Source organism: Olsenella urininfantis (assembly GCF_900155635.1).
Classification (GTDB): domain Bacteria; phylum Actinomycetota; class Coriobacteriia; order Coriobacteriales; family Atopobiaceae; genus Olsenella_G; species Olsenella_G urininfantis.
The window spans coordinates 1,419,083-1,474,366 of the sequence record NZ_LT732540.1 but is presented as its reverse complement, the minus strand read 5'-3'; the positions used below and the strand labels follow the sequence as shown (position 1 = coordinate 1,474,366).

The window sequence follows — 55,284 nt, the reverse complement described above, 5'->3', positions numbered from 1 at the left end:
CGTGGCCGCTGCCGCCGAGGAGGAGAAGACCAACTTCGACGTCGAGCTGACCGCCTTCGGCGACAACAAGATCGCCGTCATCAAGGTCGTCCGCGCTCTGACCTCCCTCGGCCTCAAGGAGGCCAAGGAGGCCGTCGAGGGCGCTCCCAAGGTCATCATCGAGGGTGCCAAGAAGGACGACGCCGAGGCCGCCAAGAAGCAGCTCGAGGAGGCCGGCGCAACCGTCACCCTGAAGTAACTCGCTACTTCAAGCTGGCATTGCCCGAGGGGTCGGACCGTAGGTCCGGCCCCTCTTCTTGTGCGGCAGAAACCCGCGCCCAAGAGGGGAAACAAAACGCCACACAGCTAATACACAATCAGTTTCACGCATCCGCAGGTAAACGCGCTGGCTTGTCCCATATAAAAAAAGAAGCCAGATGTCAAGACTTTTCATTTGACCGGCCTGGGACTCTTCGTTACCTTATTAGATTGCGACAACTGCCGCTTTTTATCTCGTTGAAGGAGGAAGTGCCTGGTGCCTACCGCAAAGTCTTCCCACACCGTACCAGTGGAGCAGCGCGAACGCGTCAGCTTCAGCAAGATCTCGAACGCGATGGAGCTGCCTAACCTCATCTCCGTGCAGAAGGAGTCTTTCGAGCGATTCATGACCGACGGCCTCGCCGAGTCGTTCGCCGAATTCTCGCCCATAGGCAACTCGGCGGGAACCATGGAGGTCTCGTTTGGCGAGCACCAGTTTGGTGATGCCCCAACCAGTATCGCCGAGTGCCGCGCCAAGGACATCTCCTATCAGGCGCCTCTCTTCGTGGACGTCCGCTTCGTCAACAAGGAGACCGGCGAGATCAAGGAGCAGCTCGTCTTCATGGGTGATTTCCCGCTCATGACCGACCGTGGCACCTTCATCATCAACGGCACCGAGCGCGTCGTGGTCTCCCAGCTCGTCCGCTCTCCCGGCGTCTACTTCTCCTCCGAGATGGACAATGGTGTCCAGGTTCACCACGTGCAGTTCATCCCAGCCCGTGGCGCCTGGCTTGAGTTCGAGGTGGACAAGCATGGCCATCTCGTGGTCTCCATCGACCGCAAGCGCCGTCAGAGCGCAACGGTCCTCCTGCGCGCCCTCGGCATCGCCGAGAGCGACGATGAGATCATGAACCTCCTGGGTGACTCCGACATCGTTCGCTCCACCCTGGAGCGCGACGTCGCGACCACCCGCGAGGACGCCCTCATCGAGATCTACCGTCGCCAGCGCCCGGGCGAGCCGCCTACCGTGGACAACGCCCGCTCCCTCCTCGACGGCCTCTTCTTCAACAACCAGCGTTACGACCTTGCTCGCGTCGGCCGCTACAAGATCAACAAGAAGCTCGGCCTGGACGTTGACAGCGGCGAGAAGGTCCTCACCAACGAGGACATCGTGAGCGCCCTTCGCTACCTGCTCGCTCTGCACGAGGGCGACGCCAGCAAGAAGCTCGATGACATCGATCACTTCGGCAACCGCCGCGTGCGCACCGTGGGCGAGCTGGTCCAGAACCAGTTCCGTATCGGCATGAGCCGCATGGAGCGCGTCATCCGCGAGCGCATGGCATCCCAGGACGCAGACGACATCACGCCCCAGTCCCTGATCAACATCCGCCCCATCGTGGCGGCGATCAAGGAGTTCTACGGCTCCTCCCAGCTCTCGCAGTTCATGGACCAGTCCAACCCGCTTGCCGGCCTCACGCACAAGCGTCGCCTCTCGGCCCTGGGCCCTGGCGGCCTTGCGGGCCACAAGTCTGGCTCCAGCCGCCGCACCAACGTCCCCACCGCGGTGCGCGACGTCCACAACTCCCACTACTCCCGCATGTGCCCCATCGAGACGCCCGAAGGCCCCAACATCGGCCTCATCGGCTCGCTGGCGCTCTATGCCCACGTCAACGAGTACGGCTTCATCGAATCCCCCTATCGCAGGGTCGTCGACGGCAAGGTGACCGATGACGTGGACTGGATGACCGCCGACGAGGAGGAGATGCACGTCATCGCCCCCGCCGACGTCCCCGTCGATCCAAAGACCGGCGAGTTCGTGCGCGTCAACTCCAAGGGGAAGGTCGTTGTCGCAGAGACCGTCGTCGCGCGCACGCGCAACTTCGACGGCTCCTTCGGCGCCCCCTCCCAGGTAGACGTGTCCACCGTTGACTACATGGACGTCTCGCCGCGCCAGCTGCTCTCCGTGGCGGCCAACCTGATCCCCTTCCTGGAGCACGACGACGCAAAGCGAACCCTCATGGGCGCAAACATGCAGCGTCAGGCCGTACCCCTGATCAAGAGCCACGCGCCCCTCGTGGGCACGGGCCTGGAGCGCATCGCCGCCTACGATTCCGGCGAGCTCATCCTCGCCTCCAATCCCGGCGTGGTCGTAGAGGTTGACGCCTCCCACATTGTGGTCGACACCGCCAAGGGTCCCGAGCGCTATGACCTTCCCAAGTACGAGCGCTCCAACCAGAGCACCTGCATCAACCATCGTCCCGTCGTGCGCGTGGGCCAGAAGGTCGAGGCGGGAGACCCCCTCACCGACGGCACCTCCGTCGATCACGGCGAGCTCGCCCTGGGCACCAACCTCACCGTCGCCTACATGCCGTGGGAGGGCTACAACTACGAGGACGGCATCATCGTCTCCGAGCGCGTCGTGAGGGATGACCTGCTGACCTCCGTCAACATCTCCCGCCATGAGATCGATGCCCGCGACACCAAGCTCGGGCCCGAGGAGATCACCCGCGAGGTTCCCAACCAGTCCGAGGAGATGCTCGCCAACCTCGACGACGACGGCATCATCCGCATCGGGGCGGAGGTCGGCCCCGGGGACATCCTCGTCGGAAAGGTCACGCCCAAGGGCGAGACCGCACTGACCGCAGAGGAGAGGCTGCTCCGCGCCATCTTCGGCGCAAAGGCGCATGACGTGCGCGACACCTCCCTCAAGATGCCCCACGGCTCCTACGGTCGCGTCGTGGACGTCGTCCGCTTCAGCCGCGAGGCCGGAGACGACCTCCCGCCTGGCGTCAACGAGCTCGTCCGCGTCTTCGTCGCGCAGCGCCGCAAGATCCAGCAGGGCGACAAGGTCGCCGGCCGCCACGGCAACAAGGGCGTCATCTGCAACGTCCTGCCCGTGGAGGACATGCCCTACATGTCCGACGGCACCCCCGTCGATGTGCTGCTCGACCCCCTGGGAGTTCCCTCCCGTATGAACGTGGGCCAGCTGCTCGAGTGCCACCTGGGCTGGGCGGCGGCTCACGGCTGGGACATCGAGGAGGCCGACTCCAAGAAGGTCGTCGAGGGCAACATGCCCGTCGCCACGCCCGTCTTCGACGGCGCCACGGACGACGAGGTCGCAGAGGCCCTGCGCCGCGCCAACACCAACCTCATGAACAAGGCCATGCGCCAGTATGGCGATCACATGAGGTCCGAGTTCGTGCCCCAGCTCAACGAGATGGGCAAGACGACCCTGTACGACGGCCGCACCGGCGAGCCCTTCAAGAGCCCCATCACGGTGGGAACCTCGTACATCCTGAAGCTCGGCCACATGGTGGACGACAAGATTCACGCCCGTTCCACCGGCCCCTACAGCCTCGTCACGCAGCAGCCCCTGGGCGGCAAGGCCCAGTTCGGCGGCCAGCGCTTCGGCGAGATGGAGGTCTGGGCGCTTTACGCGTACGGCGCCTCCAACGTCCTGCAGGAGATCCTCACGGTCAAGTCCGACGACACCAACGGTCGCGTCAAGACCTACGAGTCCATCGTCAAGGGCGAGAACGTGCCCTCCGCAGGCATCCCCGAGTCCTTCAAGGTCCTCGTCAAGGAGATTCGCTCGCTTGCTCTTGACATCAAGCCCATCTCCTACAAGAAGCGCGAGGAGGCCAAGCCCGCCGAGGAGGCGGTCGAGGTTGACGCAGTGGACATCCTGGCCAGCGCCGACGAGGCAGACGTCCTGATCGGCGGTCCCGCCGCCGGCGAGGGCGCCCAGGCCGTCTTTGCAGCCGATGTCGACAACGATAAGGAGTAGCGAACGTGGCAGATTTCGATACCGCAGACTTCGACGCCATCAAGATCTCGCTTGCCTCCGCTGATGAGATCCGCGGCTGGTCGCACGGAGAGGTCAAGAAGCCCGAGACCATCAACTACCGCACGCTGAAGCCCGAGAAGGACGGGCTCTTCTGCGAGAAGATCTTCGGGCCCACCAAGGACTGGGAGTGCTCCTGCGGAAAGTACAAGGGCATCCGCTTCAAGGGCATCGTCTGCGAGCGCTGCGGCGTCGAGGTGACCAGCGCGAAGGTCCGTCGCGACCGCATGGGCCACATCGAGCTCGCGGCCCCCGTGAGCCACATCTGGTACTTCAAGAGCCCCACCAGCTTCCCCCTGGCACGTCTGCTGGACATGAAGAGCAAGGACCTCGAGAAGGTTCTCTACTTCGCCAGCTACGTGATCACCAGCGTGGACGGCGAGGCTCGCGAGGCCGACGCCGACGACCTCAAGGAAGAGCTTGCCGCCGACCTCGAGGAGCTCGACGCCGAGCTTGCCGACGAGATCGAGCGCCTCAAGGCCCAGGGCGAGTCCGAGGGCGACGAGTTCGGAGACATCGAGCCCCTCTCTGCCGATGAGATTCGTGCCGGCATAGCCGACCTCGAGGAGGAGTACGAGGAGGAGAAGCAGCTCCGCAGGGAGGCCTACGACAAGTTCTTGCAGCTCGAGGAGCGCGAGCTCATCTCCGACGAGGGCCTCTTCACCGAGATGAAGCGCTACTACTCCATCTACTTCAAGGGCGGCATGGGTGCCGAGGCGGTGCGTGACCTCCTCGCCACCATCGATCTTCCCGCTGAGGCGGAGCGCCTGCGCGCCGTTGTCGCCTCCGAGGACTCCCAGAAGCAGAAGAAGGAGAAGGCCGTCAAGCGCCTCGAGGTGGTTGACGCCTTCCTCAAGGGTGACAACGACCCCACCAACATGATCCTGGACGTCATTCCCGTGATTCCGCCCGACCTGCGCCCCATGGTGCAGCTCGATGGCGGCCGCTTCGCGGCGTCCGACCTCAACGACCTGTACCGTCGCGTGATCAACCGCAACAACCGTCTGAAGCGCCTCCTCGACCTTGACGCCCCCGCGATCATCGTCAACAACGAGAAGCGCATGCTCCAGGAGTCCGTTGACGCCCTCTTCGACAACGGCCGTCGCGGCCGCCCCGTCACCGGGCGCGGTGGCAGGCCCCTGAAGTCCCTGGCCGAGTCCCTCAAGGGCAAGCAGGGACGCTTCCGTCAGAACCTGCTGGGCAAGCGCGTCGACTACTCCGGCCGTTCGGTCATCGTCGTTGACCCGCACCTCAAGCTGCACCAGTGCGGCCTGCCTTCCGCCATGGCGCTCGAGCTCTTCAAGCCCTTCGTCATGCGCCGCCTGGTCGAGCTGGGCAAGGTCGACAACATCAAGAGCGCCAAGCGCGCCATCGACCGCGGCGCGTCTGCCGTCTGGGACGTGCTTGACGAGGTCATCAAGGGTCGCCTGGTGCTCCTCAACCGAGCGCCGACCCTGCACCGCCTCTCCATCCAAGCATTCGAGCCCGTGCTCGTAGAGGGCAAGGCCATCCACCTGCACCCGCTGGTCTGCGCGCCCTTCAACGCAGACTTCGACGGCGACCAGATGTCCGTCCACGTGCCCCTGTCCACGCAGGCGCAGACCGAGGCTCGCGTGCTGATGCTCTCGAGCAACAACCTGCGCTCCCCCGCGTCGGGCAAGGTCCTCACGGTTCCCTCCCAGGACATGGTCTTTGGCGTGTACTTCCTCACCATGGCAAAGGACGGCGCCGAGGGAGAGGGACGCATCTTCTCGAACTTCGACGACGCCATGTATGCCTACGACTGCCGCAACAGCCTTGACATCCAGGCGAGGATTCAGGTGCGCGTGTCTGCCGAGGACGCGAACCTCGAGCGGGGCGGCCGAAAGCTCTTCCGCGTGAAGACCGGCAAGGCGAGTTTCGAGGACCTTGACGTCACCGACCATGCCGTGCGCTTCGAGACCACGGTCGGCCGCGTCATCTTCAATCGCCAGTGCCTGCCCGCGGACTATCCCTTCATGAACTACAAGATGGTCAAGAGCGACGTGGGCAGCCTGGTCAACGACTGCTGCGACCGTTACAGCACCGCGGAGGTCGAGCCCATCCTGGACGCCATCAAGCACAGCGGCTTCCACTATGCCACGCGCGCCGGCCTCACCATCTCGGTCTGGGATGCCGTGATCCCTGACGACAAGCCCCAGCTCCTCGAGGAGACCCAGGCCCAGGTCGACCAGATCAACGAGAACTACGAGGACGGCTTCCTCTCCGAGCGAGAGCGTCACGCGGAGGTCATCAAGGCCTGGACGCGCTGCACCGAGACCCTGGGCTCCGAGATGCTCGAGGGCTTCGACGAGGACAACCCCATCTACATGATGGCCGACTCCGGCGCCCGTGGCTCCAAGACCCAGCTCCGCCAGCTCGCAGGCATGCGCGGCCTCATGGCCGACATGTCCGGCGACACCATCGACCTGCCCATCAAGGCGAACTTCCGCGAGGGCCTCGTTCCCCTGGAGTACTTCATCTCCACCTATGGCGCCCGTAAGGGCCTGGTCGACACCGCGTCGCACACCTCCGACTCCGGATACCTCACCCGCCGCCTGGTCGACGTCGCTCAGGACGTCATCGTGCGTGAGGAGGACTGCGGCACAGACGAGGGCGTCCTCTACAACATCATCAAGCCCGGCGAGGACGACGTGGACACGGACCTCATTGGCCGCTGCGCGCTCAACGACATCGTTGACCCCGCGACTGGTGAGGTGCTCATCTCCGCGGACGGATACATCGAGTCCAAGGACGACCTCACCATGCTGGTCGAGCATGGCCTGAAGAAGGTCGAGCTCCGCGCGCTGCTCACCTGCAAGTCCAAGTACGGCGTCTGCCAGAAGTGCTACGGCTGGGACCTCTCCACGAGGCGCCCGGTCAACATCGGCACCTCCGTGGGCATCATCGCGGCCCAGTCCATCGGCGAGCCTGGCACCCAGCTCACGATGCGCACCATTCACTCCGGCGGCGTCGCGGGCGCCGACGACATCACGCAGGGCCTCCCCACGGTCGCCCGCATGTTCGACGTCGTCGGCAACGTGAACGAGAAGATCCTGGGCCGCGAGGCGGACCTTGCCCCGTACACCGGCACCCTCTCGATCACGCCCGAGCAGACCGAGTACCTGCTGCGCATCCTGGACGCGGACGACTCCACCCGCATTCTCGCGGAGTGGAGGGTCCCCACCTCAGTGCGCTTCATGCCCGAGGTCGAGGATGGCGCCCCCGTCCGTGCCGGCGACCAGATCACCAGCGGCTTCGTCAACTTCCGCAAGCTTCGCAAGCTCACGGACATCGAGTCGACGATGCACACCTTCGTAAAGTCGGTCAAGGACGTCTACACCTCTCAGGGCGTTGACCTGAACGACAAGCACATCGAGGTCATCGCCCGTCAGATGCTGCGTCGCGTCCAGGTGACCAACCCCGGCGACTCCACCTATCTGCTGGGGCAGTACGTCGACCGCTATGTCTTTGCGGACACGGTGCGCAACATCGCCCTGGCAGGGGGCACGCCCCCCGAGGCGGAGCCCGTCATCCTTGGCACCCTCAAGGTCGCGAGCTCCATCGACTCCTGGTTGTCCAGCGCGTCGTTCATCCGCACCGCTGGCGTTCTTACCGAGAGCGCCATCAAGGGCGAGGTGGACCACCTGCTCGACCTCAAGTCCAACGTCATCGTGGGCAAGAAGATCCCCGCCGGCACCGGACTCAAGGCGTACGACGACGTCAAGCTCACCTACCACGGCCAGCGCATCGATGGTCCCACTTCCCCCATGGCCAAGAGCCTGCCCGAGTGGGCCCCCGAGCGCCTCAAGGGGATCGAGGAGCAGCTGCCCAAGCAGCTCGACTGGATTGGCGACGACTACGGCTTCGGCGGAGTTTACTCCAAGAACGGCCGCACCCTCTCCAACGAGGACGCCAAGCTCTATCTCTTTGACGACCTCGGCGTGTCGCAGCGCTGGACCAACAAGTTCAGCGAGGTGGGCATCGAGACCGTGGGCGACCTGATCGGCAAGACCGAGGACGACCTCCTGCGCATCGATGGCATCGGCGCCAAGGCCATCGAGGAGCTTCGTGACGGCCTTGAGGCCCGCAACCTCCTCTACATCCTCGAGCCCGATGAGGACGAGGCGGACAGCGAGGACCTCTCCCAGCTGCTCAACATGGTGTTCTCGCCTGACGCAGGCAATGACATCATGCTCGGCACCGCCGCCCCCTCCAAGCATGAGTTCTCCGACGACGAGCTCATCGGAGGGTCAAGCGAGGCGGGCGACGACCAGGTCATCAACGAGGACCTTGGCTCCCTGCACGACCTCCTCTCTCAGGTCGAGAGAAGCGAGGATGGCGAGGACGAGGAGTAGCTCCTCCCATCAGCTGTCATGGCGCCCCGCCGCATGCGCGGCGGGGCGCCTTCCTGTGAACATGTGAACTACAATAGCGCTGCGAAAAAGCCGGAAGCGGGAGGGGGGGAGCATGATCGGATCGCATGGGAGCGAAGCATCCTTGGAGGACTGCCTGGCAAGCGACGACGTGGTCTATTGCGCGACCCAGATTTTCGACGCCCTCTCGGACTTCACGCGCTTTCAGATTCTGAGCTCACTTGTGATGGGGGAGAGGAGCGTGTCCGACCTGCAGGAGGTCTGCCACGTGTCCCAATCCGCCATTTCCCATCAGCTGCGTCTCCTGAGGGACCGAGGCCTGGTCACGTCTCGTCGCAGGGGGCAGCGCGTGTTCTATCGCCTGACAGACGAGCACGTGGCGGTGCTCATCCGCGTCGGTCTCAGCCATGCTGCCGAGGCCGAGCCGGGCGACAGCGAGGACTAGACCCCTCGTCGCACCACGTCGTGCCGTTCGGCTTGCGCCCCATGCGCCAGCTGACAACAAAAAGAAGAACAATGCTCCTCTCATCTGGGGGGAACGCAGCATTTCTATCGCCTTGTTGTCACAAGGGGTCCCTATGTGACAACAAGGCAGGTCTGAACCTGCGCCACCAGGCGCGGATCACGCTCAATTCCATTTTGTCGTCACCGCCCGACCCTGCGAGACATTCCCATCACGAAACAATGTGGGCATGCAGTGAAATAGGGATACGCCCGGTACCGTGGGCTTTTGACAACAGCGCAATGTGAGCGTAATGTTCACCAACGCATCTGTTTCGTGGATACCAATCCAGGACTGCGGTGCTGCGCCGTCCTTGATGCATAGGTGCTCGCGCACCAACCACCGTACGTTTCTCACGAAGGAGAAGAGTTTTGCCTACTATCAACCAGCTCGTTCGCCAGGGCCGTGTTTCGCACAAGGCCAAGTCGAAGAACGCCGCCCTCCAGCACAACCCTCAGAAGCGCGGCGTCTGCACTCGCGTCTTCACCACCACCCCCAAGAAGCCTAACTCCGCACTGCGCAAGGTCGCACGTGTGCGCCTCGTCAACGGCATCGAGGTCACGGCTTACATTCCTGGTGAGGGTCACAACCTGCAGGAGCACTCCATCGTCCTGATCCGCGGCGGCCGCGTGCGCGACCTGCCCGGTGTCCGTTACAAGATCATCCGCGGCGCCTTCGACTGCGCGGCAGTTCAGAACCGCAAGAAGGCCCGCTCCCGCTATGGCGCCAAGCGCCCCAAGGAGTAGGCCTCCGCGTTCCGTCGAATTAGATTCCAGTTCTTAGGAGAAACACATGCCGCGTCGTGCAGCAGCAAACCGTCGCGAGGTCACTCCCGACGCCGTTTACAACAACCGTCTCGTGACCCAGCTCATCAACAAGGTCCTTCTCGATGGCAAGAAGGCCACCGCGGAGCGCATCGTCTACGGTGCCTTTGATCTTGTCCAGCAGAAGACCGAGCAGGATCCCCTGGCCATCTTCAAGAAGGCTATGGACAACGTCCGCCCCACCCTTGAGGTCAAGCCCAAGCGCGTCGGTGGCGCCACCTACCAGGTGCCCATGGAGGTCAACTCCCGCCGTGCCACCACGCTTGCCATCCGTTGGATGGTCAACTTCTCCCGCGCCCGCAAGGAGAAGACCATGGCCGAGCGCCTTGCCAACGAGATCATGGATGCCGCCAACGGCGTCGGCGCCTCCGTCAAGCGTCGCGAGGACCTCTTCAAGATGGCAGAGGCCAACCGCGCCTTCTCGCACTACCGCTTCTAGTCCAGGAATCGAGGAGTAGCGAATGGCAAAGGTTAAGTACAAGCTCGAGGACCTCCGCAACATCGGCATCATGGCCCACATCGATGCCGGCAAGACCACCACCACGGAGCGCATCCTCTACTACACCGGCAAGACCCACAAGATCGGTGAGGTCCACGATGGCGCGGCCACCATGGACTGGATGGTTCAGGAGCAGGAGCGCGGCGTCACCATCACCTCCGCAGCCACCACCTGCTTCTGGAAGGACCACGTCATCCAGATCATCGACACCCCCGGCCACGTTGACTTTACCGCCGAGGTCGAGCGCTGCCTCCGCGTCCTCGACGGCGCGGTTGCCGTCTTCGACTCCGTCGCAGGCGTTCAGCCCCAGTCCGAGACCGTCTGGCGCCAGGCCACCAACTACGGCGTTCCCCGCATCGCCTTCATCAACAAGTACGACCGCGTTGGCGCGGACTTCTTCCACGCCATCGAGACCATGAAGGACCGCCTGGGCGCCAATGCGATCGCGGCCCAGGTTCCCATGGGCGCCGAGTCCAACTTCTGGGGCCTCATCGACCTCGTCACCATGGAGGCGTGGGACTTCAAGGAGGACGCCAAGGGCATGATCTATCCTGAGGTCATGGATGGCATTCCCGAGGAGTTCAGCGAGATTGCCGCTGAGAAGCGCGAGGAGCTGCTCGACGCCGTCTCCAACTTCGACGACGAGCTCATGGAGAAGATCCTCATGGAGGAGGACTTCACCGTTGACGAGCTCAAGCGCGCCATCCGCAAGGGCGTCCTCGCCGGCGAGCTCAACCCCGTCTTCGTGGGCTCCGCCTACAAGAACAAGGGCATCCAGGAGCTCCTCGATGCGGTCATCGACTACCTCCCCAGCCCTCTTGACGTGACCGAGATCAACGGCACCGACCTCAAGGGCAACGACGATGTCCGCCATGCCGACGCCAAGGAGCCCTTCAGCGCCCTTGCCTTCAAGATCATGACCGACCCCTTCGTCGGCAAGCTCACCTACATCCGCGTGTACTCCGGTCAGGCTGAGTCCGGCAGCTATGTCTACAACTCCGTCAAGGACGGTCGCGAGCGTCTGGGCCGCATCCTCGAGATGAACGCCAACGACCGCGTCGACCGCGAGGAGTGCTCCGCCGGCGACATCGTCGCCTGCGTCGGCCTCAAGAACACCTCCACGGGCGACACGCTCTGCGATGAGAAGAACCCCATCGTTCTCGAGTCCATCGACTTCGCCGAGCCCGTCATCGACGTTGCCGTCGAGCCCAAGTCCAAGGCCGAGCAGGACAAGATGTCCGTAGGCCTGGCCAAGCTCGCCGAGGAGGACCCGACCTTCCGCGTGCACACCGACCACGAGACCGGCCAGACCATCATCGCCGGCATGGGCGAGCTGCACCTCGAGATCATCGTTGACCGCCTGCGTCGCGAGTTCCACGTTGACTGCAACGTGGGCAAGCCTCAGGTTGCCTACCGCGAGACCGCGGGCAAGGCAGTGAGCCACGTCCAGGGCAAGTTCGTCCGTCAGTCTGGCGGTCGCGGCCAGTACGGCGATGCCGTCATCGACCTCGAGCCCATGGAGCCCGGCTTCGGCTACGAGTTCGTCGACGCCACCGTCGGCGGCTCCATCCCCAAGGAGTACATCCCCTCTGTCGACAAGGGTATCCAGGAGGCCCTGGAGACCGGTGTCATCGCTGGTTATCCGGTTCAGGATATCAAGGTCACGCTCGTCGATGGCTCCTACCACGAGGTCGACTCCTCCGAGGCTGCATTCAAGATCGCTGGCTCCATGGCCATCAAGAAGGCCCTTCAGGAGTCCGGTCCCGTCCTCCTCGAGCCCATCGAGTCCGTTGTCGTCGAGACCCCCGAGCAGTACATGGGTGACGTCATGGGCAACCTCTCCGGCCGCCGTGGCAAGATCGAGGGCATGGAGGACCGTGCCAACACCAAGCTCATCCGCGCCAAGGTGCCCCTGGGCGAGATGTTCGGTTACGCCACCGACCTCCGTTCTCAGACTCAGGGTCGTGCAAGCTACACCATGCAGTTCGACTCCTATGAGGCCGTTCCCAAGAACATCCGTGACGAGATCGTCTCCAAGAACGGCGGAAGCGCTTCTTAAGTAATTGACAACGAGCATCACGCTCATTGATGGAGGTAAGTACCGTGCCAAGCCAGAAGATCAGGATCCGCCTCAAGGGCTACGATCACGAGGTCGTTGACCAGTCCTCGAAGCTCATTGTCGACACCGCGCAGAAGACCGGCGCCCGCGTTTCCGGCCCCATCCCCCTGCCCACCGAGCGCAACCTCTACACGGTCATCCGCTCGCCGCACAAGGACAAGGACTCTCGTGAGGAGTTCGAGATGCGCACTCACAAGCGCCTCATCGACATCCTCGACCCCAGCTCCTCCACGGTCGACTCGCTGATGCGTCTCGACCTCCCTGCTGGCGTTGACATCGAGATCAAGCTCTAGGCTTTTATCTCACGCTCTTCAGGGGACCCGGCCATAGCGCCGGGTCCCCTTTTCTGTCTCCGCCCTGATTGCCTGCTCCTGCAGGTCGCCCCGCCTTGGCTGCACGATAGTCGCGTGAAATTGCCAATTTCGCAGAAGGCGGCTGACTATCGTGCAAACGCTGCCCACCTGTCAAAGGCGCATTCTGCCAGGGCCCAACAGCCTCTCTCGCAGGGCCGAGTTCTTCCGGAGCCACTCTTGATCGTGCGAAGGGAGCCTCCTGCGCAAGCTCTTCGCCAGCTGCTCCATCAGGGCGTCGAATCTCCTGGCGCTGCGCATCTGCTCGTTGTCTACCTGCAGGATGGTGTAGCCCATGGAAGAGAGCATGTTGATGCGCCCGCGATCCTCCGAGAGGTGCTTGGCATGATGGGCTCCCTGGTATTCTAGGGCGACTCGGCGCCGCTCCCAGAGCAGGTCCATGCGCACGCACTTCCTGTCAGGCCTGTCCAGAATCGCACTGTCCTGCTGAGAAATGAGGCGTTCGGGGTTGAGGCTGCAGCCCGAGAGCCCATATCCGCCCAGCCGCGGCGGGAGACTCGTCAGAAGGTAGAGCTCAATTTCCCTTGGGGATGCCGCCCTTTCAACGCCATGGGTCATGGCGCGGGCGAGAGAGGGGCGTCCGCGGCGGAACTCGCAGAGACCAAGGAATCCCTCCATGGTTTTGCGGCTGCAGATTGCCTCCCTTGAGACGAGCTGGCCCGAGCTCATGTCTACGAAGTACTCCGAGAAGAGATGGCAGCACAAGCGTATTAGGTCAACCTCCCCCAGCTCATACGATAGCTGGAGGAGGGCAAACTCTGGCGAGCAGACGTATGCGCCCGATCCAATATGGAACAGCGACCCTTCGGGGAGCCTGTCGTACCAGCGTGCGGAGCGGATGCCGGCAGGGGCTCTGCCGCCGAGGCTGGGCTTGACTATGCACCGCAGCTCAGGGGGAGAAGAGGCGTTTTGTCCCAGGACCGCCCGCGGGCACTTCTCCACGCCCACGCCGGCAAGGTCCAGGCTCGACAGACGCCTCAGGGAGAGGGTCGTGTCATCTAGGCTGGGGTTGAGCACTCGCTTGGAACGACGAAGCCGTTCCGGACCTATCCGATACCAGTACCACAGGGCGTCTTCGTGGCTGCAGACGAACCTCATCGAATCCCCGTCTCGTCGAAGCGTTTGTCACTCCATTCATAGGCTCAAGGAGACGATGCGCTGCCGAGAAAGAAATGCATTTTTTGCTCAAGCTTGCAGCAAACGAGCAGGACTTTAACGGATTTTCAGGCGTTGCTCGCGCGTCCCGGAGCGAGCGCTCTGAGATAGGGACCACGCTTGTCCCCAGGGGGGCATGCCGCCTGCACGATAGTCGAATGAGCTCCTCGAAATCTCAAAATTGGGACGACTATCGTGCGCTCATGAGCAAAACAGGAAGACTATCGTGCAAAGCAGAAGCGAGCGCGCCGTGTTGTCGCAACAGAGGAAACGCCCGGCACAGTGGAAAAACAAAGCGCAGCTAGAGTACATCGAAAATTCTGCGAAAAGATTGTGAATGCGTCCTTGAAGTTGTAATGTAGACAAGCTGCATTAATGAGGGGAGAGCTATGCCTTCAGGCAGCAACAGTCGGATGTGGTCCGCTGGGGAGGGGCGATGGGTCGCCCGTCTAGGTCCCATGACCACCGAGGGTAAGGAAAGAGCATGGTCAGCACGATTCTTGGCCGCAAGATCGGGATGACGCAGGTGTGGGACGAGAACGACAACGTCGTCCCCGTCACCGTCGTCCAGGCCGGCCCCTGCACCGTCTCGCAGGTGAAGACGAAGTCGTCCGACGGCTATGACGCCGTCCAGATCGGCTTCGGAGACGTCAAGGCCAACCGCATCAACAAGCCGCTCAAGGGCCACTTCGACGCTCATGGCGTCGAGCCCATGCGCTACCTTCGCGAGGTGCGCGTCGAGAACGGCGAGGAGCACAGCTGTGGCGACCAGGTCACCGTTGCCGACTTCGCCGAGGTCAAGTCCGTTGATGTGACCGGCACCTCCAAGGGTAAGGGCTTCCAGGGCACCGTCAAGCGCTGGAACTTCTCCCGCGGTCCCATGACCCACGGCTCCCGCAACCAGCGCCGCCCGGGCTCCATCGGCCAGTGCGCCTATCCGGCGCGCGTCCGCAAGGGCCTGCACATGGCTGGCCACATGGGCGCCGAGCGCGTTACCGTCAAGAACCTCAAGCTTGTCCGCGTCGACACCGAGCAGAACCTCATGCTCATCAAGGGCGCGGTCCCCGGCGGCAAGAACGCTCTCGTCTCGATCCGCATGGCCTAAGGGCCCGCACGTAGAGAAACCCTAAGGCTACCAAGGAGGACACGATGTCCAAGATCGAAGTTAAGAACGTTGAGGGGAAGGCGACCGAGACGGTCGAGCTTTCCGACAGCGTCTTCGGCATTGAGCCGAACATCCCCGTGGTGCACCAGGTCGTCGTCGCATACGAGGCGTCCCTGCGCCAGGGCACCCATTCCACCAAGAACCGCTCTGCCGTCTCCGGCGGTGGCGTGAAGCCCTTCCGTCAGAAGGGCACCGGCCGCGCTCGCCAGGGCACCATTCGTGCGCCTCACTGGACTGGTGGCGGCGTTGTCTTCGGGCCCACCCCCCGCTCCCACGCCAAGCGTGCCAACAACAAGGAGAAGAAGCTCGCCATGAGGTCCGTCCTCTCCGGCAAGCTCGCTGACGCCGAGCTCATCCTGCTCGACCAGCTCACCTTCGAGGCTCCCTCCACCAAGCAGGCCCAGGCCGTCCTGAGCGCCCTGGGTATCCAGGACAAGCGCGTGACCCTCGTCGTCTCCGATGATGACGTCGTCACCTACCTCTCCTTCAGGAACCTCCCCAAGGTCAGCATCATCGCTGTCTCCGAGGCCAACACCCGCAACCTGATCGACAATGGCGTCCTCGTCATGCCGCTCGCCATCGCCAAGCAGCTCGAGGAGGTGCTCGCATAATGAACTCCGCTTACGAGGTCATCATCCGCCCGGTCGTCTCCGAGCGTTCCTTTGATCAGATGGCGCAGAACAAGTACACCTTCGAGGTTGCCCGTCAGGCCGCCAAGGAGGAGATCGCCGCTGCCGTCGAGAAGCTCTTCAACGTTCACGTGCTCAAGGTCAACACCCTTTGGGTCAAGCCCAAGAACAAGCGCGTGCGTTACGTCACCGGCAAGACCCGCACTTGGAAGAAGGCCATTGTCACCATCGCCGATGGTGAGCAGATCGAGGTTTTCTCCAACCAGCAGGTCGCTGTCGAGGAGTAGGCAACTCGCCCGTGCCTCCCAAGGGGGGTGCGGGCATGCATGCCGCGCGTGATGGATACGCGCGGTACCGTGGTAATCCGGTGTCGTCACGTCAATCCCTGCACGTGACGGCCAACGGAAGAAAGGGAAAGAAGTAATGGCAGTTAAGCACCTCAAGCCGACGAGCGCAGGCCGTCGTTGGCAGACGGTCTCCGACTTCAAGGAGATCACCGCCAGCAAGCCCGAGAAGTCCCTTCTCGAGCCCCTGCCCAAGAAGGCCGGCCGCAACAACAACGGCCGCATCACCACCCGCCACCAGGGTGGCGGCAACAAGCGTCAGTACCGCAGGATCGACTTCAAGCGTAACAAGGACAACGTGCCCGCCAAGGTCGCAACGGTCGAGTATGACCCCAACCGCTCCGCGCGCATCGCCCTGCTGCACTACCTGGATGGCGCCAAGGCCTACATTCTCTGCCCCGAGGGCCTGAAGGTCGGCGACATGGTCATCTCCGGCACCAAGGACATCGACATCAAGCCTGGCAACGCCATGCCCCTGTCCGAGATTCCCGTTGGTACCCTGATTCATGCCGTGGAGTTCCAGCCTGGCAAGGGCGCCGCAATGGCCCGTGCCGCCGGCACCTCCATCCAGCTCATGGGCAAGGACAACGGCTATGCGGTCCTGCGCATGCCCTCCTCCGAGCTCCGTCGCGTTCTCCTCACCTGCCGTGCCACCATCGGCGAGGTTGGCAACGCCGAGCACGGCAACATCGTGATCGGCAAGGCCGGACGCCAGCGTTGGCGTGGCGTTCGTCCCACCGTCCGCGGCACGGTCATGAACCCCGTCGACCACCCGCACGGCGGCGGCGAGGGCAAGAACCACACCTCCGGCCGTCCCTCCGTCACCCCCTGGGGCAAGCCCACGAAGGGCTACAAGACGCGCGACCCGAAGAAGGCCAGCAACCACCTGATCATCCGTCGTCGCAAGTCCAAGTAGCCGGAACACGAGTAATAGGAGATCCTAAGAATGAGCAGAAGTCTCAAGAAGGGCCCGTTTGTGGAGACTCGCCTCCTCGCGCGTGTTGCCGCAATGAACGAGGCTGGCAAGAAGGAGGTCATCAAGACCTGGTCGCGCTCCTCCACCATCTTCCCCGAGATGGTCGGACACACGATCGCCGTCCACGACGGCCGCAAGCACGTCCCCGTGTACGTCACCGAGTCCATGGTCGGGCACAAGCTGGGCGAGTTCTCCCAGACTCGTACCTTCCGCGGTCACAAGGCAAAGTAAGGGGGTACGTGAATAATGGCTGTCAACGCAAACAACGAGGTTTCCGCCACCGCCAAGTACGTGCGCATGGCTCCTCGCAAGGTCCGCATGGTCGTGGACCAGATTCGCAACAAGCGCGTCGAGAAGGCTCTCGAGCTGCTTCAGTTCTCCACCCGCGCGGCCTCCGAGCCCGTGGCAAAGGTCCTGCGCTCCGCCGTGGCCAATGCCGAGAACAACAACGGCCTTCGCGCCAACAACCTTGTGGTCAAGTATGCCTACGTCGACGAGGGTCCCACGCTGAAGCGCATCCGTCCTCGCGCCAAGGGCTCTGCCTCGCGCATCAACAAGCGCACGAGCCACATCACCATCGTCGTCGCACCTGGAAAGGAGGCGTAGGGAGAACATGGGTCAGAAAGTTCAGCCTACCGGCTTCCGTCTCGGCATCACCGAGGACTGGCGTTCCCGTTGGTACGCCGATAAGAAGGACTATGCCAAGAACCTCGGCAACGACCTCGAGATTCGCAAGTTCCTCGAGAAGCGCCTCGCTTCCGCCGCTCTCTCCCGCGTGGAGATCGAGCGTGCCGGCGACAAGGTGAAGGTTGCCATCTACAGCGCCCGTCCCGGCATCGTCATCGGCAAGAAGGGCGCCGAGATCGATGCCCTGCGTGCCGACCTCGAGAAGATCGCGGGCGTCGACAAGGGCCAGATCAGTGTCGACGTCATCGAGATAAAGCGTCCCGAGCTCGACGCCGCGCTGGTTGCCCAGTCCATCGCCGAGCAGCTCGAGGGGCGCATCGCCTTCCGCCGTGCCATGCGCAAGGCCGTCCAGTCCGCTCGCAAGGCCGGCGCACAGGGCATCCGCATCCAGTGCTCCGGTCGTCTCAACGGCGCCGAGATGGGCCGTCGCGAGTGGTATCGCGAGGGTCGCGTGCCCCTGCACACCCTGCGCGCCAAGATCGGCTTCGGCCAGGCAACCGCCCGCACCACCATGGGTGCCTGCGGCATCAAGGTTTGGATTTACCTCGGCGAGCAGCTTCCCGGCCAGCCCGCGCTGCACCCCGAGCTCGAGGGCTCGAGCCGTCCCCGCCGTGGTCGTAACGAGAGGAGGGGCCGCTAATGCTCGCACCTAAGCGCGTCCTTCACCGCAAGGTCCAGCGTGGTTCCATGAAGGGTCACGCCAAGGGCAACACCCAGCTTCACCTTGGCTCCTGGGGCATCCAGGCCCTCGAGGCGCACTGGATCACCAACCGCCAGATCGAGGCCGCCCGTATTGCCATGACCCGCCAGATGAAGCGTGGCGGCAAGGTCTGGATCACTATCTTCCCGGACAAGCCCATCACCAAGAAGCCCGCCGAGACCCGCATGGGTTCCGGCAAGGGCAACCCCGAGGAGTGGGTGGCCGTCGTCAAGCCTGGTCGCGTCATGTTCGAGATCGATGGCGTCGACGAGGCGGTTGCCAAGGAGGCCCTGCGCCTCGCCCAGCACAAGCTTCCCATCAAGACCAAGATCATCACCCGCGCCGAGCAGGACGGGGAGGCCAAGTAACATGAAGTATCAGGACATCCGTGAGCTTTCCGACGAGGAGCTCGCCCAGAAGCTCGAGGACGGCCGTGCGGAGCTCTTCAACCTCCGCTTCCAGATGGCCACCAGCCAGCTGGACAACACCGCCCGCGTCACGCTCGTGAAGCGTGACATCGCTCGCGTCCAGACCGAGATGCGCGCACGTCAGATCGCAGCGGAGAAGACCGCTGCGCAGAAGTAGATCGCAGGAGAATTCAGAAATGGCAGAAACCGAAAGCAGGAACGCACGCAAGGTCCGCACCGGTGAGGTCATCTCGATCTCCGGCGACAAGACCATCATCGTGCAGATCACCTACCGCAAGCACCACCCCAAGTACGGCAAGATGATGACCATCAACAAGAAGCTCCACTGCCACGACGAGAAGAACGAGTGCGGCCTTGGCGACACCGTTCGCGTCATGGAGACCCGCCCGCTGTCCAAGACCAAGCGTTGGCGTGTCGAGGAGATCGTGGAGCGCGCCAAGTAACGATCTATTCAACCCGCGCCCATGCACGTGCGACGCTCGTGTGGTCGCACCTCTGCTGGGGTGAGTGTTCGGAGGAATTGCAATGATTCAGATGGAGACCATGCTCAACGTCGCTGACAACAGCGGCGCCAAGCGTGTGAAGTGCATCAAGGTTCTTGGTGGCTCCAAGCGTCGTTATGCCGGTCTTGCCGACGTCATCATGTGCGCCGTGCAGGAGGCTACGCCGGGCGGTTCCGTCAAGAAGGGTGACGTCGTGCGCTGCGTCGTCGTCCGCACCGTCAAGGAGACCCGTCGCAAGGACGGCAGCTACATCAAGTTCGACCAGAACGCCTGCGTCCTGGTCAACAAGGATGGCGAGCCCAAGGGCACCCGCATCTTCGGGCCCGTCGCTCGTGAGCTGCGCGACCACAAGTACATGAAGATCGTCTCGCTCGCACCCGAGACGCTGTAGGGAGTGAGTGCGCATGCCTAAGATGAAGATCAAGAAGGGTGACCAGGTAGAGGTCCTCTCTGGCAAGGACAAGGGCGCCCGCGGCGAGGTCATCAAGGCCATGCCCGCGGAGGGCAAGGTCGTTGTCCGCGGAGTTGCCATGGTCAAGAAGGCCCAGCGTGCCAACCAGCAGGGCCAGCAGGGTGGCATCATCCAGAAGGAGGCCGCAATCGACGTCTCGAACGTGGCCCTCATCGATCCCAAGACCGACAAGCCCACCCGCGTTGGCTACCGCTTCAACGAGGACGGCAAGAAGGTCCGCTACTCCAAGAAGTCCGGCGCCGAGCTCTAGTCGCCAGACTGCGCGCGTTACCCTTGGGCGCCCCGCGAAACGTGGGGCGCCCTTTTTCTGTCACCGAACCTCACGCAAAGGACGGGACCAAGGTCAAGGTCTGGAAGTACACCATCGACGTGGGCAGCGAGACGCGCGGGCAGTACCAGCCGGACTTCTCCATCAAGAGCATGGGGCTGTCCATGACCGTCGGCACGAACGAGCTTGCGGCGAAGGGCGTGTGCCACATCAACGACTTCGTCGGCCTCACCACCAAGGACTTCAAGGACATCGGGGCGGTCATCAAGGCAAAGAAGTGGGACCACAGCAATTGGAACACCAAGAAGTACACGGACCTCTTCGGTGACAAGGTCAACTCGGGCAAGACCATGGCCTCGCTCTCCGAGGGGCGCGGCGTGACCTTTGACCAGGCGTCCGAGATAGTAGCCGTCTCGACGTTCTCCGTGAGGGACGGCCAGACGGGTGCCGTCACCTACACGCTGGCCTACGTCGTCACTGATGACGGCCAAGGCAGGCTGCAGGCCACGCGTGCCATGAAAAGGACCGTCGCCGGCGCGACTGAGGACGTCGACCTGGGCGAGAGCGGCGATGCCGTGGGTGCTGTGTTCGCGAACGTCTACCCAGATCCATCCGACCCCACCACGCCCCAGCGCCCGTTCGCGAGGGAGAGGGGCAAGGCAGGGACTCTGCCCCGCACGGGTGACGACGGCACCTGGTCCGCCTGGGCATCGGTCGTGGCGACCCTCGGCCTGGCTCTGAGAAGGCAGGCCGCGAGATAGCGTCAGAGGGGCTCGTCTCGCCAGGGACGTGCCCCGATGTCTGTAGATTGCAAGTAATTGTGGATATTCCAGCCCTTGGCGCCCTTTCGGGTGTCAAGGGCGTACTATTTTACCTTGCGTCTCTAGATGGAGAGCTATGTCTCAGCTAGTCAGACGCACGGCTCCTGGAACCGCCAGCTCCAGGAGGCGCGAGGACAGGCCCCGCGCTTAAAACCCCATGAGTTAAGGAGAGTCACATGGCAGACAAGTACGTGCCTCGTCTCAAGGAGCACTACAGCTCCACTGTTCGCGACGAGCTCATGAAGAAGTTCGAGTACGGCAACGTCAACCAGATCCCCAAGATCGAGAAGATCGTGGTGAACATGGGCGTCGGCGAGGCCGCAACCGATTCCAAGGCAATCGAGGGCGCCGTGGCCGACCTTCGCACCATCACCGGTCAGCAGCCCATGGTCACCCACGCGCGCAAGTCCATCGCAACCTTCCACCTGCGCCAGGGCATGCCCATCGGCGCCAAGGTCACCCTTCGCGGGGACCGCATGTGGGAGTTCCTCGATCGCCTGATCGCCATCGCCATCCCCCGCATCCGCGACTTCCGCGGCATCTCCCCCAAGTCCTTCGATGGTCACGGCAACTTCTCCATGGGCATCACGGAGCAGCTGATCTTCCCCGAGATCGACTTCGACAAGGTCGATCACACCCGTGGCATGGACATCACCATCGTCACCACCGCCAACACCAACGAGGAGGGCAAGGCACTGCTCGACGCCTTCCACTTCCCGTTCAAGAAGAACTAACCAATCGCTTGTAAGTTGCCCCGGCAGGGTGCCGGGGCCTCTTCCTGAAGGAGGATTTGTGGCTAAGACATCGATGATCGTCAAGGCTAACCGCGAGCCGAAGTTCTCGACGCGCACCCAGAACCGTTGCCAGCGCTGTGGGCGTCCCCACTCCGTCTATCGCAAGTTCGGGCTGTGCCGCGTGTGCTTCCGCGAGCTGGCTAGCAAGGGCGAGCTTCCTGGCGTCCGCAAGGCAAGCTGGTAGGCCAGGGCTCTCGCGCAAAGGCATGAGGGCCATGGGCTCCCATGAACCAGGCGCGCAGTTTCATCACTAACGAAGGAGAAGGAATCAATGAAGGTTACTGATCCCATCGCAGACATGCTGACGCGCATCCGCAACGCTAACTCTGCAGGCAAGTCCGAGGTCTCCATGCCCTCGAGCAAGGTCCTGGTCGAGATTGCCCGCGTCATCTGCGAGGAGGGCTACATCGAGGGCTATGAGGTCGAGGACACCAAGCCTCAGAAGACCCTTCACATCACTCTCAAGTATGGTGCCAGGCGCGCTCGCATCATTCGCGGCATCAAGCGCATCTCCAAGTGCGGCCTGCGCATCTACGCTCCCGCAGCTGAGCTCCCTCGCGTCCTGGGCGGCCTCGGCACCGCGATCATCTCCACCTCCAAGGGCATGATGTGCGACCGCGACGCTCGCAAGCTGGGCGTTGGCGGCGAGGTCATCTGCTACGTCTGGTAAACCGCGACAGGAAGTAAGGAGGAGACAATGTCTCGTATTGGTAAGAAGCCTGTCACGGTTCCCGCTGGGGTAACTGTGACCATCGAGGGCACCCACGTCTCTGTCAAGGGCGGCAAGGGAGAGCTCGAGCGCACGTTCTCCGAGCTCGTCACCATCAAGCAGGAGGGCGAGGAGATCCTCGTCACCCGCAACGACGAGTCCAAGGAGTCGAACGCCCAGCAGGGCCTCGTTCGCACCCTCGTCAACAACATGGTCGTCGGCGTCTCCGAGGGCTTCGAGAAGAAGCTCGAGCTCACCGGCGTCGGCTACCGTGCCGCGCTCAAGGGCAAGGACCTGGACCTCTCCCTCGGCTTCTCTCACCCCTGCATCTACAGCTGCCCCGACGGCATCTCCTTTGAGGTTCCCGACAACACCCACATCGTTGTCAAGGGCATCTCCAAGGAGCAGGTCGGCCAGGTCGCGGCGGAGGTTCGCTCCAAGCGTCCGCCCGAGCCCTACAAGGGCAAGGGCATTCACTACGAGGGCGAGTACATCCGTAGGAAGCTCGGCAAGGCTGCCAAGTAAGCCTCGCTAGCCAATAGGAAAGACCATCACCCCGTCAGGTGATGGCGTGTTGAAGGAGAAGGAATGAACAAGAACCAGGCAAAGCGAGCGGGGCTCAAGCGCCGCCAGCGCCGCGTCCGCTCCAAGATCTTCGGTACCGCCGAGCGTCCCCGTCTGAGCGTTCACCGCACCAACGCGCACATCTACGCACAGGTCGTCAATGACGCCGACGGCAGGACCATCTGCTCCGCCTCAACGCTGAGCGCCGAGTTCCGCGCCACCGGCAAGCTGGGCTCCAACAAGGATGCCGCCGAGGTCGTCGGCAGGCTCGTTGCCGAGCGCGCGCTGGAGAAGGGCGTCACCGAGGTCAGGTTCGACCGCGGTGGTCACATCTATCACGGCCGCGTGAAGGCCCTGGCAGACGGTGCCCGCAACGCGGGCCTGAAGTTCTAGGAGGAATTTGAATGCCACGTGATCGTAAGCGCCAGAATGACTCCGATCTTCAGGAGCGCGTAGTCTACATCCACCGTGTTTCCAAGACCGTCAAGGGTGGTCGCCGCATGTCCCTCCTCGCCCTCGTTGTCGTGGGCGACGGCAAGGGCAACGTGGGCATCGGCATGGGCAAGTCCGCCGAGGTGCCCCTGGCCATCCAGAAGGGCGTCGATGACGCCAAGAAGAACATGTTCAAGGTCCCTGTGACCGAGGGCGGTTCCATTCCTCACACCATTGAGGGACACTACGGCGCAGGCCGCGTTCTCATCAAGCCCGCAGTCGAGGGTACCGGCGTCATCGCCGGTGGTCCCGTGCGTCCCCTCTTCGAGCTTGCCGGCATCACCAACGTGCTGTCCAAGTCCCTCGGCACGGACAACGCACTCAACATCATCAAGGCGGCCGCGGAGGGCCTCAAGGCCCTCTCCAGCCCCCAGGAGGCGGCGGACCGTCGCGGCCTGACCGTCTCCGAGATGTTCAACGGGAAGGAGGACTAAGCATGGCAGACGAGAAGAAGCTCACCGTCAGGCTCGTGCGCAGCGCGGTTGCCTCCGTCAAGGAGGACCAGACCCGCACCTGCTTTGCCATGGGCCTTCGCAAGATCGGCGACGTCTCGCAGCTCCCCGACAACCCGAGCGTCCGTGGAATGATCTTCAAGGTCAAGCACCTTGTTGAGGTTGAAGAGAACTAGGAGTCATCCAAATGCAGCTCAATGATCTTCGTCCCGCGGAGGGTTCGCGCAAGAACCGCAAGCGCGTCGGTCGCGGCAACTCCTCTGGTCGCGGCACCTTCTCCGGCCGCGGCATGAATGGCCAGCTGTCCCGTTCCGGCGGCGGCAAGGGCGCAGGCTTCGAGGGCGGCCAGCAGCCCCTCGCCATGCGCCTCCCGAAGCTTCCCGGCTTCACTAACCACAACCGCGTCGAGTATGCGCCCGTGAACGTCTCCCGTCTCGAGGGCCTCTTCGAGGACGGCGAGACGGTCGACTCCGCGGCCCTCGTGGCCAAGGGTGTCATCAAGCACGACTACATCCTCGTCAAGGTCCTGGGAGACGGTGATATCACCAAGAAGCTCACCGTCAAGGTTGACAAGGTCTCCGCCTCTGCCAAGGCAAAGATCGAGGCGGCCGGAGGAAAGGTCGAGCAGGCGTGCTAACTGGAATCGCAAACGCATTCCGCATTCCTGAGCTTAGGAAGAAGATCCTGATCACAGTCGGGATCCTTCTTCTGTATAGATTTGGCGCCTACCTTCCTGCGCCTGGAGTACCCTTCGCGGCCATGCTCCAGGCCTTCCAGGCGGCGGCGTCCAACAGTGGCGCGATTGCTGTGCTCAACCTCTTCTCTGGTGGGGCACTCTCTCGCGTCTCCGTCTTCAGCTTGGGAATCATGCCCTACATTACCGCCCAGATCATCCTCCAGATGTTCCAGGCGGTCATTCCGTCCCTTGCCGAGCTTGCCCGTGAGGGGGAGAGCGGCCAGCGCAAGATCACGCAGTACACGCGCTACCTGACCCTTGCCCTGGCCCTGATCAACGCCATCGGCTACCTCTTCCTTTTCAAGAGCTACGGCATCGACTTCTCTGGCATGGGCTTCCCCGAGTTCATCGAGGACCTCGTCATCGTTGGCGTTCTTCTCACGGGTGCCATCATCATCATGTGGCTCGGAGAGGTCATAACCCAGCGCGGCGTGGGCAATGGCATGTCCTTGATCATCTTCACCAACATCATGGCCGGCCTGCCCTCCTCGCTCACCTCCTCGGTGAGGACCTCTTCCACGGGAGCGGTCGTTACCGTGGTCACCCTGCTGGTCATCCTTGCCATCATCCCTGTCATCGTGTACATCGAGCGCGGGCAGCGTCGCATTCCCGTGCAGTACGCGAAGAGGGTCGTTGGGCGCAGGGTGATGGGCGGGCAGGCAACCTATCTTCCCATTAAGGTAAACACCGCAGGAGTCGTTCCCATCATCTTTGCCTCCGCGCTCCTTTACCTGCCGGCGCAGCTTGCCGTCTTCTTCCCCAACGTGGCGTGGATTCAGGCCTTTGCCAACGCGCTCTCGTCCGGCTGGATCAACTGGGTCCTCTCGGTCGCCCTCATCGTCTTCTTCGCGTACTTCTACACGGCGATGGTGTTCAACCCCGAGGAGACCGCAGACCAGCTGCGCAAGGCCGGTGGCTTCGTTCCGGGCGTTCGTCCCGGCAGCGCCACCTCCGCCTACATCAAGTCCGTTCTTGACCACATCACCCTTCCCGGGGCCCTCTTTATGGCGGCGCTCGCCGTTGTCCCATCGATACTCTTCTTCCTGACGGGCAACCGCCTGCTTCAGGCATTCGGTGGCACCTCGGTCCTGATCATGGTTGGCGTGGCCATGGACACCATCTCGCAGCTGGAGTCTCAGCTCAAGATGCACAACTACGAGGGCTTCTTCAAGTAGCCGCTCGAAACCGTTTTTGAGCAATGGCCCGAGGCTGCCATATGGTGGCCCCGGGCCATTTTTGTTCGGTGCGAAAGCTGTCGGGGGCTTGCGGGGCAGAGCGATTGCGTGGGCAAAAGGATGGTACAACAACGCTCGAATCGGCCAAAGCACGTCCTGCATGCCTACTGCAGCGAGAATCTTGTTGTCAAAATACGCCCGAAAATGACAACAAGACATGATGCGGAACCTAATCGCCCCAGGCGAGGCACCAAATCCATCACGTTGTTGTACCTGGAAGCTCGTCACCCACAAAGCTCGACCGAAAAACTGACGAGAAGCCCGCTGAGCATGGGTTTTTTCATCCGACGTTCACTCACACAAACTCTGCGGGTAGACTAGCAGGCATGCGTGCGATCAGCGTGCGTTGGTGACAGGTAACTCAGGTTGGAAGGCGGGGGAGCACATGAACATCGTTCTTCTTGGCGCGCCTGGCGCGGGCAAGGGCACGCAGGCCCAGAAGCTCGTTGCGGACTACGGGGTGGCCCACATCTCAACGGGCGACCTTCTCCGTGCGGCCGTCAAGGCTCAAAGCGAGTTGGGCAAAGAGGCAAAAAGCTATATGGACGCAGGTCAGCTCGTGCCTGACAGCCTCGTCGTCAAGCTGGTGAAGGAGCGCCTTGCCCAGGATGACGCCCAAAGGGGCTTTATTCTCGACGGCTTCCCACGCAACCTCCAGCAGGCAGAGGTTCTCGATGCAGAGCTCGCGGGCATGGGCATAGCGCTCGAGGCCGCCCTTCTCGTCGATGTGAAGCCGGAAATAATCATCGACCGCCTTAGCTCCCGACGCACCTGCCATAGCTGCAACTACACGGCCACTGCTGGCGTGGACCCCTGCCCACGCTGTGGCGGCGAGATGTATCAGCGCGATGATGACAAGCCAGAGACCATTGCCAAGAGGCTTGACACCTATGCAAACCAGACGGCGCCGCTCGTCGAGTACTACCGCGGCCACGACATCTTGAAGGAGGTTGATGGAGACAGGCCTGTCGACGACGTCTATGCCGACGTCAGGAGTCTCCTCGGACTATGATCCACATCAAGTCAGAAACTGATATCGAACAAATGAAGAGCGCGGGCTCGCTTTCCAAGCAGGCTCTTCGCCTGGCGGGCTCCCTGGTGCGCCCTGGCGTCTCCACCAAGGAGATCGACAATGCCGTGGAGAGCTTCATCCGCCTTCACGGAGCCGTCCCCACCTTCAAGGGGTACGGCGGGTTCCCGGGGAGCATCTGTGCATCGGTAAACGAGCAGATCGTGCACGGCATCCCCTCGCCCGAGGTCTTCCTGAGCGAAGGCGACATCATCTCCATCGACACCGGTGCCACGTTTGGCGGATGGGTCGGAGACAACGCCTGGACCTTCTACGTGGGCGAGCCCGACGCGGCGGTCAAGGGGCTCTGCGAGGTCACCCGCGACTGCCTCAAGGCGGCCATCGAGCAGGCCGTCCCCGGAAACCATCTGGGAGACATCGGCTACGCGGTTCAGTCGCTGGCCGAGAGGAACGGCTACGGTGTCGTGCGAGAGTACGTGGGGCACGGCGTGGGGCACGTCATGCACGAGGACCCGAACGTACCCAACTATGGCAAGAAGGGCCGCGGCGTGAGGCTGCAGGCGGGCATGGTCATTGCCATCGAGCCCATGATCACGTTGGGAACATACGAGAACCACGTGCTCAGCAATGGCTGGACGGTTGTCACGGACGACGGCAGGCCCGCCGCCCACTACGAGAACACCATTGCCATCACGCAGGACGGCCCTGTCGTCCTTACCCAGGACGAACAAGGTCCGTGGTGCTCCATGCAAGGCGGCGAGAACTGAATCCAGCGTAGGGGGGAGGGCTCAGCCCCTCCCCCCGCGCATGTCTATGTGCAAATGGTGCACCATGGACGGAATTTGTGATTTTCTGTATGATTATCAGTCGCTGTGACGAGCATAGAGAAAGTAGGCAAGGTGAGCAAGCAGGATGGAATCGAGCTCGAGGGCAAGGTAGTCGAGCCGCTGCCCAACGCGATGTTCAACGTTGAGCTTGAGAACGGAAAGACTATTCTCTGCACCATCTCGGGCAAGATTCGCATGAACTACATCCGCATCCTCCCTGGAGACAAGGTCGTCGTGGAGATATCCCCCTATGACCTCACCAGGGGCCGAATCACCTATCGCTACAAGTAGTCACGCTCTGCGTTTCAGCTGGGATTTTCACGCCTGCGGCTGGGCGAGTAGATAAGGCAGGTCAGCTCCACCTGGCTCTGCCGGTGCAACACCAGTTCGTGTAAGAGCAACCGGAAGGAAAGTAAGATGAAGGTACGTCCTTCGGTCAAGAAGATGTGCGACAAGTGCAAGATCATCCGTCGCCATGGCAAGGTTTACGTGATCTGCGAGAACCCTCGCCACAAGCAGCGTCAGGGCTAAGAGAGGAGCTCGAAGTTGGCACGTATCAACGGCGTCGACCTTCCGCGCGAGAAGCGCGCTGAGGTCGGACTCACCTATCTTTATGGCATTGGCGCCACCAGCGCAAAGAAGATTTGCGCCGAGACTGGCGTTGACCCCGCCACCCGCGTGAAGGATCTCACCGAGGACGAGGTCACCAAGATTCGCGACTACATCGACGCGAACTTCACCACCGAGGGCGACCTCCGTCGTGAGGTTCGTCAGAACGTTGCCCGCCTGATGGAGATTGGCTGCTACCGCGGCCTCCGCCACCGCAAGGGCCTCCCCGTCCACGGCCAGCGCACCCACACCAACGCTCGTACCCGCAAGGGTAAGAAGCGTCAGATCGGTGCAAAGAAGAGGGGCTAGGGAGTAAAACATGCCTGCTAAGAAGAATCAGCGTACCCAGCGCGTCCGCCGCGCCGAGCGCAAGAACATCGCCGTGGGCCAGGCCCACATCAAGAGCACCTTCAACAACACGATCATCTCCATCACCGACCCTCAGGGCAACGTCATCGCCTGGCAGTCCGGTGGCACCGTCGGCTTCAAGGGCTCCCGCAAGAGCACCCCGTTCGCGGCCCAGGTCGCGGCCGAGGCCTGCGCCAAGGCAGCCATGGAGCACGGCCTTCACAGGGTGGCTGTGTTCGTCAAGGGCCCCGGCTCCGGCCGTGAGACCGCAATCCGCTCCCTCCAGGCCGCCGGCCTCGAGGTTTCGGGCATCCAGGACAAGACCCCCATCCCGCACAACGGTTGCCGTCCGTGCAAGCGTCGTCGCGTGTAGTAAGGAAGGACAGTAGCAATGGCAGTTGATAGGACCCCTGTCCTCAAGAGGTGCCGCCAGCTTGAGATCGATCCGATCGTCATGGGCATCAACAAGAAGTCCAACCGTCAGCCCAGGCGCACTCGCCGTCAGAAGAGCGAGTACGGCCTGCAGCTCCGCGAGAAGCAGAAGGCCAAGTTCATCTATGGCGTTCTCGAGAAGCAGTTCCGCGGCTACTACGACAAGGCCATGAAGACCCAGGGCATCACCGGTGACAACCTGATGAGCCTGCTTGAGTCCCGCCTCGACAACGTGGTGTTCCGCCTTGGCTTTGCCCGAACCCGCAAGGAGGCCCGCCAGACCGTTCGCCACGGCCACATCACCGTGAACGGCAAGCGCGTGGACATCCCCTCCTACCAGGTGAAGGCCGCAGACGTCATCGCCGTGGCCGAGAAGGCCAAGGACCTGCTCCCCATCAAGGAGGCCATCGTCTCCTCCGAGCACATGGCCGTCCCCGCATGGCTTGAGGTCGATATCGAGAAGCTGCGTGGCACCGTCCTGCAGGCTCCCGTGCGCGACCAGATCGATCTCGAGATCGATGCACAGCTCATCGTCGAGCTCTACTCCAAGTAAGCACGAAACGGTAGGAGGCATTCATGTCAGAATTCATCCGACCGCAAGTGTCTGTGGAGGAGATTTCCGAGAACCTCGCCCGCGTCTCCGCGGAGCCGCTCGAGCGTGGCTATGGCGACACCCTCGGAAACTCCCTGCGCAGGGTGCTGCTCTCCTCTCTTGAGGGCGCGGCAGTCGAGGCCATTCAGATCGATGGCGTTCAGCACGAGTTCACCACGGTCGAGGGCGTCTATGAGGACGTTACCGACATCGTCCTCAACGTCAAGGGTCTCGTGTTCCGCTCCATGGGCACTGCCGACGAGGCAACGGCCTCCATCTCCATCGATGGTCCGTGCACGGTGACCGGCGGTGACTTCAAGGTCCCCGCCGAGTTCGAGCTCGTCAACAAGGATCATGTCATCTGCAGCCTGGGCGAGGGCGCTCACCTCACCATGCAGATGCGCATCGGCGTCGGCCGCGGCTACGTCTCCGGCGATGACAACGAGCGCGAGAGCGATCCCATTGGCATCATCCATGTGGACTCCCTCTACTCGCCCGTGCGCCGTTGCGCCAAGGCCGTCGAGCCCTGCCGCGTGGGCCAGCACACCGACTACGACCGTCTCGTCCTCGAGGTGGAGACCGATGGCTCCATCTCCCCGCGTGACGCCGTCGTCGAGGCGGCAAACATCGTCAACCAGCACATGAGCGCCTTCATGAGTCTGGCTGACGTGGAGGAGCCCGCCGAGGACGCCTCCATCTTCGCTACGGGTGTCGAGGAGGACAACACCGAGCTTGACAAGCAGATCGAGGACCTGGACCTCTCCGTCCGCTCCTACAACTGCCTCAAGCGCGCCGGCATCCACTCCGTGCGCCAGCTCGTCGAGTTCTCCGAGAACGACCTGCTCAACATTCGTAACTTTGGCGTCAAGTCCATCGAGGAAGTCAAGGACAAGCTCGAGACTATGGGTCTTGGCCTCAAGGCCTAGGACACGTCGCACGTTTTACTGAGGAGTAGCTAGACCATGAGACACAACAAGAAGAGGGGTATGAAGCTCGGCACCGATGCCGCTCATACCAAGGCAATGAAGAAGAGCCTCGTCAACGCCCTGCTGAGCAACGACCGCATCAAGACTCTCGAGCCCCGCGCCAAGGCCATCCGTCCCGAGGTCGACAGGATCATCACCTGGGCCAAGAAGGGCGACCTGCACTCTCGTCGCCTCGCGATTGCAAAGCTCGGTGACAAGGAGCTGGTGCGCGAGGTCTTCGAGAAGGCCGCCCAGGGCATGTGGGCCGACCGCAACGGCGGCTACACCCGCATCATGAAGCTTGGCCCCCGCAAGGGTGACGCCGCCGAGGTCGTGATCATCGAGATGGTGACCGAGCCCGTGGCGCCCAAGGCCGCCAAGACCTCCGTCAAGAAGGTCGAGAAGGTCGAGGAGCCCAAGGCCGAGGAGACCGTCGAGGAGGCTGCGGCCGAGGCCGAGGAGGCCGCCGAGGTTGAGGCTGAGGAGACCGTCGAGGCCGAGGAGCAGGCCGAGTAGCCTCTCCGCACACTCGCCAGCACAAGAACTCCGCAGCAGAGCGCTTGCTGCGGAGTTCTTTTTTCTAAGCCACGAGACACGACCAGGAGGTGAGCCAGCGTGCTTGAGATGGTGGGCCTGACGAAGCGCCATGCGCACGACGGACCTCTGGCCCTGGATGGCGTGTCCCTGTGCGTGCGCCCCGGAAGGCGCGTCGTGCTCCTGGGGGCCAACGGGTCGGGCAAGACAACGCTCACCCGCATGGCAAACGGATCCATGCTCCCGGACAAGGGCTCGTTGCTCCTGGACGGCGACGAGCTTTCCGCCGAGGGCATGCGCGGCCTTGCGCGCTGCGTGGGATATCTCAGGCAGGACCCATCGGCCCAGTTCGTGAGCCCGCAGGTCCTGGATGACGTTGCCTTTGGCCCCAGGAACCTGGGGCTTGGGTACGGGGAGGCGATGTCGCGCGCCGAGGACGCGCTGCGCCAGGTTGGGCTCGCAGGCCTTGCGGGGCGAAATGTCGCCACGCTTTCCGGCGGGCAGCGCCAGCGCATCGCCTTGGCTGGGGTGCTGGCCATGGGCCCGCGCTACCTAGTCATGGACGAGCCCTGCTCCCAGCTCGACCCCGCCTCCCGCCAGCGACTGCGGGAGGTCGTGAGGGGCCTTCTGCGGGATGGGGTGGGTATGCTCGAGGCGACCCATCTCACCGAGGACGTCGTCACGGCCGACGAGGTCGTGGTCCTCTCGGCGGGAAGGGTGGCATGGAGGGGAACGCCCCAGGAGCTCTTTGCGAGCCGGGATGCCCTGCGCGTGGCGCAGCAGCGCTCATGGCTGGCCCGCAGCCTGCACGGTCTTGTGGCCAGCGGGTTTGACTTGGGCGCCCTTGCCTCGTCGGACATGTCTTCCTGGGCGTCTGTGATGGCCGAATTCGTCCGCCGAGGTCACGTGGCGGAAAATGGGACTAACCCCCTCAGACTTGCCGTCAAACGTCCCCAGAGGGCCCCGTCAGAGGACTGCCTGCGGCTGAGGAACGTGTCCCTGAGCTATGGGGATGCCCGCGTGCTCGATGGGATTGGGCTCGAGCTTCGTCCCGGCATGCTTGCGCTGCTCGTCGGCGGCTCAGGCGCCGGCAAATCGAGCCTGGCGCGCGTGGCGTCCGGCCTGTTGGCGCCGGATTCGGGAGAGGCCACCCTTGGCGGCGAGGCAGTTCGGGCCGGGCGGGTGGGCCTCTCGCTCCAGCGACCCGAGGACCAGCTCTTTGCGCCCAGCGTGCTTGAGGACGTGGCCTTTGGCCCCTTGGGCATGGGGCTTGGCTCGCAAGAGAGCGAGGCCCTTGCCGGGAAGGCGCTCACGCTCATGGGCGTGGGCGAGCGTCTGTGGCACAGGGACCCCTTCGCCCTCTCCGGCGGGGAGAGGCGCCGCGTTGCCCTGGCGGGAAGCCTTGCGCTCGAGCCGGACGTGCTGGTGCTTGACGAGCCGGGCGCGGGGCTTGACGGCGTGGCCCTTCGTGACCTGACGTCCCTCCTCCGCTCCCTGGCAGACCAGGGAAGGGCCATATTGGTCATCACTCACGACCTGTCTGACTGGCTGGGGGTGGCAGACAGCCTGGCGCTGCTGGATTCGGGCAGGCTGGTCTGGCAGGGGACGATGGAGGAGCTGCCGCAGGCCAGGGACGGCCTTCGGCGGGCGGGCCTCGAGCTGCCGCTTGCGCTCCAGCTTCAGGAGGCGCTCCATGTACAGGAGTAAGTCTTCGCCCCTTGGCAGCTGGAGTGCCGAGAAAGGCTGGCTGCACGAGCTCGACGCCCGCGTGAAGCTGCTGGCGCTTGCCTCCCTGAGCCTGGCGGCGTTTTTGGCGCATGGCATGGTGCCCCTCCTGCTCGAGCTGGCGCTCGCGCTGGTGCTGGGCCTGGGCTCCGGCATGCGTCCGGCGCAGTTCCTTCGCGCCCTCCGACCAACCCTCCTGGTGCTTCTGTTCTCGCTTGCGGCCAATGGGCTGCAGCTCTCGCCCGCCCTCGGCGTGAGCGTCGCCGGGCTCTGGCGCGCCCTCGTGGCCGTGCTGAGGGTGGTGGTGCTGGTGATGCTTGCCGCCGTGGTCTCGTCGAGCACCACCGCCCCCGAGCTCGCGCGAGCCATCTCCTCGGCGCTGGCTCCCTTGGCCAGGCTGGGCCTTCCCGTGGGCGACCTCTCCCTGACAGTCTCCTTGTCGCTGACCCTGCTGCCGGTCACGGTGGAGGAGTTCGACCGCATAGAGATGGCGCAGAGGGCCCGTGGCGTGCGATTGGACGAGGGTGGGCCAGGCCAACGGCTGAGGCGCTGGGCATCGGTTCTTATCCCTCTGGTGGTGGCGCTGTTCAGGCGTTCCGAGGAGCTTGCGCGCTCCATGCGCGACCGATGTTTCAGGCCGGGCGCCCCCTTGAGCGTGCCGGGGCCGATTGCCCCGCGTGACGTTGCCCTGGCCCTGCTCGCCCTGGCCCTTTCCCTTCTGCTGTCGTTGCTTTAGGGTTGGTTGCGCACGCCTTGGAATCGAGGAGACAGATGAGCGGTCAGCAGCAGGGGGAAGAGGTCCCGACGGCAACGTTGGTGGTCCGTGTGGGCTATAGGGGTGCGGGCTTCTCGGGCTATGCCGAACAGCCCGGGCAGCGCACCGTCGCAGGCGAGCTCAGGCAGGCGCTTGAGTGCGCGCTGCGCCGTGAGGTCCAGATGGAGGTCGCGGGCCGCACTGACGCGGGGGTTCATGCCCTGGGGCAGTTCGTGAGCGTTCCGCTGCGGGGGGAGGAGCGCCGCCTCGAGGGAAGGAGGCTTGCCGCCTCCCTTGTCGCGCTGACCCCGGACGACCTCTCCATAGTCGCCCTCTACCAGGCCCAGCCAGGCTTCTCCGCGCGCTTTGACGCCCTGAGGCGCCACTATCGCTACCGGATAGCCTGCGGACAGCCCCGACCGGTCATGGGCTGGGACCACTGCTGGTGGCTGCGGGGCGTGGATGGGCTTGACCTGGATGCCATGAACGAGGGTGCGTCTCGCCTTCTGGGCGAGCATGACTTCCGAAGCTTCTGCAAGGCCTCCTCGGCCCAGCTTCTGGAGGCGGACGGGCGCTCCACCTGTCGCCGCCTCGACGAGCTGCGCGTCTCTCGCGTTGTGGAGGCCGGGGAGGGGCTGGTGGCGGTGGACGTCACGGGCAACGCCTTCCTGCACAACATGGTGCGCGCCATCACGGGAAGCCTTGTGGAGATCGGCCGGGGCCATAGGGACGCAGACTGGCTGGAGGCAGCGCTCGAAGCGCGGTCGCGCGCCGCGGCCGGCCCAACGGCGCCCGCCCAGGGCCTGTGCTTCGAGGGCGTGGATTACCCATCGTCCAGCCTCGCCCGTTGGTGGTAGCAGGCCTTCTGGAGCGACTGCCTTGGGGCTATAGTCATCTCACTGGACAAGGTGGCGCCTCCCAGGCGGGGGCGTCGTAAGGGAGGGGATTCGCATGCTGCTGAGGAAGAGGGAGCGCTTCGAGCGAACTGACGTCCCAAGCTACGGCCCTCACAGCAACGCCATCGCAGTGGGCGTGCTGCTTGCCATCGCGATATTTCTGGTGGTGCTGGTGGGCAGCCTCTGGAAGAAGGCGAACGACGCGGCAACCCTCAACGACAAGAGGCTCACGGCCTCGCTCGGCAGCCAGGCCGACGTGCGCGACCCCGAGGAGGGGTACCGCGTCTCTGACGACAGGTTCATGAACCTGCTGGTCCTTACCGTGGACAACGCGAGCGCGACATCGCCCACCCTGCATGCCGCGCAGCTCCTCTCGCTGAACGTGACCGCTGGCACGGGAAGCCTTGTGAGCCTCCCGCTCAACACGAAGCTGGCCGGTGACGCGGGCGACACCACCCTGGAGGCGCTCTTCGCACAGGCGGGGCCCTCTGCGCTGCCGGCGCCGCTCTCGGCTGCCACAAACGTTTCCCTGGGGCATGTGCTGGTGGCGCCTGACGGCACCGCCGAGCGCCTCGAGGGCATGAAGGGGCGTGGCGTCTCGGCCATTCTGGGCTCCGCCCCCAGCGTGCTCACCACCATCAACACCGACATGGGAACGGGGCAGCTGCTGGACCTGGCCGAACTGATACAGTCCATTGGCGTGGACAACATCTCGCGCGCTGATGCCGTGGCCTCCCAGGAGGAGGACGGCTCGGGCGGGGTGCGCAGCGTGCTGGACCAGACGCAGCTGGGCGTGGCCCTGGGCATCCTGGTTCCCGCCGAGTAGCGATGCCGCGCCATATGCGGATGCCCGTGTAAATTCCCAGCCGTAGCAGGTCTTTGTGAATCTGCTGGATTCACAGCCAGCACACGTGGCGCACACAATGCCTGGCGGGGCCTGGGCGATAATACGACGTGTGCCAGGACAGCGGCCTTGCTCCCCTGGCGCCCTGTAGCGACATCGTGGTCTGGAGACTAGAGGGTATGACCCCCAAGCTGCCCAAGATATCCGTCATCATGCCTGCGTATAATGTCGACCGCTACGTTCGGCGTGCTGTCGAGAGCATTCAGAACCAGAGCCTTGATGACTTCGAGCTGCTGGTCGTGGACGATGGCTCGACGGACCGCACCGGCCAGATCCTGGACGGAATAGCCGAGCGTGACATCCGGGTCACGGTGTTCCACACCCCCAACGGCGGTGCCCCCGCGGCGCGCAACTATGCCCTTGACCGTGCTCGCGGCCAATACGTCCTGTTCTTTGACGCGGATGACTGGACCGAGCCAACGATGCTCGAGGACATGTACGAGTTCTCGACGAAGAACCACCTGGAGCTCGCCATCTCGGGCTTCTACATTGATACCTACTATGGTGACGCGGAGCAGCACAACACCGAGCTCAAGGCCTGCGCCGATAGCGTCTACGCCACCCAGCAGGAGTTCCGCTCGGATGCCTGGCGGCTCTTCGACGCAAATCAGCTTTACTCCCCTTGGAACAAGCTCTTCCTGCGCGAGAGGATCGAGGAGCTGGGCCTGCGCTTCCGCCCTACCTTCTGGGACGACTTTCCCTACGTGCTGGACTTCATCCGCGACGTGGAGCGCGTGGGCGTCATGTCTCGCCCGTACTACCACTTCATCAGGCAGCGCGGCGAGTCCGAGACCGCCCGCTGGCGGCCGGACATGTATGCCAAGCGCGAGGAGGAGCATGGCTGGATGCTGGACATCTACCGCCACTGGGGGCTCGACGGGGACCCGGCGAGCATGGAGATGGTCCAGCGCCGTTACATAGAGCGCCTGGTCGGCTGCATCGAGAACGTGTGCAATCCCAAGTGCACGCTCAGCGAGAGGGAGAAGCTCTCCCAGATTCGCGAGATGATCTCGTCCGAGCGGGCCCGCACGGCAGCGGTGATGGCGCGCCCGCGCACCAAGATGATGCGCGCCATGATCGCCCCGATCAAGGCGCAGAACGTGGGCCTGTGCTACCGAGAGGGCAGCTTCATCTCCTTCGTGAAGAGGCACAGCACCAGGGTCTTCTCCACGCTCAAGGCAAACAGATAGGCTGGTGCGGCTGCGGGCTACCAGCTGCGGTCCCAGGAAACGGGAGGTCACATGACAAGCAGGCAGGATGTCGCAAGGGCGCTTCTCTCCATAAGGGCCGTCTTCCTCAGGCCCGACGAGCCCTTCACCTGGGCTTCCGGAATCAAGAGCCCCATCTACTGCGACAACAGGCTCACCCTGAGCTATCCCGAGGTGCGCACCCTCGTCGACGAGGCACTGGCCGAGAGGGTCCGCGAGCTGTATCCCGAGGCGGAGATGCTCATGGGTACCTCGACCGCAGGCATTGCCCATGCCGCCATCGCGGCCGACCGCCTGGGCGTTCCCATGGGCTACGTCCGGGGCTCCGCCAAGGACCACGGCCGCAGGAACCAGATCGAGGGCAGGCTCGAGCCTGGCTGCAGGGTCGTCGTGATAGAGGACCTTGTCTCGACGGGCGGCAGCGTCCTGGATTGCGTGAGCCCCCTGCGCGAGGCCGGTGCCAACGTCCTGGGCGTAGTGAGCATCTTCACCTATGGCATGCAGAGGGGCTTGGAGCGCCTGGCAGCCGCCGAGGTGAGGAACACGAGCCTGTGCGACCTGGACACCTTGGTTGACGTGGCCGTGGGGGAGGGCTACATCCAGCCGTGCGACAAGCAGCGCCTGCTGGCCTTCCGTGACGACCCCTCTGACGAGAGCTGGATGCACGCCTAGGCTTCTGTCAACAAGACGCGCGCCGTTCCAGAGAGGCCCAGGTCACATCCTGGGCCTCTCGTCTTGTTGTCGGAAATGGGCCCTTTTCCGACAACAAGACGATTGCACTCCAACAAAACCGCAGGTCGAGAGAGGAGCGGCTCGTTTTTGTTGTCAGTCGGCCGCAAAAGCGTCCCGGAAAGACGCCCAGACAGAAGAACGCCCCGGCTGGCGCGGTGCCGGCCGGGGCGTTCGTGTGAGAAACCGTTGCGAGTCCGGGAAGCGCTTACGCATCAGCCCCCGTCAGCACGGCCGTCATGTCGGCAGCGGCCTTCTTGCCGGCGCCCATGGCCAGGATGACCGTGGCGGCACCGGTGACGATGTCGCCGCCGGCCCAGATCCTGGGGTTGCTCGTGCGACCGTTGTCGTCGGCATCGATGTAGCCCCACTTGTTGAGCTCCATGCCGCCAATGAGCTTGGCGAAGGGGTTGGCGTTGGTGCCAATGGCGGAGATGGCCACGTCGCAGGGAATCTCCTCGATGGCGCCCTCGATGGGCACGGGGCGGCGGCGGCCGGAGGCGTCTGGCTCGCCCAGCTCCATCTTCTGCACGCGGACCGCACGCACGGTGCCATCCTCGCCGGCCAGGAACTCGAGAGGCGAGACCAGGGGCATGACCTCGACACCCTCGGCCTTGGCGTGGTGCAGCTCGGCCTTGCGGGCGGGCATCTCGTCCTCGGTGCGGCGGTAGGCGATGATTGCGCGCTCGGCACCCAGACGCTTTGCGGTGCGCACGGCGTCCATGGCCACGTTGCCGCCGCCGAACACGACGACGTTCCTGCCGTGCTTGGTGGGCGTGTCGTACTCGGGGAACTGGTTCGCCTTCATGAGGTTCACGCGGGTCAGGTACTCGTTCGCGAAGAAGACGTTGGGCAGGTTCTCGCCGGGGATGTTGAGGAACTTGGGCAGGCCGGCACCGGTTGCCACGTAGAGGGCGTCGAAGCCCTTCTCGCCGAGGAGCTCCTCGGCGTCGGCCAGGCGGCCCATGACGGAGTTGAACTCGAACTTCACGCCCATGTCCTTGAGGCCGTCGATCTCGCGCTTGACGACCGCCTTGGGAAGGCGGAACTCGGGGATGCCATAGACAAGGACGCCGCCGCCGGTGAAGAAGGCCTCGAAGATGGTGACGTCGAAGCCGTTGCGCGCCAGCTCGCCGGCGCAGGCGATGCCAGAGGGGCCGGAGCCGATGACGGCGACCCTCATGCCGTTCCTGGGGGCCATCTGCGGCTTGCTGGCAAGCTCGGGCTGGTCGCCCAGGAAGCGCTCGAGCTGGCCGATGGCCACGGGCTCGCCCTTCTTGCCACGGATGCACACGCCCTCGCACTGGCTCTCCTGCGGGCACACGCGGCCGCAGATGGCGGGCAGCATCGAGGACTCGCGGATGACGTCGAGGCCACGGCCGAACTCGCGGTTGTAGATGGCCTCGATGAAGGAGGGGATGTCGATGTTCACGGGGCAGCCCTGGACGCAGAGGGGCTTCTTGCACCTCAGGCAGCGCTCTGCCTCGGCCACGGCCATCTCTTCGGTGAAGCCCTTGTCAACGGGGCGGAAGTCAAGCGCGCGCTCCGCGGCCGGCTCCTCGTTGTCTGCGGTGCGGGGCGACTTCATGTTGGCAACCCAACGGCCGTTTACCTGTGGCATGCGCAGTTCGCCTCCTCAAAGGCCTTGAGGGACTGGCCCTCTTCGGTGCGGTATGCGGCCTGGCGGGCGCGCAGGTCGTTCCAGTCGACCTTGGTCGCGTCGAAGTCGGGGCCATCGACGCAGGCGAACTTGGTCTGGCCGTCGATCTCCACGCGGCAGCAGCCGCACATGCCGGTGCCGTCAACCATGATGGGGTTGAGGGAGGCGATGATGGGGGTGTCGTACTTCTCGGCGGTGAGGGTCGAGAACTTCATCATGGGGACGGGGCCGACGCAGAAGACGTGGTCGACCTTCTTGCCCTGGAGCAGGCGCTCCAGGGGAGCGGTGACGACGCCCTTCTCGCCGTAGGATCCGTCGTCCGTGGTGATGTGGATGTGCTCGTCGTCGAAGATCTCGCGGAACTGGTCCTCAAGGAGGAGGAGGTCCTTGCTGCGGGCGCCCATGATGGCGTGAACCTCATGGCCGGTGGCCGCAAGCTGGCGCGCCACGGGGAAGGCGATGGCCAGGCCCACGCCGCCGCCGATGACGGCCCAGGTGCCCTCGCCCATCTCGGTGGGCTGGCCCAGGGGGCCGGTGACGTCCAGCAGGGAGTCCCCAGCCTCATAGGCGGACAGCATCTGGGTGGTCTTGCCGATCTCCATGAAGATGAACTCGACCCAGCCCTCTTCGACGTTCCAGTCCGCAAAGGTGAACGGCACGCGCTCACCGGTCTCGTTGGGGCGAACCATGAGGAACTGGCCAGCATGGGCGTGCTTGGCCATTTCGGGCGCCTCGATGCGGAACTTGAACACCTTCTCAGAGAACTGTGTCTTTTCGAGGATCTTGTACATAGACTAACGCTCCTCTCCTAGAGCACTCGTTCGTCGTGCCGTGCAGATGTGTCCGCTTCCCCCAAAGTCGCGGCACATGCGCACTATTTTATGCGTTTTGTCTTGCCAAATTAGCTTGGATTCCCATGGTTATGGTCTCTGCAGATAAGGTCGGCCATCCGAGACGGGCTAGCGGGCGGCCCAGGCCTAGCCCCAGTCCGCCCTGCCGTCGAGGCAGGCCTCGACCAGGTCTGCGGCATCCTGGGCCGTGAGCTCGAACTCCTCGAGGAAGCCGCCTTTGAGCTGCCTGAGCGCGAAGTCTGCGACGCTCATCCTCCCGGGAGGGCGGCCTATGCCGAAGCGCACGCGGGCGAAGTCGCGCGTGCCCAGCTTGTCGGCAATGGAACGCAGGCCGTTGTGCGCGTTGAGGCCCCCTCCGAACTTGGCGCGCACCTGCCCCTGGGCGAGGTCCACCTCGTCATGCACCACCAGGACCTCCTGTGGGCTCAGCCTCAGCTGCCTTACCAGCTTGGAGATCGGTCCGCCGCTCGTGTTCATGTAGCTCTGGGGCTTGGCGAGCACGATCTCCCTCGGCTCGCCTGCGCAGACGCGCCTCGAGCGGGCGACGTCGCAGCCGGCCTCGCTCTTCCAGTAGCTGATGCCCAGGCGCTCGGCCAGCACGTCCACCGTGGCAAAGCCGGCGTTGTGGCGGGTCTTGGCGTATTCGGGGCCGGGGTTTCCCAAGCCGCAGACCAGGCGTATGTCTTTGGGGGCGTTGCCCATGGGGCTCCTCTCGCCGTGCTGCCGCGCCTCGACCCGAACGAGTCCTGACCTCCTCGCGTCTCGCGCGCTCTTGACCCTTTAGAATACTTTCCTTGCCTGCACAAGGCGTCGGCGCGTCTGCCGTCGGATGCGTTCACGCGACGATAGGAGGTCAGATGGAACTTCTGAAACTGTTGGGCATCGTGATAGTGGTGGTGGGCTTCGCCCTCAAGTGGGACTCCATCCTCACCATCATGGCGGCGTCAATCGTGACGGCGCTCATCGCCGGCATGGATCCCCTGGTGTTCCTGCAGACCATTGGCACCAGCTTCGTGTCCAACCGCAACATGCTCATCTGCGTGGTGGTCTTCCTGCTCACCGGCACGCTCGAGCGCAATGGCCTGCGCTATGCGGCCCGTGGCGTCATGGACAAGGTCAGGAACGCCTCCGCTGGCATGGTGCTGGGTGCCTACGGCATCTTCCGTGTCATCTTCGCGGCCTTCAACGTGGGCTTTGGTGGCGTGGCAGGCTTCGTGAAGCCTGTGGTCATGCCCATGGCCGAGGCATCTGACGAGACGGGCGGGCACAAGATCTCCGAGAGGCACCGCGACGCCCTCAAGGGCATGGCCTCCGGCATGGAGAACGTCGCCTGGTTCTTCGGCCAGGTGCTCTTTGTGGGCACCTCTGGCATGCTTCTCGTCCAGGGCACCATGTCTGACCTGGGCTACAGCGTGGAGCTGCCCCAGCTTGCCGCCATCCAGATACCCGTTGCCATAGTGGCGGTCCTGGTCACTGCCGGCTACTACTTCCTCCTCGACAGGAAGCTCTGCCGCGAGGACGAGACGCAGCTGAAGGCCGAGGCGGACGCCCAAAGGGGCGACGCACAGAATGGGGAGGTGGCGTAGATGGGTATCGCCGAGTTCTTCCAGAGCGCCGACGTGACGCTTTCCGCCAAGCTCCTCGAGATCGTCTACCTGGTCACCGGTCTCGTCTGCATCTATGCGGGCGTGCGCAACCTCTTTGACGAGACGAACGCCAGGCGCATCGGCTCCGGTGCCTTCTGGTGCGTGCTGGGCCTGCTCTTCGTTGTGGGCAAGTGGATTCCCGCCGAGGCCGCCGGCCTCCTCGTCCTGGTCATGGTCATTCCGGCCGTCATTGGCCAGGTTGGCATGGGGGCGGATGGGTCCAAGCCCACGGAGGCGGAGATGCAGGAGGGCTTTGCCGCCCTGGGGGCGAAGATCTTCGTGCCGGCCTTCTCGATCGGCGTGGTGGCCCTTGTCTTCGCCCTGTTCACCAAGATCAGCTCCCTCGTGGGCATCGCCGTGGGAGTGCTGCTGGGCGCGGTCTTCCTCATGGTGCTTCGCCCCAAGGCAAACGGCGTGAGGGTCTTTCTCGAGGACTCCCGCCGCATGCTGGACATCGTGGGCCCGCTGGTCATGCTCCCCACGCTCCTCGCCATCCTCGGCGCCACCTTCACGGCGGCCGGTGTGGGCGACGTGATCTCGGGCCTGGTGGGCATGGTCATCCCCCAGGGCAACCTCGTGGCGGGCATCGTCGTCTACTGCCTGGGCATGGCCATCTTCACCATGATCATGGGCAACGCGTTCGCGGCGATCACGGTCATGACCGTGGGTATCGGCGCGCCCTTCGTCCTGGCACTGGGCGCAGATCCCACCATCGTGGGCTCCCTGGCGCTCACCTGCGGCTACTGCGGCACGCTCATGACGCCCATGGCCGCGAACTTCAACATCGTTCCCGTTGCCATCCTCGAGATGGGCGACGAGTACGGCGTCATCAAGAAGCAGGTCGTCCCCGCGCTCGTCATGCTGGCCTTCCAGGTCGTGATGATGATCGCGCTCGTGCTCTAGCCGAGGTTTCCCAGCGAAAGGAGAGGGTCATGAAGAAGGTCCTCGTGACCGGGTTCCAGCCCTTTGGCGGCGAGCCCATGAACCCCGCGTGGGAGGCCGTTCGTGCGCTTCCCGACGTCATCGCAGGCGCCGAGGTCGTCAAGGCCGAGGTTCCCGTGGTGTTTGGGGCGGGATTTGCGGCCGTGGAGGAGAAGATCGACGAGTGCTCCCCAGACCTGGTGCTCTGCATAGGGCAGGCGGGAGGCCGTGCCAAGCTGTCTCCCGAGTTCGTGGGCATCAACTGCGCAGACGCCCGCATCCCCGACAACGATGGCAACCAGCCCCTGGCAGAGAGGATCGTGGAGGACGGCCCTGACGCCTACTTCTCCTCGCTTCCCGTTCGCGCCATGGCCAAGGCCATGAACGAGGCGGGCATTCCCGCCGAGGTCTCGTTCACTGCGGGCACCTACGTCTGCAACGACATGCTCTACCGCCTCATGCACTGCCTTGCCACCAAGCACCCTGCCGTGGCGGGCGGCTTCATGCACGTGCCCTTCGCTCCCGTGCAGGCAACCCGCCTGCCCTCCGCCACTCCCAGCATGTCCCTTGCGGACATGACAGCCGGCATCCAGCTCGCCCTGGAGGTGGCCCTTGCCGGCAAGGAGGACACGAGCGCCTCGATGGGAGCCACGCACTAGTCCCTGCGTACAGGTCACGTGGCTGAATGAGGGGGGCGGCGCTCCAGCTGGAGCGCCGCCCCCCAAGAGCTACTCTAGAGCGAGATGGCGGGGTACGTCTTCTCGTAGTCCGCGAGGGGGATGCTGCCGTCAGTGCCGTTCTGGGCGGCGATGGGCACCAGGATCTCGTCCTTGTGGGCGGTGGGGTCACCGTATTGGATGTCGATCTGCCAGGCGTCGTTGATGCAGGAGATGCGCGCCAGGTGGTCGGCGTAGCAGCGCTTGACGAGCTCGTACTGCCCCGCCCACTTCGAGTTGGCGGGGGCCGCGAGCGCACCCAGGCCGCGGAGCTGCTCCTGGACCTCTCCCATGAGGGCGCTGCAGGCGAAGGCGTAGTCCGTCCTCGTGCTCATGCTGCTGTCCAGGAAGGAGGCGTTGAAGTGGGAGGCCTGCTCCCGGATGCGCTCGTCGAAGGAGGGGAGGCGCCCGTAGTACTCGCTCAGGTCGGAGTGGAACTTCTCGTCCGCCACCGCCTGGCTCGCTCCCTCGTCCGCCTTCGCCGAGCCCTTGCCGTCCGAGGCGTCCGGCTTGGGCTTGTCTGCCCCGGTGGTCTCCGCCGGTTGCTGCTGAGCGGCCTGACCCTCCTGGGGCTGGGTCCTCATCTCGGCATTCTGGCTGCCCCGAGAGAAGACGAAGAGGTAGAGCAGAATGCCGGTCACAAGGGCAACAAGCAGGCCCACGAGGGCGATGACGAGGGTCTCCCTGTGGTCGCTGCGCACGTCTGGGGTGGCGGCATAGGGGTTCTCGCCCTCCTTGGGGTGGGGGCTAGCGATGGGCGTGAAGCCGGCAGTCTGCGAGGGATGGGGGGCAACGACCGTCTCGTCCGCCTCGGGCATGGGCTGGGTTACGTCCTCCGCCTCGACGGGCTGCCCGCAGCTGGTGCAGAAGCGGGCGTCCTCGTCCAAGGGGTTGCCGCAATGGGTGCAGAAGTTATGTCCGGCCATGGGTCCTCCAGGTACGTCGCATGTGCAGGAGGGGCGACCGCCTGACGACGGCCGCCCCGAAACGACAGGCTCTGCAGCGGGAAGCTGCCTACATCTCTGCGTTGCCGCCGTAGACCGCCGAAACCGGGCTGTGGACGAACACGGCATGGATGGCGTCGGCAAGCTCGCTGGCAACCGAGACGGTCTTGATCTTGGACCCGGGCTGGTCGGCCACGGGGCAGGGGATGGCGTCGGTGACCACGCACTCAACGATGGGCGCACCCTCGAGGCGCTCGATGGCGGCGCCGGAGAAGATGCCGTGGGTCGCGCTGATGTAGATGTCGCCCGCGCCCATCTCCTTGAGCTTGCAGATGGACCCCACCAGGGTGCCGGCGGTGTCTATCATGTCGTCGTTGATGATGCAGGTCTTGCCCTTGATGTTGCCGATGATGCCCATGACCTCTGCGGCGTTGTGCTTCGGACGGCTCTTGTGGGCAATGGCTACCTCGCAGCCCAGGTAGTCCGAGAGCTTCTTGGCGACCTTGGCGCGGCCCATGTCGGGCGAGACCACCACGGTGTTGTCCCAGTCGAAGTCCTTCTTCTTGAAGTAGTCTCCGAAGAGGTAGAGCGCCGTGAGGTGGGTCACGGGAATGTCGAAGAAGCCCTGGATCTGGTTGGAGTGCAGGTCCAGCGTGATGACGCGGTCAACGCCGGCGGCCTCGAGCAGGTTGGCCACCAGGCGGGCGGTGATCGGCTCGCGCGGGGCGGCCTTGCGGTCCTGGCGCGCGTAACCGTAGTGGGGGATGACCACGGTGAAGCTGTCCGCGGAGGCGCGGGTCGCGGCGTCTGCCACGATCAGGGTCTCCATGAGCAGGTCGTTGACGTTGGGGCCGGCAAGGGTCTGGATGAAGAAGACCTCGTCGCCGCGGACGGACTCGTCGAAGCGCGCGTAGGTCTCGCCGTTGGCGAACTTCTCGAGCTTCAGGCCCTGCAGCTCGAGATGGAGGATGTCTGCCACCTTGTGGGCTAGCTCTGGGTTACCGGTGCCGGTGTAGAGCTTGATCTCCTTTACGACGTTGAGCGGCTTGCACAGGTTCTCGTACATCTAGTCCTCTTTCCCCAGCTCTTCCCAGTAGCGGTCTGCCCAGCCCTCGATGGTCGTCTGACGCGAGCGTTCCAGGGAGAGGGCACCCGCCGGAACGTCGCTTGTGATGCACGAGCTCGCGCCAACAAGGGCGCCGTCGCCGATGGTGACGGGGGCCACCATCATGGTGTCGGAGCCGATGAAGACGTGATCGCCTATCTCGGTGTGGCTCTTGTGCTTGCCGTCGTAGTTGCAGGTGATGGAGCCACCACCAATGTTGACGCCCTTTCCCAGGCGTGCGTCACCAATGTAGGAGAGGTGCGGGACCTTGGATCCCTCGCCCACCTCGGAGCCCTTGATCTCAACGTGGGTGCCGGCCTTGGCTCCCTCCATGAAGTGGGCCCCTCCGCGCAGGTAGGCCCGCGGGCCGCACTTGACCCTGTCGTCGATGGCGGACTCCTCTATGACGGTCTCGTCCACCACGCAGGAGTTTCCTACGCGAGCGTTGCGCAGGCGGCTGTTGGGACCGATCACGCAGTCAGCGCCCACCTCGGTCTTGCCCCAGAGGAAGGTCTGGGGCAGAAGCTCGCTGTCCTGCCCCACACGCACCTCGGGGCCCACCCAGACCTGGTCTGGGTCCAGCATGCTCACGCCGGAGTCCATGAGGGACTGGTTGATGCGCCTCTGCATGATCTTGCTCGCCTGGGCCAGCTGGATGCGGCTGTTGACGCCCAGCGGCTCCTGGTCGTCCTCGCAGCGCAGCGCCGAGACGGGCTCTCCCAGGCCCACGAAGACGCCCACCATGTCGGTGATGTAGTACTCGCTCTGGGCGTTGTCGTTCCTGAGCCTGCCGATGTTCTCGGAGAGCCTGCGCCCGCAGAAGCAGTAGAGGCCAGAGTTGCACTCCGTGAGGGCCACCCTCTGCTCGGGCGTGCAGTCCTTGTGCTCGATGATGGCCTTGACCTGTCCGTCCTCGCTCAGGATGCGACCGTAGCCCGTGGGGTCGACGGGCGACATGGTGAGCACCGTGCAGGCGTTGTGATGAGCCTTGGCCTCCTTCACCAGCGAGGAGATGGTCTCCGCCCTCATGAGCGGCGTGTCCCCGTACATGAGGAGCACGGGGCCAGAGAAGGGGCCGGCCTGCTCGCAGGCAACGCGCACGGCGTGCCCGGTTCCCAGGCGCTCGGCCTGCTCGACGAATTCTATGTCCGCATCATCCGAGAAGTACTCCCGCAGCTCCTCTGCGCCGCTGCCAACGACGAGCACGATGCGCTGGGCACCCGCCTGACGAGCGGCACGAACGGACCACCACGCCAGGGGGTGGTCAAGGAGCTGGTGCATGACTTTGGGATGGCGGGACTTCATGCGCGTTCCCTCGCCTGCGGCAAGGATGATCGCGGTAACGGGCATGTATGGCCTCCAGTGTATGTGTGAGCCTTGTTCGTCCCAGATGACTTGCCGGCAGCTCACGCCCCGACATGGGCCAGGGGAGGCATACCTTCTCCATCATAGCGCAGCCATCGGCCTTTGAACCGCCCTCAAATCGTCTTTACGGGGTGTGGCGACAAGGGCCCGCAAACGGTCGTGCAAGAGAAAAGCCGCCTGGCGCACGGCCAGGCGGCATGCTGTGCTGTGGCTGGGGTAGTAGGACTCGAACCCACATTCCAGGCACCAAAAACCCGTGTCCTAACCATTGGACGATACCCCAGTGCGATCACCGCGCTGGGCCGGAGGTGGCCTCAGCCAAGCAGGCATAGTGTAGCAGGAGAAATCCGTTCTGACAGCCTAAGAGAATGCCATGGCCCTCTTTGAGCCTTCGTTAGCCCGGGAACCCATCTTGAGTCCCGTGACGGCTAGGGCCAAGACGAGCTTTCCCCGCAGTTAGATGGCGTCTGTGCGCAGCGCCTCCACCACGTTGGACGCATGCCCCTTGTGCAGGGCGAACGCCACCGAGGTGCCCAGCACCGCCGCGGACGCCAGGCACGCCGCCCCCATTGCCGCCCAGGGCAGGCTGAAGCCTATGCCCCGCTGCACGAGCTCCGTGGCGCGGTACAGGAAGTACGAGACGGTCAGGGCCAGCGCCAGCCCCCAGGTCAGGCCGCGCAGGGCGTAGCTTGCGCACTCGCACACCACCATGCGGCGGAACGCCGACGGCCCCATGCCCACGGACCTCAGCATGGCGAACTCGCGCGTGCGCAGCAGCATGCTGTTAGAGAGCGTGTTGAACACGTTGGCTATTGCTATGAGCACCAGTATCAGCGAGAAGAGCAGACAGAACAGGGTCATGGTCTCAAGCGCCAGTCGCGTGCTGCGGGCGTTTCCAGCGATGTCCACGACATGATAGTCGCCGCTGAGGGACACGGATCGCATCGCCTCGTCGAGGTTCTTGGCCGCCTGCCCGGAGTCCGCGACGTTCAGGCCAACGCGTGCGGCGCTGGGGAAGATCACGCCCGCGATTCGCTCGTATGCGCTGGGCGAGACTATGTAGGTGGGAAAGCTGCTGCTGTCGTGCATCCACCTGAGGCCCTCGGGCATCTCGTCGAGTAGGGCCGCCACGCGCAGCGGCTCCTGCTGCTGGCTGACCTCGTCCAGGGGAACCGTGTGCCTGTCCGCCTTGGCCTCGTCGCCGCCCTGTGCCGGACGGTAGTAGACCGCCACGGGCTTGCCGTCTCTGTCCAGCGAGAGGCTGGGACGCAGGTTCTGCTCGCTGCGCTCGGCCAGGACGAGGACTGCCTCCCCCTTGGTGGCGAGCGGTGAGCTCACCGTGCTGCTGCCGTCCTCGTTGTAGCTGGTGAAGCGGTTCAGCGCGATAGACTCGGAGCTTTCGTCCACGCCCGCGGCCTCGCAGATGAGCCGCCAGCTTTCGCTGTCGGGAACGACGACGTTCGCCCAGCCGGCTCCGGACCCGTCTGCCGCAACCTGCAGGCCGCCAACGCCGTCGTCGGCTCCGCCCTCCGGTCGCAGGTCCGTGCGCAGGCTGTTGGGCGGCAGCAGGATGCCGGTCGAGAACGAGCGATAGGAGCGCACGTCGCTGGCACCCTCCACCCCGCGTGCCGCGTCGAAGACCAGTTGGCTCTCGCGCAGGTAGCCATCCATCTCGGCCAGGGTGCCGCTGCCGCCCTGGCCGTAGTAGCTGACGATGAGGTCGGCCTCGCCCACGGCCGCGTCCACTCCCCCCGCACCGCCAGAGACTATCACGCTCAGGGACTGCGCCAGGTATCCTCCCGTCACCATGAGGGCAACGCTCACGGCCAAGGAGGCCACGATGACCCTCCCCTTCGAGCTGCTGCGCGTGAGGTTTCGCCTGGCGAGGATCCCCGGCATGCCAAACGGGCCCTTGCCCGCCCGCCCCTCGCGCAGCCTGCGGGCAAGTCCGCGCGAGACGTGCACGTCCTGGGTCTGCCTGATGGCGTCGATCGCCGACACGTGGCTGGCGCGCAGGGCCGGCAGCCAGGCGCTCACCACGAGCACCAGCAGCGAGAAGGCAATGGTGGCGAGGATGGCCGGCGCGGACACGTGCAGCCCCATGACGCCCTTGGCGTTGAGCAGGGCGTCGAAGCCCTCCTGCGTGAAGCGGAGCGTGACCGCCACGCCTGCGATGCCCACGAGAACGCCCAGGGGTATGCCCACCAGTCCCAGTGCCAGCGCCTCTCCGAACACGGCGCGCCTCAGCTGGCGGCGTGACGCCCCCATGGAGGAGAGCAGGCCAAACTGGCGGGTCCTCTCGGCCACGGAGATGGCAAAGGCGTTGTAGATGAGCGAGACGGAGGCCACGGCGATGACGCAGGCAAGGGTGGCGGCAAACTCCCAGAGCGCCTTCCAGACCACGCCCGTGCCATAGACGCCCTGGTAGCGAAGAAGGTTGTTGTGCAGGTAGACGTCGTTTCCCAGGGCACCCTTCGCCCAGGACTCAAGCTCGTCGATGTTGGAGAAGCCCGAGGCGCTGGCCCAGACGAGGCTTGCCGTGGGGGAGCCAGGGCCGCCTGGCGACACAAAGGCCACCTGGTCGTCGTAGGAGGCGCCGACGTCTGTGCCCAACCCTCCGTAGCCCGTCTCGTAGAAGCCCACGACCGTGTAGCTCCTGGTCAGGACCTGGGAAAGCTGGTCATCCTCAACAGAGACAAATTCCGGGTCGTCGTGATCGCGCGCCAGGATGGTATCGCTCAGGCTCGAGACGACCCTGCCGTCACGCGTCCGACGCCCCAGGTCAAGCTCGAGCCGGGAGCCAAGGGCCAGGGGCTCGTCCGCGCGGACGCCGCCTCCCTCGGGCTTGAGGCCGCGCATGCTGGACGAGAGGACCAGCTCGCCCTCGGCCGTGGGCAGCCTGCCCTCGCTGAGCTTGAGGGGAACCGAGAGCCTCTGCGCCTCCTCGTTGGCACCGCCTGCCGCAACGGGAAGCTCGCGCAGGGCAAGCCAACTTCCCAGGTGGGCCTCCTGCATCTCTCCCAGCTTCGCCTCTCCCAGCTCGCGCGCAACCGAGATGGCCCCCACCCGCTCGTCTGCCCGCAGCGGGTCAAGGTCGGCCTCGCCCTCCTGCAGGGCGAAGGCGGTCCAGCTGCCCTCGGTCAGGACGGTGGCCCTCTCCATGGCCTTCTCGAGGCTGCTCACCGTGGTGAAGACCGCCGTTATGAGGGCGCACGAGAGCACGATGCCTACGATCGAGACGATCGTCCGCGTGCGGTTGCGCCTGAGCGAGCGAAGCGTGAAGCGCGAGAGTATGCCGGCCATCATGCCCTCCTCTCGTCGGAGACGATGCGCCCGTCCTCGATGGCGACAACGCGGTCGGCCATGAGGGCCACGTTCTCGTCGTGGGTGATGACCACCAGGGTCTGCCTGAGGTCTCTGTTGGACGCGCGCAGCAGGGACATGATCTCGGCCGAGTTCTTGCTGTCCAGGTTTCCGGTGGGCTCGTCCGCCAGCACGATGGAGGGGCTGTTGAGCAATGCACGGCCGATGGCAACGCGCTGCTGCTGGCCGCCGGAGAGCTGGTTGGGCAGGAGGTGCTCCTGCCTCTCCAGGCCCAGCGAGCGAAGCATGGACGCCAGGCGCCTCTCGTTGACCTCCTGCCCGTCCAGGCGGGCGGGAAGGGTGATGTTCTCCACCACGTCCAGCACGGGGATGAGGTTGTAGAACTGGTACACCAGCCCAACCTCGCGGCGGCGAAACACGGCCAGCTGCTCGTCGCTACGCTGGTAGATGTCCTCGCCGTTCACGCGCACGGTTCCCGAGCTGGGGCGGTCCACGCCGCCCATGAGGTGCAGGAGGGTTGACTTGCCCGAGCCGGATGAGCCGATGATGGCAAGGAACTCGCCCTGGCCGATGGTCAGGCTCACGTCGTCGAGGGCGCGCACTACCCCCTCTCCCTCGCGGTACTCCTTGCTGAGGTGCTCAACCGAGATGATGTCCATGGCAGCCCCTTTGGTAGCGCCTGTGGGATGAAACCCCTGTCATCATCATCCTGCTATGGGCGTCTTGCCAGGGCATGACCAGGAGGTGACTCTTTTGTCACCTGGTCATGTTGGCAACCTCCCATGCGGTCCATCTTGTTTTTCGCCTCAGATTTGGCCCCTTATGCCATGGAATCTGCGGCAAAAAGCAAGATGGCGGGTATGCGAGAGGGGCGAGAGGGGCGGCGGCGCTAGACCGTGGCCTTGAAGAAGACGATCTCGAAGCAGGCACCCGCCACCCGCCCATCCACCAGAATGTTCGCTGCCCTGATTTGCCCGCCCTGGGCCACCACCAGCGCGCGTGCGAGCGAGAGGCCGATGCCCACGCCGCTGGGGTTGGGGTCAGACGAGCTGCCGCCGCGCCCATGCCAGAAGCGCTCGAAGATGTGGGGAAGGTCCTCCTCGGCAATGCCGTCCCCGCTGTCCTGTATGCGAATGCGGCAGGCGAGGGCGTCCTCGCTCACGCTGGCCTGCACAAGCCCCCCGCGCGGAGTGTGCTCCAGGCAGTTCTTGAGTATGTTGCCGATGGCCTCTCGTGACCATGCGCCGTCGCCCAGGAAGCCGGGTGCCTGGCGCTTGCCGCCTTCGGGTGCGCTGGCGTGGCAGGAGAAGCCGACCCCCGCCATGTCGTAGGGGACGGCAAGGGGCGCGAAGGCCTCCCTCACAAGGGCCGCCGCGTCAAGCGGCGTCTGGGTGAGCCTGACCACGCCGGCGTCGATGCGGGCCAGCTTGAGCAGTGCCGAGACCAGCCACTGCGTGCGCTCGAGAGAGGCCTCGCTCCTGCGCAGGCGCTCCAGCTGCTCGCGGTCGCTGGTCTGGCGGCGCAGCAGCTCCAGGTCGAGTCCTAGGGATGTGAGCGGGGTTCTCAGCTGGTGGGAGATGTCCGCCAGGGAGTCCGCCAGGCTGCGCTTCTCTGCCTCGAGGTTCTCGTTTGCCAGCCTGAGGCGCAGCAGCGCCTTCTCGCTGTGGCTGGCGAGGACGGCCAGCTCCCCCTCGCGCATGTCGTCCAGCGAGAGGGGGCCGCTCTCGCTCAGGGCGTCGTCCATGCGCTTGGCGAGCCGTGCTATGTCACGCAGCCGGGAGATGGTGGAGGCCAGGTAGAGCAGGGAGGCGCCAGCGCTGCCGGCGAGCGCCCAGCCGGCGGCAGCGGGACCCGAGAAGCGCCAGGCGCAAAGGCCTGCCACAGCGCACGTCGCGACGCATCCCAGGGCGAGGAGGAGAAGCTGCCGGTTCCTGAACAGCACGCCGCGCTCCTCTCGGCTACTCGTGCAGGCGGTACCCCATGCCGCGCACCGTCTCTATGCGGGGGGTGCGGGCGGGGTCGCCCTCGGCCAGGCGTTCGCGCAGGCGCTTGACGTAGACGGAGAGCGTGTTGTCCTCAATGTAGCTCCCGGCGTTCTCCCAGAGCGCCTCGCGCATGGCGTCGCGGGTCACTATCCCGCCGGCGTGCGTGGCAAAGAGCAGCAGGAGACGGTACTCGACGGCGGAGAGGGCCAGCTCGCGTCCTTCCAGCACCACCCGGCCGCGCTCGAGGTCGATCTCGAGCGACCCCAGCCCCAGCGAGCGCGCCACATGGTGCGTGCGCCTGAGAACGGCCTCTATGCGGGCCAGGAGCTCGCGGGGGCGGAAGGGCTTGGCGATGTAGTCGTCTGCGCCGAGAGAGAGCCCGCAGACGGTGTTGAGCTCGTCGTCCGAGGCGGTCACGAAGACCACGGCGGTCTGCGGCGAGAGGTCCTTGGCGGCCCTGCAGACGGCGAAGCCGTTGCCCTCGGCAAGGGTGACGTCCACTAGGGCGAGGTCGAAGGCCTGCTGCCCCAGGAGGTCCACCGCCTCCCGCTGCGTCGCGGCATGACACATGGCATAGCCCTCCGCGCCCAGGAGCTCGCCCAGGGTGGTCACTATGCCGGGGTCGTCCTCCACCAGGAGTATGCGCGCCTTGGGGCCAAGCACCGCAGTCCCGCCCTAGAGGTCAAAGGCCGAGCAGACGGCGTCCAGCAGCATGACGGCAAAGGTCTGGGCGTCGCCCGTGGTGAAGGTGCCGTCGTAGTTGAGGCCCAGGGGGAGCTCCAGGCGCACGATGGGGGGCCTCTCGCAGGAGCCCTCGCATACGGTGCGCAGGCGCTGGGGCAGGGAGTCTATGTCGTCGGTGCTGAGGTTTGACATCTTGCTGTCCTCGGACAGGGGGGAGGAGGCAAGCACCAGCACGAGCTGGTCGTCCGGACGGGCGCTGGCAACGTTGTCCACCAGGTCAAGCCCGCTCTTCTCGCTGGTTGCCGAGGCGAGGTTCCAGATGCGGCCTGCAACGTTTCGGCTGATGGGGTCCTCCGCGGTGATGGACATCTGGGTGCTCTCCAGCACGCCTGCCGCTCGGGCGAAGCCCATGCCGCCCATGGGGTGGGGCCCGGCCGCGGGCTTGCCCGTCCACACGTGGTGCAGGCGCTCTATGGCATCGAAGGTGTCCTGGAAGGCCATTCCGTCCGCCAGCATGCCCTGGCTCTCTTGGAACTGCTTGACGGCGGCCTCGGTGTAGACCCCGTAGCAGGCGTCGGGCTCGCCGCAGGAGAAGCCCAGGATGTTCAGGCACCTCTGCAGCTGCAGCACGTCGTTGCCGTGGAAGTTGGGAAGGCGCAGGTAAAGCGTGCGGTCTCCCATCTGGTAGCCGGCATCCACGAGGGCTGCCCAGCTTGCGGAGTCGACCTCCGTGCCCAGGGTCAGCCCGTGCTCTAGGCGGAACTTCGCCACGGCCTGGGCGGTAGAGCCGCCAAAGCGGCCCTCTTCCGTCTCGCGGGCGTCAATCTCGAAGCCCTGGGCCTCCAGGCGCTCCTGGATGTCCTCCACCGCGGCGCCCGTCGCACCCTCTCTGATTGGGTCCATCTGCTCTCCCAGCGTCCTTATGGCAGCCGCTAGCTGCTTCTGCCAATGAAGTAGTCGGTCATGGAGAGGAGCAGCTCGCGCGACCCCTCCGTGATGTCTGCCCCGCCCAGCCGCTCCTTGGCGTCGTCCGCCAGGCTCTGGGCGTAGCCTCGTGCAAAGTCTATAGAGCCGGCGGCCTCCATGAGCTCGGCGGCCCGGGCGAGCGGGGCCTCGGCGCTGCTGTGCGCCGAGAGGATCGAGACGAGCTCCTCTCGGGCATCCGCACCCAGGTGCTCGAGGGCATGGCAGGCCACGAGGGTGCGCTTGCCCTCGGTTATGTCGCTTCGGAAGTCCTTGCCCTGGGCCGTTGCGTCACCCACCAGGTTGAGAAGGTCGTCTTGCAGCTGGAAGGCGAGCCCTGCGGCCATGCCGAAGGCGGAGAGGTCCTCGACCTGCCCGGGGCTGGCGTCGCCGCAGAGGGCGCCCACGGCAAGCGGGACTGCCGCAGAGTAGAAGCCGGTCTTGTGGGCCGCCATGGTGAGGTACTCGGTGCTGCTCACGTCCCAGCGGCCGTCCCGCACCCACCCCAGGTCGAGCGCCTGGCCCTCAAGGGTGCGCTCCTCCATGGAGAGGAGCCTGTCCACCAGGCGGAGGCGAAGGTCGGGGGGCAGGGTCTCGTCACGCAGCACCAGCGTCTGGACGCAGACCAGGGCGAGGTCGCCCACGTTGACGGCGATCCCCGTGCCGTCGCTGCGATGCAGGCAGGGCATGCCACGCCTCAGCTCGCCCTCGTCGGCGATGTCGTCGTNGGGGGGGGGGGATGCGCTTCCCGCCGCCCGCCGTGAAGCGCGCGAGCGGCTCGTAGAGGTAGCGCTCGAGCGACGGCGCAACCAGCGCCTCGTCTGCCAGGGGGTGCGGCAGCCGAGAGGCGAGGTAGGCCTCGATCAGGGGCCTCTTCTCGAGGAGGTAGCCTACGAAGGCGTTGGGGCCCGCGCTCATGCGAACGGCCCTAGCCCTCGTAGCCGTTTGGGTTGTTCGACTGCCATTTCCAGGAGTCGCGGCACATCTCGTCTATGCCGAAGCGCGCCTCCCAGCCCATCTCGTCCCTGGCCTTTGAGCAGTCGGCGTAGTTGGCGGTCACGTCTCCGGCGCGCCTGGGCTCCAGGACGTAGGGCAGCTCCCTGCCGCAGGCGCTCGAGAAGGCCTCGATGATCTGGAGCACGGAGGTGCCTTTGCCGGTGCCCAGGTTGAAGATCTCCACGCCCGTGCGGCCGCCCATCCAGGCAAGCGCCGCGGCGTGCCCTGACGCGAGGTCCATCACGTGGATGTAGTCGCGGACCCCGGTGCCGTCAGGGGTGTCGTAGTCGCTTCCGAACACGTGGACGCTCTCGCGCTTGCCCACGGCCACCTGCGCCACGTAGGGAAGCAGATTGTTGGGTATGCCCTTGGGGTCCTCGCCCATGAGGCCCGTGGGATGCGCGCCAATGGGGTTGAAGTAGCGCAGGAGCACCACGTTCCACTCGGGGTCTGCGGTGTGCAGGTCCGAGAGGATCTGCTCGATCATCCACTTGGTCCAGCCGTAGGGGTTGGTGCACGCCTTCTTGGGGCTTGCCTCGGTGAGTGGCAGGCTGTCGGGATCGCCGTAGACGGTGGCCGAGCTGGAGAAGATGATGGACTTGCACCCGTGCTCGCGCATGACGTCAACCAGCGCGAGGGTGCTGCCGATGT

At 64.5% G+C, this 55,284-nt stretch carries 62 protein-coding genes and 1 tRNA gene (2 of these 63 only partly in view); 48 read left to right on the top strand and 15 right to left on the bottom strand.

The window, feature by feature from the left end:
* The 8 genes from rplL to rpsJ form a co-directional block, all read left to right on the top strand.
* Positions 1-238 carry the 3' portion of a 50S ribosomal protein L7/L12 gene (rplL, locus tag CZ375_RS06765; RefSeq protein WP_077598478.1) on the top strand. 137 nt of this gene lie to the left of the window's left edge, so 238 of the gene's 375 nt are visible here — the last part of the coding sequence; its start codon lies off the left edge, out of view; it ends in the stop codon at positions 236-238.
* A 276-nt stretch (positions 239-514) separates the two neighbouring features.
* On the top strand, positions 515-4,024 hold the full coding sequence (rpoB, locus tag CZ375_RS06760; RefSeq protein WP_077598477.1) for a DNA-directed RNA polymerase subunit beta: 3,510 nt from the start codon (positions 515-517) through the stop codon (positions 4,022-4,024).
* Positions 4,025-4,029: 5 nt separating this feature from the next.
* Entirely contained in the window at positions 4,030-8,457 is a 4,428-nt protein-coding gene (locus tag CZ375_RS06755) for a DNA-directed RNA polymerase subunit beta' (protein ID WP_077598476.1), read from the top strand.
* A gap of 112 nt (positions 8,458-8,569) precedes the next feature.
* Positions 8,570-8,920: an ArsR/SmtB family transcription factor gene (locus tag CZ375_RS06750; RefSeq protein WP_077598475.1), complete on the top strand. Its 351-nt coding sequence runs from the start codon at positions 8,570-8,572 to the stop codon at positions 8,918-8,920.
* Between the two features lie 428 nt (positions 8,921-9,348).
* Positions 9,349-9,723 carry a 30S ribosomal protein S12 gene (rpsL, locus tag CZ375_RS06745; protein ID WP_077598474.1) on the top strand — a complete coding sequence of 125 codons (375 nt, stop codon included), beginning with the start codon at positions 9,349-9,351 and terminating at the stop codon, positions 9,721-9,723.
* A gap of 46 nt (positions 9,724-9,769) precedes the next feature.
* Positions 9,770-10,240: a 30S ribosomal protein S7 gene (rpsG, locus tag CZ375_RS06740; RefSeq protein ID WP_077598473.1), complete on the top strand. Its 471-nt coding sequence runs from the start codon at positions 9,770-9,772 to the stop codon at positions 10,238-10,240.
* 22 nt (positions 10,241-10,262) lie between these two features.
* The gene (gene fusA / locus CZ375_RS06735; RefSeq protein WP_077598472.1) at positions 10,263-12,359 is read left to right on the top strand and encodes an elongation factor G; all 2,097 of its coding nucleotides are present in this window, start codon (positions 10,263-10,265) and stop codon (positions 12,357-12,359) included.
* 44 nt (positions 12,360-12,403) lie between these two features.
* The gene (rpsJ, locus tag CZ375_RS06730; protein ID WP_077598471.1) at positions 12,404-12,712 is read left to right on the top strand and encodes a 30S ribosomal protein S10; all 309 of its coding nucleotides are present in this window, start codon (positions 12,404-12,406) and stop codon (positions 12,710-12,712) included.
* 171 nt (positions 12,713-12,883) lie between these two features.
* Here rpsJ and CZ375_RS06725 read toward each other — a convergent pair whose 3' ends face one another.
* Entirely contained in the window at positions 12,884-13,888 is a 1,005-nt protein-coding gene (locus tag CZ375_RS06725) for a DUF559 domain-containing protein (protein ID WP_077598470.1), read from the bottom strand.
* Positions 13,889-14,429: 541 nt separating this feature from the next.
* Between CZ375_RS06725 and rplC the strand changes: the two genes are divergently transcribed.
* The 37 genes from rplC to pyrE all read left to right on the top strand — a co-directional run bounded on the left by rplC (position 14,430) and on the right by pyrE (position 37,416).
* Positions 14,430-15,050 (top strand): 50S ribosomal protein L3, encoded by a 621-nt coding sequence (gene rplC, locus CZ375_RS06720; protein ID WP_077598469.1) that lies wholly within the window; start codon positions 14,430-14,432, stop codon positions 15,048-15,050.
* 44 nt (positions 15,051-15,094) lie between these two features.
* Positions 15,095-15,721 (top strand): 50S ribosomal protein L4, encoded by a 627-nt coding sequence (gene rplD, locus CZ375_RS06715; protein ID WP_077598468.1) that lies wholly within the window; start codon positions 15,095-15,097, stop codon positions 15,719-15,721.
* On the top strand, positions 15,721-16,026 hold the full coding sequence (rplW, locus tag CZ375_RS06710) for a 50S ribosomal protein L23 (protein ID WP_077598467.1): 306 nt from the start codon (positions 15,721-15,723) through the stop codon (positions 16,024-16,026). The genes rplD and rplW overlap by 1 nt, the downstream gene beginning before the upstream one ends.
* A gap of 136 nt (positions 16,027-16,162) precedes the next feature.
* Positions 16,163-16,999 (top strand): 50S ribosomal protein L2, encoded by an 837-nt coding sequence (gene rplB / locus CZ375_RS06705; RefSeq protein ID WP_077598466.1) that lies wholly within the window; start codon positions 16,163-16,165, stop codon positions 16,997-16,999.
* Positions 17,000-17,029: 30 nt separating this feature from the next.
* Positions 17,030-17,290: a 30S ribosomal protein S19 gene (gene rpsS, locus CZ375_RS06700; protein ID WP_077598465.1), complete on the top strand. Its 261-nt coding sequence runs from the start codon at positions 17,030-17,032 to the stop codon at positions 17,288-17,290.
* A gap of 15 nt (positions 17,291-17,305) precedes the next feature.
* Positions 17,306-17,665 (top strand): 50S ribosomal protein L22, encoded by a 360-nt coding sequence (rplV, locus tag CZ375_RS06695; protein WP_077598464.1) that lies wholly within the window; start codon positions 17,306-17,308, stop codon positions 17,663-17,665.
* 7 nt (positions 17,666-17,672) lie between these two features.
* Positions 17,673-18,386, top strand: a complete 714-nt coding sequence (rpsC, locus tag CZ375_RS06690; RefSeq protein WP_077598463.1) for a 30S ribosomal protein S3 — start codon at positions 17,673-17,675, stop codon at positions 18,384-18,386.
* Entirely contained in the window at positions 18,386-18,814 is a 429-nt protein-coding gene (gene rplP / locus CZ375_RS06685; RefSeq protein ID WP_077598462.1) for a 50S ribosomal protein L16, read from the top strand. The genes rpsC and rplP overlap by 1 nt, the downstream gene beginning before the upstream one ends.
* A gap of 1 nt (position 18,815) precedes the next feature.
* Complete coding sequence (rpmC, locus tag CZ375_RS06680) at positions 18,816-19,031, top strand: 50S ribosomal protein L29 (RefSeq protein WP_077598461.1); 216 nt, start codon at positions 18,816-18,818, stop codon at positions 19,029-19,031.
* 19 nt (positions 19,032-19,050) lie between these two features.
* Positions 19,051-19,317, top strand: coding sequence for a 30S ribosomal protein S17 (rpsQ, locus tag CZ375_RS06675; RefSeq protein WP_077598460.1), 267 nt, complete (start codon positions 19,051-19,053; stop codon positions 19,315-19,317).
* 82 nt (positions 19,318-19,399) lie between these two features.
* Positions 19,400-19,768, top strand: coding sequence for a 50S ribosomal protein L14 (gene rplN / locus CZ375_RS06670; protein ID WP_009278420.1), 369 nt, complete (start codon positions 19,400-19,402; stop codon positions 19,766-19,768).
* A 13-nt stretch (positions 19,769-19,781) separates the two neighbouring features.
* Positions 19,782-20,099 (top strand): 50S ribosomal protein L24, encoded by a 318-nt coding sequence (rplX, locus tag CZ375_RS06665; protein ID WP_077598459.1) that lies wholly within the window; start codon positions 19,782-19,784, stop codon positions 20,097-20,099.
* Positions 20,100-20,140: 41 nt separating this feature from the next.
* The gene (locus CZ375_RS08350) at positions 20,141-20,878 is read left to right on the top strand and encodes a hypothetical protein (protein ID WP_200799716.1); all 738 of its coding nucleotides are present in this window, start codon (positions 20,141-20,143) and stop codon (positions 20,876-20,878) included.
* A 236-nt stretch (positions 20,879-21,114) separates the two neighbouring features.
* Positions 21,115-21,672: a 50S ribosomal protein L5 gene (gene rplE, locus CZ375_RS06655; RefSeq protein ID WP_077598458.1), complete on the top strand. Its 558-nt coding sequence runs from the start codon at positions 21,115-21,117 to the stop codon at positions 21,670-21,672.
* A gap of 58 nt (positions 21,673-21,730) precedes the next feature.
* The gene (locus CZ375_RS06650) at positions 21,731-21,916 is read left to right on the top strand and encodes a type Z 30S ribosomal protein S14 (protein ID WP_009278448.1); all 186 of its coding nucleotides are present in this window, start codon (positions 21,731-21,733) and stop codon (positions 21,914-21,916) included.
* 87 nt (positions 21,917-22,003) lie between these two features.
* On the top strand, positions 22,004-22,402 hold the full coding sequence (gene rpsH, locus CZ375_RS06645) for a 30S ribosomal protein S8 (RefSeq protein ID WP_077598457.1): 399 nt from the start codon (positions 22,004-22,006) through the stop codon (positions 22,400-22,402).
* 27 nt (positions 22,403-22,429) lie between these two features.
* A complete protein-coding gene (gene rplF / locus CZ375_RS06640; RefSeq protein ID WP_077598456.1) occupies positions 22,430-22,966 on the top strand; it encodes a 50S ribosomal protein L6 in 537 nt (178 codons plus the stop codon).
* Positions 22,967-23,029: 63 nt separating this feature from the next.
* Positions 23,030-23,398 carry a 50S ribosomal protein L18 gene (rplR, locus tag CZ375_RS06635; protein ID WP_077598455.1) on the top strand — a complete coding sequence of 123 codons (369 nt, stop codon included), beginning with the start codon at positions 23,030-23,032 and terminating at the stop codon, positions 23,396-23,398.
* A gap of 11 nt (positions 23,399-23,409) precedes the next feature.
* A complete protein-coding gene (gene rpsE, locus CZ375_RS06630) occupies positions 23,410-23,931 on the top strand; it encodes a 30S ribosomal protein S5 (RefSeq protein ID WP_077598454.1) in 522 nt (173 codons plus the stop codon).
* 2 nt (positions 23,932-23,933) lie between these two features.
* A complete protein-coding gene (rpmD, locus tag CZ375_RS06625) occupies positions 23,934-24,125 on the top strand; it encodes a 50S ribosomal protein L30 (protein WP_077598453.1) in 192 nt (63 codons plus the stop codon).
* Positions 24,126-24,136: 11 nt separating this feature from the next.
* Positions 24,137-24,586, top strand: a complete 450-nt coding sequence (gene rplO, locus CZ375_RS06620; protein ID WP_077598452.1) for a 50S ribosomal protein L15 — start codon at positions 24,137-24,139, stop codon at positions 24,584-24,586.
* Positions 24,580-25,860 (top strand): preprotein translocase subunit SecY, encoded by a 1,281-nt coding sequence (gene secY / locus CZ375_RS06615; RefSeq protein ID WP_077598451.1) that lies wholly within the window; start codon positions 24,580-24,582, stop codon positions 25,858-25,860. The genes rplO and secY overlap by 7 nt, the downstream gene beginning before the upstream one ends.
* A gap of 445 nt (positions 25,861-26,305) precedes the next feature.
* Entirely contained in the window at positions 26,306-26,932 is a 627-nt protein-coding gene (locus tag CZ375_RS06610; RefSeq protein WP_077598450.1) for an adenylate kinase, read from the top strand.
* Positions 26,929-27,717: a type I methionyl aminopeptidase gene (map, locus tag CZ375_RS06605; protein WP_077598449.1), complete on the top strand. Its 789-nt coding sequence runs from the start codon at positions 26,929-26,931 to the stop codon at positions 27,715-27,717. The genes CZ375_RS06610 and map overlap by 4 nt, the downstream gene beginning before the upstream one ends.
* A 132-nt stretch (positions 27,718-27,849) precedes the next feature.
* The gene (infA, locus tag CZ375_RS06600; RefSeq protein ID WP_077598448.1) at positions 27,850-28,068 is read left to right on the top strand and encodes a translation initiation factor IF-1; all 219 of its coding nucleotides are present in this window, start codon (positions 27,850-27,852) and stop codon (positions 28,066-28,068) included.
* Between the two features lie 126 nt (positions 28,069-28,194).
* Entirely contained in the window at positions 28,195-28,308 is a 114-nt protein-coding gene (rpmJ, locus tag CZ375_RS06595) for a 50S ribosomal protein L36 (RefSeq protein ID WP_013252436.1), read from the top strand.
* Positions 28,309-28,323: 15 nt separating this feature from the next.
* Positions 28,324-28,695: a 30S ribosomal protein S13 gene (rpsM, locus tag CZ375_RS06590; protein WP_077598447.1), complete on the top strand. Its 372-nt coding sequence runs from the start codon at positions 28,324-28,326 to the stop codon at positions 28,693-28,695.
* Positions 28,696-28,705: 10 nt separating this feature from the next.
* Positions 28,706-29,107 carry a 30S ribosomal protein S11 gene (rpsK, locus tag CZ375_RS06585; RefSeq protein WP_077598446.1) on the top strand — a complete coding sequence of 134 codons (402 nt, stop codon included), beginning with the start codon at positions 28,706-28,708 and terminating at the stop codon, positions 29,105-29,107.
* Between the two features lie 18 nt (positions 29,108-29,125).
* Positions 29,126-29,719, top strand: a complete 594-nt coding sequence (rpsD, locus tag CZ375_RS06580) for a 30S ribosomal protein S4 (protein ID WP_077598445.1) — start codon at positions 29,126-29,128, stop codon at positions 29,717-29,719.
* A 23-nt stretch (positions 29,720-29,742) separates the two neighbouring features.
* A complete protein-coding gene (locus tag CZ375_RS06575) occupies positions 29,743-30,684 on the top strand; it encodes a DNA-directed RNA polymerase subunit alpha (RefSeq protein WP_077598444.1) in 942 nt (313 codons plus the stop codon).
* A gap of 36 nt (positions 30,685-30,720) precedes the next feature.
* Positions 30,721-31,239 (top strand): 50S ribosomal protein L17, encoded by a 519-nt coding sequence (rplQ, locus tag CZ375_RS06570; protein ID WP_077598443.1) that lies wholly within the window; start codon positions 30,721-30,723, stop codon positions 31,237-31,239.
* A gap of 108 nt (positions 31,240-31,347) precedes the next feature.
* Positions 31,348-32,964: an ABC transporter ATP-binding protein gene (locus CZ375_RS06565; RefSeq protein WP_234966938.1), complete on the top strand. Its 1,617-nt coding sequence runs from the start codon at positions 31,348-31,350 to the stop codon at positions 32,962-32,964.
* Positions 32,951-33,718 (top strand): energy-coupling factor transporter transmembrane component T family protein, encoded by a 768-nt coding sequence (locus CZ375_RS06560; RefSeq protein WP_077598441.1) that lies wholly within the window; start codon positions 32,951-32,953, stop codon positions 33,716-33,718. Before CZ375_RS06565 ends, CZ375_RS06560 begins: the two co-directional genes overlap by 14 nt.
* 35 nt (positions 33,719-33,753) lie before the next feature.
* A complete protein-coding gene (gene truA, locus CZ375_RS06555) occupies positions 33,754-34,593 on the top strand; it encodes a tRNA pseudouridine(38-40) synthase TruA (protein WP_143803089.1) in 840 nt (279 codons plus the stop codon).
* Positions 34,594-34,687: 94 nt separating this feature from the next.
* The gene (locus CZ375_RS06550) at positions 34,688-35,458 is read left to right on the top strand and encodes a hypothetical protein (RefSeq protein ID WP_234966912.1); all 771 of its coding nucleotides are present in this window, start codon (positions 34,688-34,690) and stop codon (positions 35,456-35,458) included.
* Positions 35,459-35,655: 197 nt separating this feature from the next.
* Positions 35,656-36,726: a glycosyltransferase family 2 protein gene (locus CZ375_RS06545; RefSeq protein WP_077598440.1), complete on the top strand. Its 1,071-nt coding sequence runs from the start codon at positions 35,656-35,658 to the stop codon at positions 36,724-36,726.
* 51 nt (positions 36,727-36,777) lie between these two features.
* Positions 36,778-37,416, top strand: a complete 639-nt coding sequence (gene pyrE / locus CZ375_RS06540) for an orotate phosphoribosyltransferase (RefSeq protein ID WP_077598439.1) — start codon at positions 36,778-36,780, stop codon at positions 37,414-37,416.
* A 265-nt stretch (positions 37,417-37,681) separates the two neighbouring features.
* Here the strand turns inward: pyrE and gltA are convergent, their stop codons facing one another.
* The 3 genes from gltA to pth all read right to left on the bottom strand — a co-directional run bounded on the left by gltA (position 37,682) and on the right by pth (position 40,686).
* Positions 37,682-39,094, bottom strand: a complete 1,413-nt coding sequence (gene gltA / locus CZ375_RS06535) for an NADPH-dependent glutamate synthase (RefSeq protein ID WP_077598438.1) — start codon at positions 39,092-39,094, stop codon at positions 37,682-37,684.
* Positions 39,082-39,924, bottom strand: a complete 843-nt coding sequence (locus tag CZ375_RS06530) for a sulfide/dihydroorotate dehydrogenase-like FAD/NAD-binding protein (protein WP_077598437.1) — start codon at positions 39,922-39,924, stop codon at positions 39,082-39,084. Before CZ375_RS06530 ends, gltA begins: the two co-directional genes overlap by 13 nt.
* 186 nt (positions 39,925-40,110) lie before the next feature.
* On the bottom strand, positions 40,111-40,686 hold the full coding sequence (gene pth, locus CZ375_RS06525) for an aminoacyl-tRNA hydrolase (RefSeq protein WP_200799715.1): 576 nt from the start codon (positions 40,684-40,686) through the stop codon (positions 40,111-40,113).
* A gap of 155 nt (positions 40,687-40,841) precedes the next feature.
* Here pth and CZ375_RS06520 point away from each other — a divergent pair, with 155 nt between their 5' ends.
* The 3 genes from CZ375_RS06520 to pcp are packed head-to-tail and all read left to right on the top strand — an operon-like array spanning position 40,842 to position 43,210.
* The gene (locus CZ375_RS06520) at positions 40,842-41,570 is read left to right on the top strand and encodes a DUF969 domain-containing protein (RefSeq protein WP_077598436.1); all 729 of its coding nucleotides are present in this window, start codon (positions 40,842-40,844) and stop codon (positions 41,568-41,570) included.
* Entirely contained in the window at positions 41,571-42,533 is a 963-nt protein-coding gene (locus CZ375_RS06515) for a DUF979 domain-containing protein (protein ID WP_077598435.1), read from the top strand.
* Between the two features lie 29 nt (positions 42,534-42,562).
* Positions 42,563-43,210 (top strand): pyroglutamyl-peptidase I, encoded by a 648-nt coding sequence (gene pcp / locus CZ375_RS06510; RefSeq protein WP_077598434.1) that lies wholly within the window; start codon positions 42,563-42,565, stop codon positions 43,208-43,210.
* A 74-nt stretch (positions 43,211-43,284) separates the two neighbouring features.
* On the opposite strand, the gene CZ375_RS06505 is transcribed toward pcp, so the two are convergent.
* The 11 genes from CZ375_RS06505 to galE form a co-directional block, all read right to left on the bottom strand.
* On the bottom strand, positions 43,285-44,193 hold the full coding sequence (locus tag CZ375_RS06505; protein WP_159438389.1) for a zinc-ribbon domain-containing protein: 909 nt from the start codon (positions 44,191-44,193) through the stop codon (positions 43,285-43,287).
* An 88-nt stretch (positions 44,194-44,281) separates the two neighbouring features.
* The gene (locus tag CZ375_RS06500; RefSeq protein ID WP_077598432.1) at positions 44,282-45,277 is read right to left on the bottom strand and encodes a ribose-phosphate diphosphokinase; all 996 of its coding nucleotides are present in this window, start codon (positions 45,275-45,277) and stop codon (positions 44,282-44,284) included.
* Positions 45,278-46,666 (bottom strand): bifunctional UDP-N-acetylglucosamine diphosphorylase/glucosamine-1-phosphate N-acetyltransferase GlmU, encoded by a 1,389-nt coding sequence (glmU, locus tag CZ375_RS06495; RefSeq protein WP_077598431.1) that lies wholly within the window; start codon positions 46,664-46,666, stop codon positions 45,278-45,280.
* Between the two features lie 223 nt (positions 46,667-46,889).
* Positions 46,890-46,964, bottom strand: a tRNA-Gln gene (locus CZ375_RS06490).
* 173 nt (positions 46,965-47,137) lie between these two features.
* On the bottom strand, positions 47,138-49,987 hold the full coding sequence (locus tag CZ375_RS06485) for an ABC transporter permease (protein ID WP_077598430.1): 2,850 nt from the start codon (positions 49,985-49,987) through the stop codon (positions 47,138-47,140).
* Positions 49,984-50,664: an ABC transporter ATP-binding protein gene (locus CZ375_RS06480; RefSeq protein ID WP_077598429.1), complete on the bottom strand. Its 681-nt coding sequence runs from the start codon at positions 50,662-50,664 to the stop codon at positions 49,984-49,986. The genes CZ375_RS06485 and CZ375_RS06480 overlap by 4 nt, the downstream gene beginning before the upstream one ends.
* Positions 50,665-50,894: 230 nt before the next feature.
* Positions 50,895-51,947 carry a sensor histidine kinase gene (locus tag CZ375_RS06475; protein WP_077598428.1) on the bottom strand — a complete coding sequence of 351 codons (1,053 nt, stop codon included), beginning with the start codon at positions 51,945-51,947 and terminating at the stop codon, positions 50,895-50,897.
* Positions 51,948-51,963: 16 nt separating this feature from the next.
* Positions 51,964-52,653, bottom strand: coding sequence for a response regulator transcription factor (locus tag CZ375_RS06470; protein WP_234966911.1), 690 nt, complete (start codon positions 52,651-52,653; stop codon positions 51,964-51,966).
* 12 nt (positions 52,654-52,665) lie between these two features.
* A complete protein-coding gene (locus CZ375_RS06465) occupies positions 52,666-53,577 on the bottom strand; it encodes a peptidoglycan-binding domain-containing protein (RefSeq protein WP_077598427.1) in 912 nt (303 codons plus the stop codon).
* A 29-nt stretch (positions 53,578-53,606) separates the two neighbouring features.
* On the bottom strand, positions 53,607-54,326 hold the full coding sequence (locus CZ375_RS06460) for a polyprenyl synthetase family protein (protein ID WP_234966910.1): 720 nt from the start codon (positions 54,324-54,326) through the stop codon (positions 53,607-53,609).
* A gap of 239 nt (positions 54,327-54,565) precedes the next feature.
* Positions 54,566-55,284 carry the 3' portion of a UDP-glucose 4-epimerase GalE gene (galE, locus tag CZ375_RS06455; RefSeq protein WP_077598426.1) on the bottom strand. Its footprint extends 337 nt past the window's final position, so only the last 719 of its 1,056 coding nucleotides appear in the window; the start codon falls outside the window, past its right edge — the gene reads right to left on this strand; it ends in the stop codon at positions 54,566-54,568.

Coding starts and splice junctions, on each gene's coding strand:
- rplV (WP_077598464.1), top strand. CDS start 17,306: ATGGCTGTCAACGCAAACAACGAGGTTTCCGCCACCGCCAAGTACGTG.
- rplX (WP_077598459.1), top strand. CDS start 19,782: ATGCCTAAGATGAAGATCAAGAAGGGTGACCAGGTAGAGGTCCTCTCT.
- rpsQ (WP_077598460.1), top strand. CDS start 19,051: ATGGCAGAAACCGAAAGCAGGAACGCACGCAAGGTCCGCACCGGTGAG.
- rplQ (WP_077598443.1), top strand. CDS start 30,721: ATGAGACACAACAAGAAGAGGGGTATGAAGCTCGGCACCGATGCCGCT.
- pyrE (WP_077598439.1), top strand. CDS start 36,778: ATGACAAGCAGGCAGGATGTCGCAAGGGCGCTTCTCTCCATAAGGGCC.
- pcp (WP_077598434.1), top strand. CDS start 42,563: ATGAAGAAGGTCCTCGTGACCGGGTTCCAGCCCTTTGGCGGCGAGCCC.
- rplE (WP_077598458.1), top strand. CDS start 21,115: ATGGCAGACAAGTACGTGCCTCGTCTCAAGGAGCACTACAGCTCCACT.
- CZ375_RS06505 (WP_159438389.1), bottom strand. CDS start 44,193: ATGGCCGGACATAACTTCTGCACCCATTGCGGCAACCCCTTGGACGAG.
- glmU (WP_077598431.1), bottom strand. CDS start 46,666: ATGCCCGTTACCGCGATCATCCTTGCCGCAGGCGAGGGAACGCGCATG.
- map (WP_077598449.1), top strand. CDS start 26,929: ATGATCCACATCAAGTCAGAAACTGATATCGAACAAATGAAGAGCGCG.
- rplD (WP_077598468.1), top strand. CDS start 15,095: ATGTCCAAGATCGAAGTTAAGAACGTTGAGGGGAAGGCGACCGAGACG.
- truA (WP_143803089.1), top strand. CDS start 33,754: ATGAGCGGTCAGCAGCAGGGGGAAGAGGTCCCGACGGCAACGTTGGTG.
- rplC (WP_077598469.1), top strand. CDS start 14,430: ATGGTCAGCACGATTCTTGGCCGCAAGATCGGGATGACGCAGGTGTGG.
- rplP (WP_077598462.1), top strand. CDS start 18,386: ATGCTCGCACCTAAGCGCGTCCTTCACCGCAAGGTCCAGCGTGGTTCC.
- CZ375_RS06500 (WP_077598432.1), bottom strand. CDS start 45,277: ATGTACGAGAACCTGTGCAAGCCGCTCAACGTCGTAAAGGAGATCAAG.
- rpmD (WP_077598453.1), top strand. CDS start 23,934: ATGGCAGACGAGAAGAAGCTCACCGTCAGGCTCGTGCGCAGCGCGGTT.
- CZ375_RS06575 (WP_077598444.1), top strand. CDS start 29,743: ATGTCAGAATTCATCCGACCGCAAGTGTCTGTGGAGGAGATTTCCGAG.
- CZ375_RS06565 (WP_234966938.1), top strand. CDS start 31,348: ATGGTGGGCCTGACGAAGCGCCATGCGCACGACGGACCTCTGGCCCTG.
- CZ375_RS06485 (WP_077598430.1), bottom strand. CDS start 49,987: ATGATGGCCGGCATACTCTCGCGCTTCACGCTTCGCTCGCTCAGGCGC.
- CZ375_RS06515 (WP_077598435.1), top strand. CDS start 41,571: ATGGGTATCGCCGAGTTCTTCCAGAGCGCCGACGTGACGCTTTCCGCC.
- rplF (WP_077598456.1), top strand. CDS start 22,430: ATGTCTCGTATTGGTAAGAAGCCTGTCACGGTTCCCGCTGGGGTAACT.
- CZ375_RS06520 (WP_077598436.1), top strand. CDS start 40,842: ATGGAACTTCTGAAACTGTTGGGCATCGTGATAGTGGTGGTGGGCTTC.
- rpmJ (WP_013252436.1), top strand. CDS start 28,195: ATGAAGGTACGTCCTTCGGTCAAGAAGATGTGCGACAAGTGCAAGATC.
- rplR (WP_077598455.1), top strand. CDS start 23,030: ATGAACAAGAACCAGGCAAAGCGAGCGGGGCTCAAGCGCCGCCAGCGC.
- CZ375_RS06610 (WP_077598450.1), top strand. CDS start 26,306: ATGAACATCGTTCTTCTTGGCGCGCCTGGCGCGGGCAAGGGCACGCAG.
- CZ375_RS06530 (WP_077598437.1), bottom strand. CDS start 39,924: ATGTACAAGATCCTCGAAAAGACACAGTTCTCTGAGAAGGTGTTCAAG.
- rpsD (WP_077598445.1), top strand. CDS start 29,126: ATGGCAGTTGATAGGACCCCTGTCCTCAAGAGGTGCCGCCAGCTTGAG.
- CZ375_RS06480 (WP_077598429.1), bottom strand. CDS start 50,664: ATGGACATCATCTCGGTTGAGCACCTCAGCAAGGAGTACCGCGAGGGA.
- CZ375_RS06545 (WP_077598440.1), top strand. CDS start 35,656: ATGACCCCCAAGCTGCCCAAGATATCCGTCATCATGCCTGCGTATAAT.
- CZ375_RS06550 (WP_234966912.1), top strand. CDS start 34,688: ATGCTGCTGAGGAAGAGGGAGCGCTTCGAGCGAACTGACGTCCCAAGC.
- rpsS (WP_077598465.1), top strand. CDS start 17,030: ATGAGCAGAAGTCTCAAGAAGGGCCCGTTTGTGGAGACTCGCCTCCTC.
- rplB (WP_077598466.1), top strand. CDS start 16,163: ATGGCAGTTAAGCACCTCAAGCCGACGAGCGCAGGCCGTCGTTGGCAG.
- CZ375_RS06560 (WP_077598441.1), top strand. CDS start 32,951: ATGTACAGGAGTAAGTCTTCGCCCCTTGGCAGCTGGAGTGCCGAGAAA.
- rpsH (WP_077598457.1), top strand. CDS start 22,004: ATGAAGGTTACTGATCCCATCGCAGACATGCTGACGCGCATCCGCAAC.
- fusA (WP_077598472.1), top strand. CDS start 10,263: ATGGCAAAGGTTAAGTACAAGCTCGAGGACCTCCGCAACATCGGCATC.
- CZ375_RS06725 (WP_077598470.1), bottom strand. CDS start 13,888: ATGAGGTTCGTCTGCAGCCACGAAGACGCCCTGTGGTACTGGTATCGG.
- CZ375_RS06465 (WP_077598427.1), bottom strand. CDS start 53,577: ATGGACCCAATCAGAGAGGGTGCGACGGGCGCCGCGGTGGAGGACATC.
- rplN (WP_009278420.1), top strand. CDS start 19,400: ATGATTCAGATGGAGACCATGCTCAACGTCGCTGACAACAGCGGCGCC.
- rpsE (WP_077598454.1), top strand. CDS start 23,410: ATGCCACGTGATCGTAAGCGCCAGAATGACTCCGATCTTCAGGAGCGC.
- rplW (WP_077598467.1), top strand. CDS start 15,721: ATGAACTCCGCTTACGAGGTCATCATCCGCCCGGTCGTCTCCGAGCGT.
- CZ375_RS06460 (WP_234966910.1), bottom strand. CDS start 54,326: ATGCCCTGCCTGCATCGCAGCGACGGCACGGGGATCGCCGTCAACGTG.
- rpmC (WP_077598461.1), top strand. CDS start 18,816: ATGAAGTATCAGGACATCCGTGAGCTTTCCGACGAGGAGCTCGCCCAG.
- pth (WP_200799715.1), bottom strand. CDS start 40,686: ATGGGCAACGCCCCCAAAGACATACGCCTGGTCTGCGGCTTGGGAAAC.
- rplO (WP_077598452.1), top strand. CDS start 24,137: ATGCAGCTCAATGATCTTCGTCCCGCGGAGGGTTCGCGCAAGAACCGC.
- rpsK (WP_077598446.1), top strand. CDS start 28,706: ATGCCTGCTAAGAAGAATCAGCGTACCCAGCGCGTCCGCCGCGCCGAG.
- CZ375_RS06750 (WP_077598475.1), top strand. CDS start 8,570: ATGATCGGATCGCATGGGAGCGAAGCATCCTTGGAGGACTGCCTGGCA.
- rpsC (WP_077598463.1), top strand. CDS start 17,673: ATGGGTCAGAAAGTTCAGCCTACCGGCTTCCGTCTCGGCATCACCGAG.
- rpsG (WP_077598473.1), top strand. CDS start 9,770: ATGCCGCGTCGTGCAGCAGCAAACCGTCGCGAGGTCACTCCCGACGCC.
- gltA (WP_077598438.1), bottom strand. CDS start 39,094: ATGCCACAGGTAAACGGCCGTTGGGTTGCCAACATGAAGTCGCCCCGC.